General features: G+C 59.3%; 55 protein-coding genes (2 of these 55 cut by a window edge). 20 read left to right on the forward strand and 35 right to left on the reverse strand.

What is annotated here, in order from left to right; genetic code table 11:
• From panB to glpK, 3 genes are all read left to right on the forward strand, one after another.
• Nucleotides 1-406, forward strand: partial view of a 3-methyl-2-oxobutanoate hydroxymethyltransferase gene (gene panB / locus AC2FNR_RS19140; RefSeq protein ID WP_496850803.1) — the end only. Its footprint begins 434 nt before the window's first position; only the last 406 of its 840 coding nucleotides appear in the window; its start codon lies off the left edge, out of view; it ends in the stop codon at nt 404-406.
• Entirely contained in the window at nt 403-1,245 is an 843-nt protein-coding gene (panC, locus tag AC2FNR_RS19145; RefSeq protein WP_496850804.1) for a pantoate--beta-alanine ligase, read from the forward strand. The genes panB and panC overlap by 4 nt, the downstream gene beginning before the upstream one ends.
• A gap of 71 nt (nt 1,246-1,316) precedes the next feature.
• Entirely contained in the window at nt 1,317-2,795 is a 1,479-nt protein-coding gene (gene glpK, locus AC2FNR_RS19150; RefSeq protein ID WP_496850806.1) for a glycerol kinase GlpK, read from the forward strand.
• Between the two features lie 13 nt (nt 2,796-2,808).
• On the opposite strand, the gene smpB is transcribed toward glpK, so the two are convergent.
• From smpB to AC2FNR_RS19200, 10 genes are all read right to left on the reverse strand, one after another.
• Nucleotides 2,809-3,291, reverse strand: coding sequence for an SsrA-binding protein SmpB (gene smpB / locus AC2FNR_RS19155; RefSeq protein ID WP_170755184.1), 483 nt, complete (start codon nt 3,289-3,291; stop codon nt 2,809-2,811).
• 41 nt (nt 3,292-3,332) lie between these two features.
• On the reverse strand, nt 3,333-3,875 hold the full coding sequence (gene idi / locus AC2FNR_RS19160; protein ID WP_170355873.1) for an isopentenyl-diphosphate Delta-isomerase: 543 nt from the start codon (nt 3,873-3,875) through the stop codon (nt 3,333-3,335).
• A 152-nt stretch (nt 3,876-4,027) separates the two neighbouring features.
• Entirely contained in the window at nt 4,028-4,441 is a 414-nt protein-coding gene (locus AC2FNR_RS19165) for a c-type cytochrome (protein ID WP_170755183.1), read from the reverse strand.
• A 113-nt stretch (nt 4,442-4,554) separates the two neighbouring features.
• Nucleotides 4,555-5,571: a P1 family peptidase gene (locus AC2FNR_RS19170; RefSeq protein ID WP_496850809.1), complete on the reverse strand. Its 1,017-nt coding sequence runs from the start codon at nt 5,569-5,571 to the stop codon at nt 4,555-4,557.
• Between the two features lie 81 nt (nt 5,572-5,652).
• Complete coding sequence (locus tag AC2FNR_RS19175) at nt 5,653-6,396, reverse strand: SDR family oxidoreductase (RefSeq protein ID WP_496850811.1); 744 nt, start codon at nt 6,394-6,396, stop codon at nt 5,653-5,655.
• Nucleotides 6,397-6,451: 55 nt separating this feature from the next.
• Nucleotides 6,452-6,871, reverse strand: a complete 420-nt coding sequence (arfB, locus tag AC2FNR_RS19180; protein WP_480869086.1) for an alternative ribosome rescue aminoacyl-tRNA hydrolase ArfB — start codon at nt 6,869-6,871, stop codon at nt 6,452-6,454.
• 263 nt (nt 6,872-7,134) lie between these two features.
• On the reverse strand, nt 7,135-7,779 hold the full coding sequence (locus AC2FNR_RS19185; protein WP_170355865.1) for a queuosine precursor transporter: 645 nt from the start codon (nt 7,777-7,779) through the stop codon (nt 7,135-7,137).
• Nucleotides 7,780-7,870: 91 nt separating this feature from the next.
• Nucleotides 7,871-8,755 (reverse strand): esterase-like activity of phytase family protein, encoded by an 885-nt coding sequence (locus AC2FNR_RS19190; RefSeq protein WP_496850813.1) that lies wholly within the window; start codon nt 8,753-8,755, stop codon nt 7,871-7,873.
• Entirely contained in the window at nt 8,728-9,591 is an 864-nt protein-coding gene (gene mepA / locus AC2FNR_RS19195) for a penicillin-insensitive murein endopeptidase (RefSeq protein ID WP_496850815.1), read from the reverse strand. Before mepA ends, AC2FNR_RS19190 begins: the two co-directional genes overlap by 28 nt.
• Nucleotides 9,588-10,955, reverse strand: a complete 1,368-nt coding sequence (locus AC2FNR_RS19200; RefSeq protein ID WP_496850817.1) for an MFS transporter — start codon at nt 10,953-10,955, stop codon at nt 9,588-9,590. Before AC2FNR_RS19200 ends, mepA begins: the two co-directional genes overlap by 4 nt.
• A gap of 129 nt (nt 10,956-11,084) precedes the next feature.
• Between AC2FNR_RS19200 and AC2FNR_RS19205 the strand changes: the two genes are divergently transcribed.
• The 3 genes from AC2FNR_RS19205 to yaaA all read left to right on the forward strand — a co-directional run bounded on the left by AC2FNR_RS19205 (nt 11,085) and on the right by yaaA (nt 14,294).
• Nucleotides 11,085-11,372, forward strand: a complete 288-nt coding sequence (locus AC2FNR_RS19205) for a YggT family protein (protein WP_480869082.1) — start codon at nt 11,085-11,087, stop codon at nt 11,370-11,372.
• Nucleotides 11,373-11,450: 78 nt separating this feature from the next.
• A complete protein-coding gene (gene recQ / locus AC2FNR_RS19210) occupies nt 11,451-13,490 on the forward strand; it encodes a DNA helicase RecQ (RefSeq protein WP_496850820.1) in 2,040 nt (679 codons plus the stop codon).
• A gap of 33 nt (nt 13,491-13,523) precedes the next feature.
• On the forward strand, nt 13,524-14,294 hold the full coding sequence (gene yaaA, locus AC2FNR_RS19215; RefSeq protein ID WP_480869080.1) for a peroxide stress protein YaaA: 771 nt from the start codon (nt 13,524-13,526) through the stop codon (nt 14,292-14,294).
• Here the strand turns inward: yaaA and AC2FNR_RS19220 are convergent.
• From AC2FNR_RS19220 to AC2FNR_RS19245, 6 genes are all read right to left on the reverse strand, one after another.
• Nucleotides 14,282-14,746: a VOC family protein gene (locus AC2FNR_RS19220; RefSeq protein WP_496850822.1), complete on the reverse strand. Its 465-nt coding sequence runs from the start codon at nt 14,744-14,746 to the stop codon at nt 14,282-14,284. The genes yaaA and AC2FNR_RS19220 overlap by 13 nt on opposite strands.
• A 36-nt stretch (nt 14,747-14,782) precedes the next feature.
• A complete protein-coding gene (locus AC2FNR_RS19225; protein ID WP_496850824.1) occupies nt 14,783-16,963 on the reverse strand; it encodes a response regulator in 2,181 nt (726 codons plus the stop codon).
• 302 nt (nt 16,964-17,265) lie between these two features.
• On the reverse strand, nt 17,266-19,308 hold the full coding sequence (locus AC2FNR_RS19230) for a hypothetical protein (protein ID WP_496850826.1): 2,043 nt from the start codon (nt 19,306-19,308) through the stop codon (nt 17,266-17,268).
• Nucleotides 19,305-22,067 (reverse strand): DUF4159 domain-containing protein, encoded by a 2,763-nt coding sequence (locus AC2FNR_RS19235; protein WP_496850828.1) that lies wholly within the window; start codon nt 22,065-22,067, stop codon nt 19,305-19,307. Before AC2FNR_RS19235 ends, AC2FNR_RS19230 begins: the two co-directional genes overlap by 4 nt.
• Nucleotides 22,064-22,939 carry a DUF58 domain-containing protein gene (locus tag AC2FNR_RS19240; protein ID WP_480869076.1) on the reverse strand — a complete coding sequence of 292 codons (876 nt, stop codon included), beginning with the start codon at nt 22,937-22,939 and terminating at the stop codon, nt 22,064-22,066. The genes AC2FNR_RS19235 and AC2FNR_RS19240 overlap by 4 nt, the downstream gene beginning before the upstream one ends.
• A complete protein-coding gene (locus tag AC2FNR_RS19245) occupies nt 22,936-23,943 on the reverse strand; it encodes an AAA family ATPase (protein WP_496850830.1) in 1,008 nt (335 codons plus the stop codon). The genes AC2FNR_RS19240 and AC2FNR_RS19245 overlap by 4 nt, the downstream gene beginning before the upstream one ends.
• A gap of 64 nt (nt 23,944-24,007) precedes the next feature.
• On the opposite strand from AC2FNR_RS19245, the gene AC2FNR_RS19250 reads away from it, so the two are divergent.
• Entirely contained in the window at nt 24,008-24,586 is a 579-nt protein-coding gene (locus AC2FNR_RS19250; RefSeq protein WP_496850832.1) for a DUF1285 domain-containing protein, read from the forward strand.
• On the opposite strand, the gene AC2FNR_RS19255 is transcribed toward AC2FNR_RS19250, so the two are convergent.
• Nucleotides 24,583-25,521: a DMT family transporter gene (locus tag AC2FNR_RS19255; RefSeq protein WP_496850834.1), complete on the reverse strand. Its 939-nt coding sequence runs from the start codon at nt 25,519-25,521 to the stop codon at nt 24,583-24,585. The two genes, AC2FNR_RS19250 and AC2FNR_RS19255, sit on opposite strands and share 4 nt — an antisense overlap.
• Before the next feature lie 173 nt (nt 25,522-25,694).
• On the opposite strand from AC2FNR_RS19255, the gene AC2FNR_RS19260 reads away from it, so the two are divergent.
• Together AC2FNR_RS19260 and AC2FNR_RS19265 are read left to right on the forward strand one after the other, a co-directional pair.
• Nucleotides 25,695-26,450: a hydroxypyruvate isomerase family protein gene (locus AC2FNR_RS19260; RefSeq protein WP_480869073.1), complete on the forward strand. Its 756-nt coding sequence runs from the start codon at nt 25,695-25,697 to the stop codon at nt 26,448-26,450.
• A gap of 62 nt (nt 26,451-26,512) precedes the next feature.
• A complete protein-coding gene (locus AC2FNR_RS19265; RefSeq protein WP_170356052.1) occupies nt 26,513-26,743 on the forward strand; it encodes a DUF2798 domain-containing protein in 231 nt (76 codons plus the stop codon).
• Between the two features lie 44 nt (nt 26,744-26,787).
• Here AC2FNR_RS19265 and polA read toward each other — a convergent pair whose 3' ends face one another.
• The 4 genes from polA to AC2FNR_RS19285 form a co-directional block, all read right to left on the reverse strand.
• Nucleotides 26,788-29,583 carry a DNA polymerase I gene (gene polA, locus AC2FNR_RS19270; RefSeq protein ID WP_496850836.1) on the reverse strand — a complete coding sequence of 932 codons (2,796 nt, stop codon included), beginning with the start codon at nt 29,581-29,583 and terminating at the stop codon, nt 26,788-26,790.
• A gap of 70 nt (nt 29,584-29,653) precedes the next feature.
• Entirely contained in the window at nt 29,654-30,112 is a 459-nt protein-coding gene (locus tag AC2FNR_RS19275) for a hypothetical protein (RefSeq protein WP_496850838.1), read from the reverse strand.
• A 156-nt stretch (nt 30,113-30,268) separates the two neighbouring features.
• Nucleotides 30,269-30,931, reverse strand: a complete 663-nt coding sequence (locus AC2FNR_RS19280; protein ID WP_496850840.1) for a YrbL family protein — start codon at nt 30,929-30,931, stop codon at nt 30,269-30,271.
• Between the two features lie 89 nt (nt 30,932-31,020).
• Nucleotides 31,021-31,212, reverse strand: a complete 192-nt coding sequence (locus AC2FNR_RS19285) for a zinc-finger domain-containing protein (RefSeq protein ID WP_496850842.1) — start codon at nt 31,210-31,212, stop codon at nt 31,021-31,023.
• 87 nt (nt 31,213-31,299) lie between these two features.
• Between AC2FNR_RS19285 and AC2FNR_RS19290 the strand changes: the two genes are divergently transcribed.
• Entirely contained in the window at nt 31,300-32,232 is a 933-nt protein-coding gene (locus AC2FNR_RS19290; RefSeq protein WP_480869212.1) for an ABC transporter ATP-binding protein, read from the forward strand.
• Between the two features lie 11 nt (nt 32,233-32,243).
• On the opposite strand, the gene AC2FNR_RS19295 is transcribed toward AC2FNR_RS19290, so the two are convergent.
• Nucleotides 32,244-32,708: a DUF1203 domain-containing protein gene (locus AC2FNR_RS19295; RefSeq protein WP_496850844.1), complete on the reverse strand. Its 465-nt coding sequence runs from the start codon at nt 32,706-32,708 to the stop codon at nt 32,244-32,246.
• A 110-nt stretch (nt 32,709-32,818) separates the two neighbouring features.
• On the opposite strand from AC2FNR_RS19295, the gene AC2FNR_RS19300 reads away from it, so the two are divergent.
• From AC2FNR_RS19300 to AC2FNR_RS19310, 3 genes are all read left to right on the forward strand, one after another.
• On the forward strand, nt 32,819-35,737 hold the full coding sequence (locus AC2FNR_RS19300) for an error-prone DNA polymerase (protein WP_496850845.1): 2,919 nt from the start codon (nt 32,819-32,821) through the stop codon (nt 35,735-35,737).
• Between the two features lie 48 nt (nt 35,738-35,785).
• Nucleotides 35,786-36,199, forward strand: a complete 414-nt coding sequence (locus tag AC2FNR_RS19305; RefSeq protein WP_496850847.1) for a group III truncated hemoglobin — start codon at nt 35,786-35,788, stop codon at nt 36,197-36,199.
• A 134-nt stretch (nt 36,200-36,333) separates the two neighbouring features.
• The gene (locus tag AC2FNR_RS19310) at nt 36,334-37,272 is read left to right on the forward strand and encodes a DMT family transporter (RefSeq protein ID WP_170355825.1); all 939 of its coding nucleotides are present in this window, start codon (nt 36,334-36,336) and stop codon (nt 37,270-37,272) included.
• 52 nt (nt 37,273-37,324) lie between these two features.
• On the opposite strand, the gene AC2FNR_RS19315 is transcribed toward AC2FNR_RS19310, so the two are convergent.
• Nucleotides 37,325-38,437: an S-(hydroxymethyl)glutathione dehydrogenase/class III alcohol dehydrogenase gene (locus tag AC2FNR_RS19315; protein WP_480869068.1), complete on the reverse strand. Its 1,113-nt coding sequence runs from the start codon at nt 38,435-38,437 to the stop codon at nt 37,325-37,327.
• Nucleotides 38,438-38,566: 129 nt separating this feature from the next.
• On the opposite strand from AC2FNR_RS19315, the gene AC2FNR_RS19320 reads away from it, so the two are divergent.
• Both AC2FNR_RS19320 and AC2FNR_RS19325 read left to right on the forward strand, forming a co-directional pair.
• Complete coding sequence (locus tag AC2FNR_RS19320) at nt 38,567-38,854, forward strand: I78 family peptidase inhibitor (RefSeq protein ID WP_496850850.1); 288 nt, start codon at nt 38,567-38,569, stop codon at nt 38,852-38,854.
• A gap of 61 nt (nt 38,855-38,915) precedes the next feature.
• Nucleotides 38,916-40,568 (forward strand): Y-family DNA polymerase, encoded by a 1,653-nt coding sequence (locus tag AC2FNR_RS19325; RefSeq protein WP_496850852.1) that lies wholly within the window; start codon nt 38,916-38,918, stop codon nt 40,566-40,568.
• 15 nt (nt 40,569-40,583) lie between these two features.
• Here AC2FNR_RS19325 and AC2FNR_RS19330 read toward each other — a convergent pair whose 3' ends face one another.
• Complete coding sequence (locus AC2FNR_RS19330) at nt 40,584-41,309, reverse strand: SDR family NAD(P)-dependent oxidoreductase (RefSeq protein ID WP_496850854.1); 726 nt, start codon at nt 41,307-41,309, stop codon at nt 40,584-40,586.
• A gap of 189 nt (nt 41,310-41,498) precedes the next feature.
• On the opposite strand from AC2FNR_RS19330, the gene AC2FNR_RS19335 reads away from it, so the two are divergent.
• Genes AC2FNR_RS19335 through AC2FNR_RS19355 form a run of 5 tightly spaced genes read left to right on the forward strand, consistent with a single transcriptional unit; the run spans nt 41,499 to nt 45,696 of the window.
• Nucleotides 41,499-42,821 carry an NAD(P)/FAD-dependent oxidoreductase gene (locus AC2FNR_RS19335; RefSeq protein ID WP_496850856.1) on the forward strand — a complete coding sequence of 441 codons (1,323 nt, stop codon included), beginning with the start codon at nt 41,499-41,501 and terminating at the stop codon, nt 42,819-42,821.
• Complete coding sequence (locus tag AC2FNR_RS19340) at nt 42,784-43,320, forward strand: chalcone isomerase family protein (RefSeq protein ID WP_496850858.1); 537 nt, start codon at nt 42,784-42,786, stop codon at nt 43,318-43,320. Before AC2FNR_RS19335 ends, AC2FNR_RS19340 begins: the two co-directional genes overlap by 38 nt.
• Complete coding sequence (locus tag AC2FNR_RS19345; protein WP_480869062.1) at nt 43,320-44,543, forward strand: MFS transporter; 1,224 nt, start codon at nt 43,320-43,322, stop codon at nt 44,541-44,543. The genes AC2FNR_RS19340 and AC2FNR_RS19345 overlap by 1 nt, the downstream gene beginning before the upstream one ends.
• On the forward strand, nt 44,540-45,157 hold the full coding sequence (locus AC2FNR_RS19350; RefSeq protein ID WP_496850860.1) for a DUF3833 domain-containing protein: 618 nt from the start codon (nt 44,540-44,542) through the stop codon (nt 45,155-45,157). Before AC2FNR_RS19345 ends, AC2FNR_RS19350 begins: the two co-directional genes overlap by 4 nt.
• A complete protein-coding gene (locus AC2FNR_RS19355) occupies nt 45,154-45,696 on the forward strand; it encodes a DUF3833 domain-containing protein (RefSeq protein WP_496850862.1) in 543 nt (180 codons plus the stop codon). Before AC2FNR_RS19350 ends, AC2FNR_RS19355 begins: the two co-directional genes overlap by 4 nt.
• A 51-nt stretch (nt 45,697-45,747) precedes the next feature.
• Here the strand turns inward: AC2FNR_RS19355 and AC2FNR_RS19360 are convergent, their stop codons facing one another.
• From AC2FNR_RS19360 to AC2FNR_RS19410, 11 genes are all read right to left on the reverse strand, one after another.
• Nucleotides 45,748-46,755 (reverse strand): porin, encoded by a 1,008-nt coding sequence (locus AC2FNR_RS19360; protein WP_170355807.1) that lies wholly within the window; start codon nt 46,753-46,755, stop codon nt 45,748-45,750.
• A 341-nt stretch (nt 46,756-47,096) separates the two neighbouring features.
• Nucleotides 47,097-48,260 carry a TonB family protein gene (locus AC2FNR_RS19365; protein ID WP_496850863.1) on the reverse strand — a complete coding sequence of 388 codons (1,164 nt, stop codon included), beginning with the start codon at nt 48,258-48,260 and terminating at the stop codon, nt 47,097-47,099.
• On the reverse strand, nt 48,257-48,634 hold the full coding sequence (locus AC2FNR_RS19370; RefSeq protein WP_170755151.1) for an ExbD/TolR family protein: 378 nt from the start codon (nt 48,632-48,634) through the stop codon (nt 48,257-48,259). The genes AC2FNR_RS19365 and AC2FNR_RS19370 overlap by 4 nt, the downstream gene beginning before the upstream one ends.
• Nucleotides 48,631-48,957 (reverse strand): biopolymer transporter ExbD, encoded by a 327-nt coding sequence (locus AC2FNR_RS19375; RefSeq protein ID WP_496850865.1) that lies wholly within the window; start codon nt 48,955-48,957, stop codon nt 48,631-48,633. The genes AC2FNR_RS19370 and AC2FNR_RS19375 overlap by 4 nt, the downstream gene beginning before the upstream one ends.
• Before the next feature lie 31 nt (nt 48,958-48,988).
• Nucleotides 48,989-49,654, reverse strand: coding sequence for a MotA/TolQ/ExbB proton channel family protein (locus AC2FNR_RS19380; RefSeq protein WP_170755150.1), 666 nt, complete (start codon nt 49,652-49,654; stop codon nt 48,989-48,991).
• Nucleotides 49,651-50,085: a hypothetical protein gene (locus tag AC2FNR_RS19385; protein WP_480869060.1), complete on the reverse strand. Its 435-nt coding sequence runs from the start codon at nt 50,083-50,085 to the stop codon at nt 49,651-49,653. The genes AC2FNR_RS19380 and AC2FNR_RS19385 overlap by 4 nt, the downstream gene beginning before the upstream one ends.
• A 135-nt stretch (nt 50,086-50,220) precedes the next feature.
• A complete protein-coding gene (locus AC2FNR_RS19390; protein WP_496850868.1) occupies nt 50,221-52,509 on the reverse strand; it encodes a glycoside hydrolase family 9 protein in 2,289 nt (762 codons plus the stop codon).
• A 334-nt stretch (nt 52,510-52,843) separates the two neighbouring features.
• Nucleotides 52,844-53,770: a glycosyltransferase family 2 protein gene (locus AC2FNR_RS19395; RefSeq protein WP_480869058.1), complete on the reverse strand. Its 927-nt coding sequence runs from the start codon at nt 53,768-53,770 to the stop codon at nt 52,844-52,846.
• A gap of 1 nt (nt 53,771) precedes the next feature.
• The gene (locus AC2FNR_RS19400; RefSeq protein ID WP_496850871.1) at nt 53,772-54,737 is read right to left on the reverse strand and encodes a glycosyltransferase family 2 protein; all 966 of its coding nucleotides are present in this window, start codon (nt 54,735-54,737) and stop codon (nt 53,772-53,774) included.
• 37 nt (nt 54,738-54,774) lie between these two features.
• Entirely contained in the window at nt 54,775-55,656 is an 882-nt protein-coding gene (locus AC2FNR_RS19405; protein ID WP_496850873.1) for a sulfotransferase family protein, read from the reverse strand.
• 73 nt (nt 55,657-55,729) lie between these two features.
• On the reverse strand, nt 55,730-56,189 hold the 3' portion of the coding sequence (locus tag AC2FNR_RS19410) for a WecB/TagA/CpsF family glycosyltransferase (protein ID WP_170355795.1). It continues 341 nt past the right edge of the window; the window shows 460 of its 801 coding nt (coding positions 342-801); its start codon lies beyond the right edge, outside the window; its stop codon occupies nt 55,730-55,732.

Here is a 56,189-nt window from a genome sequence, read left to right on the forward strand (position 1 = left end):
GACCCCGCAATCGATCAACACGTTGGGCGGATACAAGGTACAGGGCCGCGATGATCAGGCCGAGGCGGTTATGGCCGACGCCCACGCCGTCGCAGGGGCAGGCGCGTTTTCGATCGTGTTAGAGAAGGTTCCGCAGGGTCTGGCCGACCGCATCACCGCCGAGGTTGCGATCCCGACCATCGGCATTGGCGCGTCCGCGGGCTGTGACGGGCAGATTCTTGTGGTCGACGACATGGTGGGCTTTTTCACCGCCTTCAAACCGAAATTCGTCAAACGCTATGCGGAACTTGGCCCCTTGGCCGAGGCCGCCATCGCCGAATACGCCGCCGAAGTGCGCGCCCGCAGCTTTCCGGCGGACGAACATGTCTTTGCCGATCAGGCCCCGTCCAAAGGGCCAAAGACATGACAGCCCCCATCCTGCGCCGCCTTGCCGACCTGCGCGCGCTGACAACCGAATGGCACCGCAAGGGTGAGGTCATCGGCGTGGTTCCCACCATGGGCGCGTTGCATCAAGGGCACCTATCGCTGGTTCAGGCCGCCAAGGTGGGGGCCGACCGCGTCATTGTCACGATCTTTGTGAACCCCAAGCAGTTCAACAACCCTGAGGATTTGGCCAATTATCCGCGCACGGAACATGACGATGCGCAGAAGCTGGCCCCCTTTGACGTGGATGCGATCTATGTGCCCGATCCGGATGAGATCTACCCGCAGGGCTTTGCCACCACCGTTTCCGTCACCGGCCTAACCAACGTGATGGAGGGTGAATTCCGCCCCGGACATTTTGACGGCGTTGCCACCGTGGTTGCGAAACTGTTCCTGCAGACACAGGCAGACAGAGCCTATTTCGGGGAAAAAGACTATCAACAGCTGATGGTCGTGCGCCGTATGGCCCGCGATCTGGATATCCCGATCGAGGTGATCGGCTGCCCCACCGTCCGCGAACGCTCGGGGCTGGCGATGTCCTCGCGCAACCTGCGTCTGTCGCCCGAGGGGTTGGAGGTTGCTGCCCACAAACACCGGATCATGACCGAACTGGCCTCCGCTTTGAAAGATGGCACTGCCTTTGACGTTCTGGCTGCGCAAGCGCAGACCGGTCTGCTGGCCGCAGGGTTCACGCAGGTCGAATATATCCAACTGCGCTGCGCTGACAGCTTAGAGTCGCTGACTCATGCCGACCGCCCCGCCCGGCTGTTTGTGGCCGCTTGGGCAGATGGCGTGCGACTGATCGACAATATTCCGGTCTGAACGCTCTGGCACCCGCGCTATTGTTTGCGCTAAAGTCCTGCAAAACCAATACCGGAGGGGGGGCGCGGGGCATGACCTATATTCTCGCTATTGATCAGGGCACCACATCATCGCGGGCCATTCTGTTTGACGCTGAAATGCAGCGTGCGGGCACCGCACAGCACGAATTCACCCAGCATTTCCCGCAGGAAGGCTGGGTCGAACACGACCCCGAGGAAATCTGGGACAGCGTTTTGCGGGTCTGCCGTGAGGCGATGGAAACCAATGGCGTCACCCCCGACCAAATCGCCGGTATCGGCATCACCAACCAGCGTGAAACCACCGTGGTCTGGGATCGCGCCACCGGGAAACCGATCCACAACGCCATCGTCTGGCAGGACCGCCGCACCGCCGATATTTGCGCCCGCTATAAACAAGCAGGGTGTGAGGACGACGTGACGGCCCAGACCGGTTTGCTGCTGGACCCATATTTCTCGGGCACCAAGGTGAAATGGCTGCTGGATACCGTCCCCGGCGCGCGCGAAAAGGCCGAAGCCGGAGAGCTGCTGTTCGGCACCATCGACAGCTTCCTGATCTGGCGTCTAACCGAAGGCCGCAGCCACGCCACAGACGCCACAAACGCCGCCCGCACCCTGTTGTTCGACATCCACAAAGGCGAATGGAGCACGGAGATCTGTGATCTGCTGGACGTGCCGATGAATATGCTGCCGCAGGTCCATGATTGTGCCTCGGACTTCGGGGAAACGACTCTATTAGGGGGGAATATCCCCATTTTGGGCGTGGCGGGCGACCAACAGGCTGCCACCATTGGGCAGGCGTGTTTTCAGCCGGGGATGATGAAATCCACCTATGGCACGGGCTGTTTCGCGCTGCTGAACACGGGCGACAAACCGGTTGAGTCGAAAAACCGCCTGCTGACTACCATCGCCTACCAGCTGGACGGCAAACGGACCTATGCGTTGGAGGGCTCGATCTTTGTCGCCGGGGCCGCGGTGCAATGGCTGCGTGATGCGTTGCAGATCATCGAAACGGCCCCCGAAAGCGGAGAATTGGCGCAACAAGCAGACCCTAATCAGCATGTCGTGCTGGTGCCCGCTTTTACCGGGCTGGGCGCGCCTTACTGGAAACCTGACTGCCGGGGCGCAGTGTTTGGTCTGACCCGCAACTCAGGTCGGGCCGAGTTCGCCAAAGCCACCTTGGAAAGCATCGCCTACCAGACCCGCGATCTGTGGCACGCCATGCAGGGCGACTGGGGCGCGGATACCGATGTGACGCTGCGCGTCGACGGTGGCGCCAGCGCCTCGGATTGGGCGATGCAGGGTTTGTCGGACTATCTGGGGGCCGAAGTTGACCGTCCGGTGATGCAGGAAACAACTGCTCTGGGTGCGGCGTGGCTGGCCGGAATGCGCGCGGGGGTCTATCCCGATCAGCAAGGGTTTTCGGAAACATGGGCGCTGGATCGCCGGTTTAAACCAGAGATGTCGCAAGAGGACCGCGACGCCGCCTATGACCGTTGGAAACGGGCCGTGTCGGCCGCGATGGCGTTCTGAATCCGGTGAAGGATCAGCTGTGATCCTTCATCAGCCGCTGTTTCTGACGTGACCAGTCGCGTTTGGCTTGCGTCTCACGCTTGTCGTGCAGTTTCTTACCCTTGGCGATTCCAATCTTCAGCTTGGCCCGGCCCTTGTGGTTGAAATACAAAACCAGCGGCACCAGCGTCATGCCCTTGCGCTGAGTAGCGTTCCACAGACTCGACAATTCTTTCCGCGAAACCAACAACTTGCGACGGCGGCGTTCTTCGTGTTTGAAGACTTTCGCCTGCTCATACGGGGCGATATAGCTGTTGATCAGCCACAGCTCACCGTCGTCGACCGAGGCATAGCTTTCGGCAATGTTCGAGCCACCTGCGCGCAGGGATTTGACCTCGGAGCCTTCCAGCATGATGCCGCACTCTATATCCTCTTCGATCGCGTAATCGAAGCGGGCCCGCCGGTTTTCGGCGATGACTTTGTAATTCGGGTCGGTCTTCTGCTTTTGCTTGGCCATGACGCGTTGATTTAGGCGGCTTGGGGCGGCCTTGCAAGCCCTCAGGTCTTGGCCGAGATGATCAGGTCGGGGCCGAAAATCGTGTCGGCGTGGTTGTGCAGATAAATCTTGAGCCAGGGCGTGAATCGCGCGGGGTGGCGCTGCACCTCGGCCAGAAGGTCGTGATAGTCGATCCAGCGGATATCCATCACCTCATCTGGGTTCGGTTCGATCTGCAATGGCCCACGTACATGGGCGAGGAACACGTCCACCACCTCATGCTCGATCATCGAATTGCCCACATCAGCGTGGTATTCCAGCCGGTGGCGATATTCTGGATAAAGCCCGGTAATCCCCAACTCTTCGCGCAGGCGGCGCACCGCGCATTCCGAGGGCGTCTCACCCCAGTCAGGATGGGTGCAGCAGGTATTCGCCCACAGGCCCGGCGTGTGGTATTTGCCCATCGCCCGACGTTGCAGCAAAATCTCGGTCCCGCGCACGACAAAGACCGACACCGCCTTGTGCCGCAAACCCTTTTCATGCGCTTCAAGCTTGTCCACGGGGGTCAACTCGCCATCGACCCAGGCCGGGATCATGATTCCCATCTTTCAACTCCTGCTGCCTACCCGACGGACAGGTCGGACTCGTTCGGCTGCGTACTTCCAAGGTGGCGATGTTGAGCACTCTTATCAATCGCACGAAAGGCCGCAGGGGGACTGCGGCCTTTCGATGAATCTCAGTAGATCGGTGTCAGATATTATTCGCCCGAAACGCTGACGATATAGGCATAGACGTCTTCACCGCCGGATTTCAGCCGGAAGGTCATTTTCGACTTGGCCGCTGTGTCATCCAGATAGGTTTTCAGGAAGGCTTTGGGGTCCTGAGAGTACTCGACAAAGGTTGTCTCATCCCAGACCAGACCGTTTTCACCTGCGGCCACGATGCTGTCACCGTATTTGAAGTCTTCAACCGTGCCAGCAGTGCGGCCCGCGATACCGTACAGGTTCGGGCCGGTCTTGCCACCTTTGACGATCACTTCGCCATCCGGATCAGCGATCATGTGGCAGGATTTGCACTTGTTGAAGGCTTTCTTGCCAGCTTCTGCGTCACCTTCAGCATAGGCAGGAAGGGCCAGAAGGCCGACAATTGCAGTCGCGAGAATGCGATTCATGGCTTTTGCTCCGATACATATTGGCTGCACCGAATGGAACGCCGGCACAGAAAAGAGTCAACGCGCAGATTGCCGCGCAACGACACAGTGTCACAACCCGACTTTAGTCGTCCTTAACCAAAGTCGTGCGTCTGTGACCAACATGGCAGCAGATCGCCCACCTCGGGTGTGGCCAGATAGACGGCGCGGGCAATGGCCCGTGCAAGGCAGATCGAGGCCGTGTGGCCGATCAGCGCCAGATCCGCATCCGACGTCAGGGGTCGCGCACCGGTGCTGACTCCAAAGACCAGATCGCCATCTCCGGGCGTGTGGGCGGGCAGGATCGCACGGGCGATGCCGTCATGAGCCGCAACCGCCAACCGCTGACATTGCGGCTTCGATAGGGTTGCATCCGTGGCGACAATGGCGATGGTTGTATTGCCCTTGTCAGGTGCTGCCGGGTGCATGACCTGCGCCTTGAGGCTGGGCGCGGGCTGTCCAAGCCCCGCGGTCGGATCAGGCCCTAAACCGCCGAATTCGCCGCCCAGTTCGAACGGGGCGGCCCAGAAATGACGGTCGCTGGCTGTGGTGACACTGCCAAGCGGGTTGGCGGCAACCAATGCGCCGACAGTGACACCGTTTTCCAGCACCACCGAGGCAGAACCCAGCCCGCCTTTATGTCGGGCGGCCAAAGCTCCTGTGCCTGCGCCCGCTGTGCCCAGAGCGAAATCAGAGGCTGCGTTCTCGAACGCGGTGCGGCCCAATGCGCGATAAGGGTTCTCGGTCCATGTCTTATCACCCCCGTTCAGCAGATCGAACAAGATGGCTCCGGGAACGATGGGGACGATGGCGGGGCCGACGGCAAAGCCCCTGCCTTCCGCGCGCAAGGCGTCCGAGACGCCTGAACAAGCGTCCAACCCAAAGGCCGAACCGCCAGAGAGGGTAATCGCATCCACCCGCTGCACCGATTTGTCCGGGGCCAGCAGGTCGGTTTCCCGTGTCCCAGGCGCACCGCCCATCACATGTACCGAGGCGGTAAAGGGCGCGTCCGCCGTCAGCACTGTTGTGCCGGATTTCAACGCGCCGTCTTGCGCGTTGCCGACGCGCAGGCCGGGGATATCGGTGATCAGGTTTTTCGGTCCGGGTGTCATTTCTAGGTGATCCTGTGGGGAGGGGAAGCGCGCAAGCGCGCTGCCTCCGGCGGAGGTATTTTTGGCCAGATGAAGAGCGGATCAGATACAGCGGCCACCGTCGACCTCCAAAGCTGTGCCGGTGATCATGCTGGCCTCGTCCGAGCACAAGAACAGGGCGGCGTTCGCCATATCATGCGGGGTTGAGAAGCGGCCCAGCGGGATGGTGGACAGAAATTTGGCGCGGATTTCGGGGGTGTCCTCGCCCATGAAGGATTTCAGCAGCGGAGTTTCGCCCGCCACGGGACAGATGGCGTTGACGCGGACGCCTGATGGGGCAAGTTCGACGGCCATGGTTTTGGTGGCGGTGATCATCCAACCTTTCGAAGCGTTGTACCAGTTCAGGTTCGGGCGCGGTGACAGGCCCGCCGTCGAGGCCACGTTCAGGATTGCACCCGCTCCGCGCGCCTTCATCTGCGGAACAAAAGCGCGCGCTGTCAGGTAGACGGATTTCATATTCACGTTGAAGACACGATCGAAATCATCTTCGGACACGTCCTCGAGCGGGGTTGGCAGATGGGTGACGCCCGCATTATTGACAAGAATATCGACGGGGCCGAAAGCATCGCTGGCCGCATCTGCCATGGCCTGAACCGAGGCGGAGTTGGCCACATCGACCGTTTGGGCGGTGGCGTTTTCGTGCTGTTTCGCCAATGCTTGTGCCGCATCGCCATTGATATCGGCGATCATGACCCGTGCGCCTTCTGCCAGGAACCGCTCGACGATACCGGCACCAAAACCCGACGCGCCGCCGGTTACGATTGCGGTTTTGCCCTTAAGCCTCATGGTCTTGCCCTCCCGTTTGGAGGTCAGACTAGCAAGGCGTGGTGAAACTGCCAGTTCAATCTTCGCTGACCCGCCCACGCAGCGCCTTGACGTCTCCGCGCGCTTTTTTCGCCGCCAGCCGCCGTTTGACCGAGCCATAGGTGGGCTTGGTCGCAACCCGTCGTTTGGGCTTGATCAGTGCGCGGGCGATCAGCTCGGCCAGACGGGCACGGGCCAACTCGCGGTTGCGGGCCTGGCTGCGGGTTTCCTCGCACTGGATGATGATCGCGCCCTCTTTAGTCCAGCGTCGCCCGGCCAGCTTTTTCAGCCGGTTTTTCACCGGATCAGGCAGCGACGGAGACCGCGCAGCTTCGAACCGCAGCTCAACGGCAGTTGAGACCTTGTTCACGTTCTGCCCGCCGGGACCGGAGGACCGCACAAAGCTTTCGGTCATTTCCCAGTCTTGCAGAATGATATCGTCGGTGATGCGCAACATAGGCGCGACCTTAACTGCCCGAGCACAAAACAAAAAGGGCCGCCCCGGCGGGACAGCCCTTCGAAAGTTCAGGAGGTTGGGTCGGTTAGATCAATCGACCAGCCGGAGCGAGCGCTCCGCCAAGGGCTGCCCTAACAGGCGATCCCCCCGGTTGTTCCGACACCTCTCTCCAATCTCTTTCTCGACACTGGATCACCTCCTTATCTATCTGTTGCGGTTGATAAGGATGGTGACACAAGATGCGCCAATCTCCAAACGTTTTTTTACGCAGGCTGTGCGGTCAGGCGCGAGACGATCACTTTGAAGGGGATTAGCGCGATCATGGCCAGCGACAGTTTCACCAGCCAATCCGCGAAAGCCAACGTCACCCACAGGGGGGCCATTGGACCGGTCAGCATGAAGGGTACCGGCTCCCACGCCCAGTTGATCGCGGCGTCGGCATTGGCGCCAAACACGGTAACCGAGGCCGAGAAGGCGATAGTAAAGAACAGCGCCGTATCCAGCGCCGATCCGACCAGGGTCGAGACCAGCGGCGCGCGCCACCAGCGGCCTCCGCGCATTGCATTGAACACGGTGACGTCGGTCAGCTGCGCGATCAGGAACGCGGTGCCCGAGGCCACGGCGATGCGCAGCGGCACGGCGGCATAGGTGAACCCGTCGCCCTGCAGCATGATCTGGCTGCCGATCAGCGAGCAGATGATACCGGTGATGAAACCTGCGAACACAACCTTGCGGGCCGTGGCCACGCCGTAGACGCGGTTCATGATGTCTGTGACCAGAAAGGCCAGCGGATAGGTGAAAGCACCCCAGGTCAACAGCCCGTCAAAGATCAGGAACTGGACCAGAATGTTCGAGGCCACGACGATGGCGGCCATGGCAAGAATGCCGGGAATGTAAGCGCGTTGCATATTTTGATGCCCGTTTTGTCAAGGTAGCGGCGACTTGGCCAGGGGGGTATCCCAAGGCAAGCCGTGCATTTAGACGCTTGGGGGACCTAAGTCAATCGGGCAGCAGGTATTCCACCAGCTCGGTGCGTTGTAAGGCCAGGAAGTTGTCATCCGAGATCATCGTTGCCCGCAGCCGCCCCTGATCGTCGCGCCAGATGGACAGACCTTCCAGGTTGTCATGCGCGCCGGTGCCGGTCTGGAACAGGGTTTCTTCGGTCTGAGGCCCGTCTGCGTCAATCTGCCAGCGCCGCAACCGGGATTTAAACCCCGTCCACCCCAGCGCCCGTTCCAACACGTAAAGCCTGCCGTCGGGGTCGAAATCGGCCGATACAGGCAGGAATTTTCCGCTCTGCGGCAGCACAAACGGTGTCGACCACGCTTGCCCATCCCAGCGATAGACGGGGATGTCGCCATGCGGAGTCCGGCTTTTCTCGGGCATGGTGTAAAGCTGACCTGCAGCGTCAATTGCCAAAGCTTCGAAAGACCCGTTCAGGTCAAGGGTTTGGAATGCTTGCGGCCGGGGTAGCACACTGGCTTTGGCACTTGGGGCGCGATAATGCGCCACGCGGTGCAGGGCCTCGAATGAGATGTAAAAGCTGCCATCGGACGCAAAGGCGATACCCTCGGAATCGCCAACCCTTCCTGTCAAAGGTCGCCCCTTGCTGGACAGAACCGGCCAGTGGCCTGTGATTTGGATATCTCGGATACCGTTCTTATCCCGCGCAATGGTCGCGCTCACCAACGTCGCCCGATCGCTAAGCACGACCATCTTGCGGCCACCCTCTGACATCTGCAGGGCCGAAAACCCGCCGAACCAATCAGCGGTGTGACGCCACACATGGCTTTGCAGATGGGTCGCGGACTTGACCTCGACCGCTGTTGCTGCCCCCGCAAAGGGCAGCGCGCAGATCAGTTGGATTGCAGAACGGCGGCGCATTGCTGAGGCAGATCGGCCAAACGATATTCACGCCGGGGCTTCGGTGCAGGCGCATTGGGATCGGGCGGAGGCGGGTTGAGAATGTTGTTCACCCATTGCTGCGCTTGATCACAGCCATCGCCCTTGGGCGGCGGGTCCTGATTGACGCACCCTTTCGAACCACGCGGACAGGCCAGTCGAACATGGAAATGATAGTCATGCCCCCACCATGGCCGGATTTTTCGCAAATAGGAGCGGTTGCCCTTTTCATCCTTGCACATTTGCACCTTGGCACCAGGAAAGACAAAAATCCGCGCCACGCGCTTGTCCTTGGCGGCGGCTTTCAGGATCTCGTGGTGTTGTCGGGTCCAGTTGTCATTCACAAAGGCCCCTGCGGACCGGCGCAGGGAAATTGACGAGATGTTCTCGCGCGCTTTGCGCCCCAGTCGCATGTTGTCGCCGGGCAGCATCCAGATGTCGATATCAAGGCCCAACTGGTGCGAGCGGTGACCGGATGTCATCGGCCCGCCCCTCGGCTGGCTGATATCCCCGATATAAAGCCCATTCCAGCCTGGCTGTTTCGCAGCAAACCGGCTGAGATCCTGCACATAGTCGATCGCCACCGGGTGCCCCCAGTTGCGGTTGCGCGACAGGCGCATGGCCTGCCAGGTAGGTCCAGTTTCGGGCAGCTGCACCGAACCGGCGGCACATCCGCGCGAATAACTGCCGAACGCGGCTGGTTTTTGCTGCGAACTTTGCTTTTGCGCCCCGAAAAGCTGTTTGGCCAGCGGCTGTGCGCCCACTGCGCCCGCCCATGCAATGGCCGCCAATACGGTCAAAAAACGTAATAAAATCATCTGCTCTGATCCCCTTCCGGTTTAACCCAGCGCATTAGGAACAAGCCCAGAATAAACAAAGCAATGATCGGTGACACCCCCAGACGCGCACTTCCTGTGGCCGCCGTGACAATCCCCACCAACAAAGGCGCGGCAAATGCGGTGGCCCGGCCCGACAGGCCATACAGGCCAAAGCTCTCGACCGGGGCTTTTGGGTCCGTGTGGCGCACCATTAACGACCGGCTGGTCGATTGCAGGATGCCCCCCATACCGCCGATCAGGACGCCACAACCAAAGAACACCATATCCGGCAGGCCCGACCCCTCGGGCAAAGCAATGCCGTAAATCTGTGTCCGGTCCATCGACACCACTGTGATACAGACAAAGATCAGCACCCAGATCGCGATCAAAATCACTGGTTTAGGGCCGTATTTCTTGTCCGCCTTGCCCCCGATCCACGCAAAGATGGCCGAGGCCAGAACGCTGACAATCCCAAAAACGCCGATCTTGATCAGATCCCATTCCAGCACCAACCGCGCGTAAACGCCACCAAAGCTGTAAAGCCCGTTCAGCGCATCGCGGTAGAACATGGATGACCCCAGATAGGTCGCCAGACTAACCCGGTGCCGCAGATCCGAGATGGATTTGCCCAGCAACCGCAGCGCCTCAGCCAGGCTACCCGTTTTCTCGGTCTGCGGATCGTCGCGAACCCACAAGAAATAAGGCGCCATAAACAGCACGAACCACAACGCGGTGAAGGGGCCGACAAAGCGCGTCCCCTCCTGCGCGGCGGCGTCTAGTCCAAAGGCCGGGTCCAGGCCGATCAGTGTCTTGCCATTGGGCTGCTCCACAAACAGCAGCAACATAATCGCCAGCGAAATCAGCCCGCCGAAATAACCGAAGGCAAAGCCCGATCCCGAAATCTCACCCACTTCGCTGTCATCGCCTAGATCAGGCAATTGCGAATTGATGAAGATCAGCGCGTATTCCGCCCCCACAAAGCCCAGACCAAAGGCCGATAGCATTAGCCACATGTTCGACCCATCAGGCAGCGTGTACCACAGCGCAGCCGAGCCCACCGCATACATCACCGAGAACGCAAATATCCACGGGATGCGCCGCCCTGATACATCCGCCATAGCGCCCAGCAAGGGGGCACCAAAAGCGATGATCAACCCGGTGATCGTCAGGCAATTGGCCCAAACCGTTTGCGCCCGCGCGGCGGCGGCCTGTGCATCCAGCCCGGTGCCGCTGAAGTACCCCGACGCAACACCCGCAAAATAGGGGCCAAAGACAAAGGTGACCAACAACGTGTGATAGGGCTGACTGGCCCAGTCAAAAAACCACCAGCCCCAGATGCGCTTGCGCTTGGAAATCTCTGCCATGACTGCCCCTGTTATCGTTGTCTTTATAAGACGAGGCTTTACCCCAATTCGCAAGGGTTGTGTTGGCGCGGGCTTGCTCTTTGACGCCGGGGCGCTTACGTCTCGACAAAGCAATACCCCGGAGGCCCCATGCTGTCGCTGATCCAAATCCTTCTGCTGATCCTGGACATTGTCTGGTTCATCATTCTGGCCCATGTGATCATGAGCTGGCTGATCAATTTTCAGGTGCTCAACCTGCATCAACAGCTGGTGGCGCAAATCTGGTACGGCCTGAACCGCATACTCGAGCCGATATACGGCCCGATCCGCCGTATCCTACCCGCGATGGGCGGGCTGGACCTGACGCCTCTGGTCGTGCTGGTCGGCGTCTATGCGGCGCGGATCATTCTGATCAACAATATGGTCTATTTCGTCTGACCTCTTGTTCACCGAATCTTAGTGTGTGATTGTCCTGTCTTAAGAGCAGATAAACCTTAAAACAGGGCAACCCCGCAGATGTTCGACTCCGCGCCTTTGCTGCGAGATGTCTTTGGATTCGACGATTTCCGACCCGGTCAGGAAGAGATCGTCGACGCCGTGACGGCAGGCGAGAACGTTCTGGCCATCATGCCCACGGGTGGCGGTAAATCCCTTTGTTTCCAACTGCCTGCCCTGCTGCGCGACGGCGTGACGGTGGTGATTTCCCCCCTGATCGCCCTGATGCGCGATCAGGTGCGCGGGTTGCAAGAGGCCGGGGTTGAGGCTGGCGCGCTGACCTCGGGCAACACTCCCGAAGAAACCGATGCGGTCTGGGAGGCATTGGAGGCCGGGCGGCTGAAACTCCTATACATGGCCCCCGAACGTCTGGCCGCCGGGTCGGCTTTGGGAATGATGCGCCGGATCAATGTCAGCCTTATTGCGGTGGACGAGGCGCATTGCGTCAGCCAATGGGGCCATGACTTCCGCCCCGATTACCTGCGGATCGGAGAGCTGCGGCGCGCGCTGAACGTCCCCTTGGCAGCCTTCACCGCCACAGCGGATGCCGAAACGCAGGATGAGATTGTCGAGAAACTGTTCGACGGCACCGCGCCCCGCAAATTTCTGCGCGGGTTTGACCGACCCAACATCCATCTGGCCTTTGCTGCCAAAGACGGGCCACGCAAACAGGTGCTGGATTTCGCCGCCGCGCGCAAAGGGCAATCCGGCATCGTCTATTGCGGCACCCGCAACAAGACCGAAGTGCTGGCGCAGGCCCTGCGCGCCGAGGGACACTCGGCCTGTCACTATCACGGCGGTATGGACCCCGAAGATCGCCGCATTGTCGAAACCCGCTTTGCGCGCGAAGATGGACTGATCGTGGTCGCGACCGTCGCCTTTGGTATGGGCATCGACAAACCCGACATCCGCTGGGTCGCCCATGCGGACCTGCCCAAATCCATCGAGGCATACTATCAGGAGATCGGCCGCGCGGGCCGCGACGGCGGCCCGGCCGAGACTCTGACCCTGTTTGGACCCGATGACATCCGCCTGCGCCGCTCGCAAATCGACGAAGGGCTGGCCCCGGCTGAACGGCGTATGGCCGACCATGCCCGTCTGAATGCTCTGCTTGGGTTGGCCGAGGCGCTGGTCTGTCGCCGTCAATCCCTGCTGGGCTATTTCGGCGAAAAGGCCGAGCCCTGCGGCAAATGCGATCTCTGCGACACCCCGCCCGAAGTGTTCGACGGCACCACCCCCGTCCGCATGGCCCTATCCGCGATCCTGCGCACCGAGGAATGGTTTGGATCGGGCCATCTGATCGACATCCTGCTGGCCAATGAAACCGACAAGGTCCGCGCGCGGCGGCATGACGCCCTGTCCACATGGGGCATTGGCAAGGACTGGTCCCGCCCGCAATGGCAGGCAATTTTCCGGCAGATGATGGGACATGATCTGGTCCGTCCCGATCCCGACCGCCACGGCGCGCTGCGCATGACCAAGGCCGCCAAGCCGATCCTGAAGGGCGAGGCGCAGATCAACCTGCGCAAGGACACGATCCGCAAAGCCACCCGGCGCCCCGCCGTCAAGGCTATGGTGGCCGAAGAAGACGCGCCGCTGCTGTCGGCGCTCAAGGCCAAACGCCGCGCGCTGGCAGAATCCCAACGGGTTCCGGCCTATGTCATCTTTCCCGACCGCACCCTCATCGAAATGGCGGAAACCCGCCCGATGACGCTGGACGATATGGCCCGGATCGTGGGTATTGGCGCGAAAAAGCTGGAACGCTATGGCGATACTTTCCTTGAGGTGATCGCGGGTGAGGCCGCCGCCCTGCACCCGGCCCGCCGCAAACTGGCCGGGCGCGATCAGGGCGAGATCTACGACCAGCTTCTGGCCGCACAGAATGACCTGAACCGCGGGCCGGATGGGATCGACAAACCGCTGACGTGTTCGGCCTCGCAACTGGCCAAGGTGGCCCAACTGCGGCCCGGCGATCAGCGCGGGCTGGAACAGGTGCTGGGCGACCGTCGTCACGAAAGGTTTGGCGCCGCCTTTCTGGACGTGCTGGAACAGGCGGGCTAAATACGCCCTATCAGGCAAGGAGTAAGGGCGGATATGCTGGTAGTGATTTCCCCGGCCAAGCGGCTGGACTGGGCCGAGCGCGATGTGACGGTCACTCAACCCGATTTTCAGGACGACGCGATCCGGCTGTCGAAAACCGCCCGCAACCTGACGCTGGGCGATCTGAAAAAGCTGATGGACCTCAGTGATGATCTGGCACGCCTGAACCGCGACCGCTATCGCGCCTTTTCTGATGCGCCCGAGGCCGATCTGACCCGCCCCGCAGCGCTGGCCTTTGCCGGTGACACCTATCAGGGGCTTGAAGCCGCATCTTTGGATGCCGACGAAATGGCATGGGCACAGGATCACCTGCGCATTCTGTCGGGGCTTTACGGCGTGCTGCGTCCGCTGGACGCCATTCAGGCCTATCGGCTTGAGATGGGCAGCAAGCTGAAAACCCGGCGCGGCAAGAACCTGTATGAATACTGGCGCGATCAGCTGAGCAAGGCTTTGAACGCGCAGGGCGCGCAGATCGGGTCGGACGTGCTGGTGAACTGCGCCAGTCAGGAATATTTCGGCGCGGTTGATCCACAAGCGCTGAAACTGCGGGTGATCACTCCTGTGTTCATGGAGGACAAGGCGGGCACCCCCAAGATCGTCAGCTTTTTCGCCAAGAAAGCGCGCGGGGCCATGGCTCGCTATATCATTCAGCACCGCCTAACCGATCCGGCTGGTCTGTTGGATTTCAACACTGGCGGATATGCCTATCGTCCCGACCTTTCGTCTGACGATAAACCGGTCTTTGTGCGCCCCTATTCGTCCTGATTCAGCATTGAAGGATCATAGGCTACCAACTCCACAGTGTTGCCCTCGGGGTCTTCGGTGAAAATCCCTCGCCACCCGATCCAGCCGAACTGCTCAACCCGGTAGGGTTGGCCCATTTTGTCATACCAGCGCATCACGGCCTCTTGCTCTTCGAACGGTAGCGACAGCGCGATGTGGTGCAGCGATGATCCGGCCCCTGTGGCAGGTCGGTCGGCACCGCTGGGGTGCAGCCCCGGTCGTGGGGCGGCAGCATGATGGAACAGGGCCAGCACCTGCGTATGACCTGAAAAGCCTTCGGCAATGCGGAAAAAGGTGATGGCGCTGTTGTAGTCGCCGCTCAGGCGCTGCAGGCCGATGACGTCTTCGTAAAACGCCACCATCGCCGCCATATCAGCGCAGCGGATGGCGATCTCGCCCAAGGCGCGAGGGTGAAAGCCGCTGAGTTCAGTCATTGTGAAAGCCTAGCCCGGCACATGCGCATCGGCAATCTACGGGTGTGTCCCATCAGGTTGGTGGTTTTGGATCATCAGATGAATTTTCCGCTTTTGCAGCGGCTTGGTCAGATAATGGTCCAACCCCGCCGACAGGATACCCTGATCATCTCCTGCCATTGCATGCGCCGTCAGGGCGATGATGGGAACGTGGCGGCCCGTCTCAATCTCTCGTCGACGGATTTCTGCCGTCGCCTGTTTGCCGTCCATGCCTGGCATAGATATGTCCATGAAAACAAGATCGGGGTCGAAGTCCTGATAAGCCTCAACAGCCTCAGTTCCATTTGCTGCAAAGCGCAGATCGATGTTCAGATCTTTAACCATTTTTTGCAGGATCAACTGGTTGGTCCTGTTATCCTCGGCAGCCAGAACCCGCATGAGCCGTTTTTGCGATCCGTTGGACAAGGAAGCCGCTCTGGTTGTAGCAGGCGGCACGTCATCCGTTTGCGCTGCGCGACCCAAAGCGGTCAGTCGCGAATAGAGTTCGGCTCTGGGTATGGGTTTCTGCAGAACACCTTCAATAAGATGGCGGGCCGGATTGGCGTGGATCATAGCTGGGTTGGCCGACATCAGGACAATGGGCAGGTCGTCCCATCCCCGGTCCTTGAGTGTGGTGGCAAGCTCTAATCCATCCATGTCAGGCAGATCGTGATCGCACAGAATTAGTCCCACGCTGTCGTCAATCTTCGACAACGCTTCGCTGCCAGAGCTACAAACCGTTACCCGAGCCCCCAGACGACTGAACTGTTTGGCCAGGATGGCACGGTTTACAGCCATATCTTCGACCACGATGACGTGCCTCAGCCCCTCCGCCAGATCGGGCGGTTCGGGCTGGGGGCCTTCAATTGTCGGCAGAGAAATTCGGAACCCGAAGCACGAGCCCTCGCGTGGTTCACTTTCAACCCAGATCGTGCCACCCATCAAAGCGATCAACCGTTTAGTGATGGCCAGACCCAACCCTGTTCCTTCAAACTGCCGGTTGCGTTCATCCTCGACCTGGTTGAATTCACCAAAAATATGGTCAATTTTCTCGGCATCGATGCCTATCCCGGTGTCCTCGATTGCCACATGGATATCGCAGGTGCGCAGATCCGTATTGGGTACTCCTGTTACCCGAATGAGCACATGACCGTGTGACGTGAACTTGACTGCGTTGCCAACCAGATTGGTCAAAACCTGACGCACGCGCCCCGGATCACCCATGAAAAGAGTTGGCAGGAACAGGTCGTAGTCGACCAGCAATGTCAGCCCCTTGTCCCGAACACTGGGCTGCAGCAGCATAGATACTTCCAGTATGCATCGCTCAAAATCGAATTGTTCGGGATGCAGGATCAGCTTGTCAGCTTCGATCTTCGAATAGTCCAAAACATCATTGATGATGACCAACAATGCCTCGCCCGAATTGCGGATAGTATTGAGATAGAGCCTTTGTTCTTCATCCAGTGGCGTTTCCGAAATCAGTTCGGTCATGCCCACGATACCATTCATCGGGGTTCTGATTTCGTGGCTCATATTTGCCAAAAACGCAGACTTTGCGCGGTTTGCGGCTTCAGCCCTTTCACGTGCGGCTTTCAGCTCGGCCTCGTGTCGGACCGACGCAGAAATGTTCAGCGCCAGGCTGACCACGTCCCCCCCGTTGCCGCGCTGGTCAATCAGTTTGAAGTAGTGGCCGTTCCAAAGGCGAATAATTTCAGGCTCGGGGTTCGTTTTCGCCCACCTGGCCTGCATTCGCCGTATCCAATCGCACGCAGCTTCATCGCCAAGATCAATCAATCCCTCGGTCGTGAGAATTTCCAGAATACGGGGATAGGCGATACCGGGCGCAACCTCGTCAATACCTTCGAACACACTCAGGTAGGCCGTGTTCGCTCCGATCAGGCGATTGTCGCCATCGAAAAACGCAAACCCGTCATGGAATGTCTGTATCGAATGCCACAGCCGACGCTCGGCCACTTCGATCTTGGCATTGGCCAGCGTCAGATCAGATTTGACCTTTTCGTTCTCATCGCGAACGGTCTCAACCTCGGCCTGCGTTTCGCCAATACGTTTGGTCAGGGCCATCGCGTGCAAGCCAAGTTTGCGATTGGCCGCCGACAGCTCGGCCTGTTTCATCTCAAGCAACCGTTCGGCAGCCAGCCGCGCGCGTCTTTCCTGTGCCAGTTTTGTTGCAAGACTCATCCGTGACGATCCCAAAGCATTTCCAACCCAGCATCGCGGCAGAGCGTGAAGAAGTGTTTAAGCCGTCACCTGAGCAGCTGATCGTGGATCAGGGATTGGATGAAACCTAAGGAGCTTCATGCCGCGCACAGAAAATTGTCAGCCATCGGCCCTGTCGCTCGACGCTGTCAGAATGCGTAACAGACGGCCAGATCGGTTTGCCCAAGCTTGCATGCCAAATACTCTGACCACCCTGTTGCCAGCGGGCGGAACGACGCTCGGTGCTCTGACTAAACGGGGCCTTGTCGTCAGAGACTTCGGGATCAACGCCGCCCTTCGCGCATCCATCCACCAATCAGGAAACCGCCAGCCAACAGCAAAACCAACCATGGCGGCAACAATCCGGCCTGAGTCACATCCCGTGTTTCATAAGCGTTGCGCGGCGTCAGGCCGATCCAACCGCGACCCGAGGCCGGTCGACCGGCCCGCACATTGCGGATTGACGGCATACCATCCTCGATCCGGATGGTGCCTCCGCGCAGCTCCGCCAGAATAGGGTCCAGCACCTCCGAGGTGGCAATCGTGCGCTCGAACTCTTTTGGCGCGGCCGGGCCAAGGCCGATCACCGCCGAGTGCTCACCCTCCTGCAAACGGTAAAGGCCAATCTCGGGCCCGTAATATTGCGCTTCGAACCGACCGGGTGAGACCTCGTCCAATGTCACCTCAAGCGTTTCGCCATTGGGTTGCGTGACAGTGACCGGGCCAACTTCATCTTCCAAAGTCTGGCGAATAATGCGCATGACTTGGCCGTTGGCTTCGGCCCACAGGGCCTCTTCTTCCAGCTCGGGCTCTTTCATCATCCAATGCGCCAGACGGCGCAACAGTTCTAACTGCGGCCCGCCGCCTTCAAAACCGCGACTCCACAGCCAGGCGTGATCCGAGGCCAGCATGGCCACGCGACCCTCGCCCACCCGGTCCAGCACCAACAATGGCCGGTCTTCCACTCCGGTCATCAGCACGTCACCCTTGCGTTGCTTGACGTCGATCTGGCGTAACCACGCCCCCCATTGATCCGAGTCGCCCAAATCGGTCGTCACCGGATGCCTGCGACCCAGATCACTTACCATCGGAACAAACCGCTCCTCGATCACACGCGCGGTCGGCTGTGCGGGAAGTATGGGCGCAAGCGGAGATCGAAAGATACTGTCGGCGCTGGCAAAATCCGGCCCCGCGGCGATCAGCACAGCGCCACCTTCGTTGATATAGTTGCTGACATTGTCCAGATAGATCGCCGGAAGAATGCCGCGACGCTTGTAGCGGTCAAAGATGATCAGGTCGAAATCGTTGATCTTCTCGAGAAACAGCTCGCGCGTTGGAAAAGCGATCAGCGAAAGTTCGTCAACCGGTACACCGTCCTGTTTCTCGGGTGGACGCAGAATGGTGAAATGCACCAGATCGACCGAGCTGTCGGATTTCAGCAGGTTCCGCCAAGTCCGCCCGCCGGGGTGCGGCTCGCCTGAGACCAGCAGCACCCGCAACCGGTCGCGCACACCGTTCATTTGGATCAGCGCTGTATTGTTGCGGTCTGTCAGCTCGCCCTCGGCCTGTGGTACCGTGAACTGCAGAACGTTGCGCCCGCCATGGGGAAGCGTGATGGGCAACTCGACATCAACACCGATTGGAATGGTAAATTGCTCTGCCTCGGCGCCATCGACCGAGATTTCTAGCGGGGCGGTTGCCGCACCCACCGGAGCGGCACCGCTGTCTTCGACCCGCAATGTCAGGGTGACGGGCTCGCCGATTATGGCAAAGGCTGGAGCGTTACGAACGATCAGACGACGATCCCAATCATCGGCGCGTCCCGTCTGTAAAAGGTGCATTGGCGCAGGAAGGTCCGGCGCCTGCTCTGCGTCGTGGATGATACCGTCCGAGACGACCAGAATGCCCGCAATTCTGGCGCGGGGCTCTTCGGCCAGCGCTTCGTTCAGCGCAGCCATGACCTGAGTACCCTCGTCGCCCTCACCGTCGCCAACTTTGATACGACGCAGTTCGGTGTTGTCGCGAGACTCGATCTCGGCGGCCAGATTATCGGCGGTTTGGACCGTTTGTTCAGCCCGGTCCGACAAAGTCTGGCTGGCGCTTTCGTCTTCGATCATCAATACGATGTCGGTCAGCGGAGCGCGATCTTCGACCTGATAAACGGGCCCAGTCAATGCCGCGACCACCACCAGCGCCGCCAAACCACGCAACGCCCAGCCCGACAGCCCACGCCATAGGGCCAACGCCACACCCGCCACGGCAATGGCAGCCACAACAGCCAAAACCGTCCACGGGATCAACGGGTCAAAAAGTACGGTTCCGGTCATTGTCCCAACCTGTCCAACAGCGCAGGTACATGTACCTGATCCGATTTGTAGTTTCCGGTCAGCACATGCATCACCAGATTGACCCCGAAGCGGTTGGCCAGCTCACGCTGACGTTCCCCGGCATAGCCGCGCCCAACGGGCAAAAGCGCCTGACCATTTCGATCCACGGCCCATGCCCCGGCCCAGTCATTGCCGCCGATCACCACAGGCGTCACATTGTCGTTGAGGTTCCTGAACGGCATCCCGTCGATCTGCTCAGCATCCAGCGGTGCAGACTCGACCCAAACATCCGTGCTTGCATACCGACCGGGAAAATCCTGCAGCAGATAGAAGGTCCTCGTCAGCACATGGTCACGGGGAATAGGTTCGAGCGATGGGATGTTCAGCGGTCCTGCCAGTTGCTGCAACTTGCGGCCATTGGGACTGGCGGCGCCGAACCGCGCCACATCTGAATCGCGCGTGTCAAACAGGATCATCCCGCCCGACCGCAAATAGGCGTTCAGCTTGGAATATGCCTCGGCCGAGGGTTGCGGTTGATCCGGAGTGATCGGCCAGTAGAGCAACGGGAAAAAGGCTAGCTCATCACGTTCCAGATCCACTCCGATTGGGTCGGCCGGTTCGACCGATGTGCGGTAGAACAGCGTCTGCGCCAGCCCGCGCATGCCCGCGCCTGCGATATCGTCAACCTCTGCGTTGCCCGTCAACACATGCGCCAGCACCAGCTCGGTCGTGGCATTCAAGGCAAACTCGGTATCTTCGGGCGTCTGCGCCTGCGCGTCGGGGGCAATCAGCACAGCGCCCAGCGCCACAGCCGCAGCGCGGGCCAATCCCAGACGTCCTGATAGCGCAAGTGAAGCTATAACATCCAACGTCAGCAGCAAAAGCGCGAGGCTCAGGAGGATACCGCCGATCGGGGTCTCGCTACTGATCTCTTGCCCCTTGATCGGCACATCGGCTGGCCAGGAAATAGGGGTCAGAGCCGCATCCTCGGTCAGAACGTTAAGCGCCAGCTTTTGTTTACCACTTTCATACAGCCCCGGACGCAGATCCGGGCCGATCTGGCCCGAGACAAGATCGACACCGTCCACACCGGACAGGTTGCCTGCATCCGTTAGGGTACCAAAGCCGTCCATTACCTGAATCGGCTCCCACGTGGTGCCCTGCAACTGTGACTCTTGCCGTGACTTGGCCGCCGACGCGACCGCCAGACGGTCCAGCATTTCGACGAACAGACCCGACAGCGGCAGGCTGGACCATTCCGCATCTGCAGTCACATGAAACAGCACCACCTGCCCCAGACCCAAAGCCTTGCGTGTCACCAGCGGTGTGCCATCCGAAAGCGAGGCAATCACCCGATCCGCCAGATTAGGGTCGGGTTGGGCCATTACTTGCGTGGTCACCGAAACGTCCGACGGCACCTCGAGCCCGTAAAAGGGCGATTCTTCCGGGAACGGAGCCAGCCCCTTGGCCTCGCCCCAGCTCATCGCACCTCCTACCGAGCGGCCCCCGCTGCGCAGGCGCACCGGCAGCAAAGCATCCTCGGCGTCGCGACCCAGATCGCTGGCGGCCATACGTGGCCCGGCAAAGCGCAACAGCAACCCGCCCTGTTCAACCCATTCGACCACGGCCTCTTGCTCACCCGCGGACAGTTTCGCCACATCAGCCAGAACGATCACGTCCGGGTTGGCGGGCAAAACGTCCAGCAAACCACCCTCGACGAAATCTGCCGTTGGGATCAGCACCTGCGTCAGGTAGTGCAGCGGTGACAACAGCTCGAGCCCTTCGCGGTTCAAGGTGCCGGCGATCAGGGCAACTTCGCGTCGCCGCAGGCTGTCATCGGTCAGTGTCAAAGCGCCGGCCGAGCGTTGGCCCTGGATTTCGAACCGCGTGATGCGGGCGCGCAACTCGGACGGTAAGGAAAGATCGACCTGGGCCTGTGTTTCACCGCTGTCGAACGTCATATCCACCGACTGCAGAACACGCATCGCACCGGCTGGATCGCGGCCCTGTGCTAGAACAGAGATTTCCTCAGCCGGTCCGGCCTCAGACCGTTGCGCGGTCAGTTGTATAAGCCCGTCCTGATAAGACGCCGGCAGGATCGCAAATACAGGCGAGGCAGACTGATACACCGTCACTTCGCCCCGCCGCTGCAACTCTGCAAGGATCGCGTCATACCCGTCATAGTCCAATCGGTCGCTGAACCAATGCGTATCGAACCCGCCATCTAGCTGGTTCAACGCAGCAGCGCTTTGTTCTATCTGGATCTCGGTTGGCTGCCACGGGGCGGGCGCCAGACCGGGCAACCTGCCGCGCCAGTCTTCGGCAGACTGGAACACCGGCATCTCAGGTTGGGTCAGGCTCAGGATTGCAACGGTCCGCCCAGCGCGCCCAGCCTCAGCCAGTTGCGCATCGATCTGGTCCAGCGTCGACGACCACTGCGTGGCCCCGGCCCAACTGGCATCCAGCACCAACATCAACGGTCCTGACCCGCCTTGATCACGCGAGGGGTTCAGAACCGGACCTGCAAGCCCGATGATGATCGCCGCAGCTGCCAGCATTCGCAACAGCAATAGCCACCAGGGTGTCCGATCCGAGACGCTTTCTTCATCTTTCAAGCCCAGCAGCAACGTCACCGCCGGGAACAACCGACGGATCGGCGCAGGTGGCACAGCACGCAGGATCAGCCACAGGATCGGCAAGGTCAGCAAACCCAGCAGCACCCAAGGCGCAGTAAAGCCAATACCCGCCAAAACCGTCATACAGACCCCCGATCCAACGCACGATAGAGCCACAGCAGAGCCGCCTGCGCGCTGTCACCCGTGTGGTGCAACCCAAGCTGCCAGCCAGTCGCGCGACACAACTGCGTCAGCGCGTCCTTGCGTCTGGCAAGCCGATCCAGATAGCGGTCGCGCAGCTCTCCAGCTTTCAATGTCTCGTGGCGGGTCGTGCCGCCGACGCTTTCGAATATGGTCCGACCGCGATAGGGAAAACTTTCCTCGTTTGGGTCCAGAACCTGCAACAGAACACCGCGCACGCCCCGGTCGGCAGCCTTGGTCAGGGCCAGTTCGACCTCATCCATCGGTCCGAGAAAATCGGAAATGAACACAGCCCGCGCATGTGGGATCATGGCGCGGTGTTCGGGCGGCGCATAATCGGCCTCGGCATCTTCGGACCAGGCCTGCGCCAGCCGCACGATCTGTGCGTTGCCGCGTCGTGGCGGTAGGGTGGTGCCGGTCAGGCCCACGCGTTCTCCGCCTCGCACCAGTAGGATGGCCGTGGCCAGCCCCAGCAGACGCGCACGGTCGGCCTTGGTAGGGTGGTTATTGTCAGACGCAAATCGCATCGAGGCCCCCTGATCGACCCACAGCATCACCGATTGCGCAATCTGCCATTCGCGTTCGCGTACAAATTGCTGATCACCCCGCGCCGAGCGGCGATGGTCGATCATCCGGCGACTGTCCCCGATCTGGGCCGGGCGGTACTGCCAAAAATCATCACCCAGCCCCGAGCGCCTACGCCCGTGATCGCCCAGCAGAACGGTTCCGGCCAGATGCTCAGCCCGCGCCAACAGGGGCGGCAGCCGGGACGCCTCGGCCTCGGATCTTTCACGAAGGGTCAGCGCAGCATTCACGCCGCAGCCTCGGTGCGGATCAAGCCGGCAGCGGTGCTTTCGATCAGATCAGCAAGGCTGTCCCCGCGCGCCCGGGCGGCAAAGTTCAGCGCCATCCGGTGGCTGAGCACAGGGCGCGCCATATCCAAGACGTCCTCGGCATTCGGGGCCAACCGCCCTTGCAGCATTGCGCGCGCGCGCACTGTCATCATCAGCGCCTGCGCCGCACGTGGACCCGGCCCCCAAGCGACCGTTTCCGCCACACGTTCGGACACGCCAGCCTCATCCGGGCGGAAGGCGCGCACCAGATCGAGGATCAGCTCAACCACCGAATCTCCGACGGGCATGCGCCGCAACAGAACCTGAGCGGCTAGCAATTCCTGTTTGGTGAAAATCTCATGCGCGTCATCTTCTTCGACGCCCGTGGTGGCCAGCAGAATGTCACGTTCGGTCTGGCGATCGGGGTATTCCACGTCGATCTGCACAAGGAACCGGTCCAACTGCGCCTCGGGCAACGGATAGGTGCCTTCCTGCTCAATCGGGTTCTGCGTCGCCAACACGTGAAAGGGCGTACCCAGCGAGCGATCCTCGCCCGCCACTGTCACCGTACGCTCCTGCATCGCTTGCAGCAGTGCCGATTGCGTTCGGGGGCTGGCGCGGTTGATCTCATCCGCCATCAGCAGTTGGCAAAAGATCGGACCAGAAATGAACCGGAAATGGCGGCTGCCATCTTCGGCGGTATCCAAAACCTCGGACCCCAAAATGTCGGCAGGCATCAGGTCCGGTGTGAACTGGATGCGGTTGCCATGCAGGCCCATCACGGTCGACAGCGTTTCAACCAGTCGCGTCTTACCCAGACCGGGCAGACCGATCAGCAACGCATGCCCGCCGCACAGCAGCGCGGTCAGGGTCAGGTCCACGACCCTCTCCTGTCCGATAAAGCGACGGGTGATCGAGGCCTTCGCCTCTTGCAGTTTCGATTCCAGCGCTTCGATCTCGGACACGAGGTCGGCAGGTTCGGTCATGACTTTCCCTTCCGTGGACTATTATAAGCAGAGTGTATCGCGCTGAGAGGAAATGGCAAAAGCAATGAGCGGACAAAAACCTGTGACCCCGTCACCAGATGGCATTGAAGCATCAGTCAAAGCTGCCAAAACGCGGGGTTTGCCGCCGGTTCACCTTTGGAATCCTCCGTTCTGTGGCGATCTGGACATTCATGTCGCCAAAGATGGCTCGTGGTCTAATCTAGGGTCGCCGATCAACAGGTTCGAGCTTGTGAAGCTGTTTTCGTCAATTCTTAAGAAAGAAGACGGGAAATATTACCTCGTCACCCCGGTCGAGAAGGTGGGAATCACTGTCGAGGACGTGCCTTTCGTAGCCGTCGATTTCGAGGTCGAAGGCAGCGGCGAGACGCAAAAGCTGACATTCACCACACATGTGGGCGACACGGCAGTCGCAGGTGCGGACCATCCGCTCCGGATTGTCATTGATACCGAAACAGAGGAGCCTGCCCCCTATATATTGGTACGCGCAAACCTAGAGGCGCGGATCGACCGCAAAAGTTTTTACCGGCTGGTCGACATCGCCGAGCATAGTGGTGAGTGGTTCGGCGTCTGGTCCGGCGGGCAGTTTTTCCCTCTGATCCGCTCGGATGATCTACTGGATTAAACCACCTGCGCTCGACGCTCTTGCGCCAGTATCACGGCCACTGCCACGATCCCCGCGCCCAGCGCGCGGGTCCAGTTCCAGTCCTCGCCCAGCACCAGCATGATCAGCATCACGTAAAACGGCGCAATGTTGATGTGAAACGAGGCCAGCGCCACGCCGATCTTGCCGACCGAAGCGATAAAGAACACCTGACTCAGCCCCATCGAGATCAGCGCATAGATCACCAGCATCCCCGCCTGCTGCATGTCGATCTGGGTGGCGGGCATCACCTCCATCCCCATCTGCGCGGCACCGGCGAACAAAACGGCCGCCGCCGCCAAACCTCCGACAAAAGTGATGGTGCTGCGCCCCGTCTGACTGAGATCGGGGAAATCCCGCGCAATCGCCATGCTGGACCAGCAGAACAGGCCCGTCGACACAATCGCACAGACCGCGCCCAGCCCCAGCTGCGCCGGCGCCACCGCGCTGGTGGCGATCAGCCCGCCAATAATCGACACCCCCACGCCCAGCGCAAAATTCCACCGCAGCCGCCGCGCACCCGTCGCCAGCTCCAAAACGGTCGCAAACAAAGGCGCGCAGGAGGCGATGATCGCCACGGTCACCGGATCGGTCAGCTTTTGCGCCAGAATGATCAGAAACATCGCCACACCCAACGCGGCACCGACCCGCATCGCATGACCCCAACGCGCCCGCAACACGCGCGTCGGCCCGTCAAACAGCACCCAGATCGGCACCATCACCAGCACCGCCAGCGCCAGCCGCGCCACCAGCAACGCAACCGGAGGCCAGCTCTGCAACAGCACTTCGGCCGCCGGAAACCCCGCAGCCCATGTCAGCATGCTGGCCACCGCAAAGCCATTGCCGGACAGGGCAGAACTGCGCCCGCCAGACACAGAGAGGGCGTTCCCGCGCACGGGGTCAGGGCTCATCGCCATGGTGTCAGACCTTCTGTTGGACCGGCGACCGAAAATGATTCGCCGCATTGTCCCGAATGTCTCTGATCGGCGCGGGGCGATCTGGCCGATTTTCGACAATCTGTCGTTTTCAGGCCCTTTCACCGCCAAACCCCGCCCGCTAAGGTCCGGCCAACACCACACCGGACCCGCTCATGCCGAAATTCGCTGCAAATATCTCTCTGCTGTTCGCTGAACTGCCTTATCTTGACCGGTTCCAAGCCGCAGCCGAGGCCGGGTTCAAAGCGGTCGAAATCCTGTTTCCCTATGATTTGGCCGCCAAGGAAACCCGCCGCGCCCTACTGGCCAATGGGCTTGAACTTGTGCTGATCAACGCACCACCTCCCAACTATACCGGCGGGCAGCCGGGCTATGCGGCCGTACCAGGCGGCGAAGGGCGATTTCAGTCCGATATCCGCCGGGTGATACGCTATGCGGAAGTGCTGAAACCGGGGCTGATCCACATCATGTCGGGCTATTCTTCGGGCCCTTTTGCGCTTGAAACGTTTGTGCGTAACCTGCAATGGGCCGCCGATGCCGCGCCACAGCAGCAGTTCACGATCGAGCCGCTGAACCCTGTCTCGCAACCGGATTACTTCCTGAACGACTACGCGCTTGCCGCCGAGGTTCTGACCCAGGTGGATCGCCCGAATATAGGCCTGCAATATGACAGCTTTCACGCGCATATGATCCATGGCGACGCGCTGGAAATCTGGAACCGCTATCGCCCACATGTTGTTCATGCTCAGATCGGTGCCGCGCCGAACCGGGCTGAACCGGGCAAAGGCCCAACGGACTTCGTGGCCCTGTTCGCGGCAATGGACCAACATGGGTACACAGGTTGGGTCAGTGCCGAATACACCCCGTCCACGCAAAATTCCGCAGACAGTCTTGGTTGGATGACCCCGTAACTCTGGATTCTTGACAAAAAATCCAGCAAATGAAGAACGTCTCGACTTCGAAAGCGCCTTCAATGATACCAGCCCGTTTCGCCCACGCCCTTTTCGGTCTGATCATGTCAGGACTGATGTCCTGTATCGTTACAGGTATCGCAACCGTCAAGGCAGTTGGTTTTGGTCCCACCACCCTGGGTGACTGGTTCGGGTCCTGGGCCTTTTGTTGGCCCATCGCATTTCTTGTTATTCTAAGCCTTGGACCTTTCGTCAAACGTATGGTCGAAGGTTGGGTCAAGACGCAGGATTGACCCGCTGCAAAGAGGGCCCGCCGGGCCTGATGAGCAGCGCGCACTTAATGCGCTTCGGCCCAGTTGGCGCCCTGCCCGGCATCGACACTCAACTTGACATCCAGTTTAACGGCGGGATCCGATGCTCCCTCCATCACGTCGCGCGCCACACCGATCACCTGATCCACCGCATCCTCGGCCACTTCGAACAGCAATTCGTCATGCACCTGTAGCAGCATCTTGGCAGGCAGCCCATTGATGGCGTCCGGCATCCGCACCATCGCCCGCCGGATCACATCTGCCGCTGTCCCCTGAATCGGTGCGTTGATCGCCGCTCGACGCGAGAACCCGGCATGCGGCCCCTTGGCATTGATCTCGGGCGTGTGGATTTTACGGCCAAACAGCGTCTGCACATACCCATGTTCTTTGGCGAACGCGACGGTGTCGTCCATATAGGCTCTGATACCCGGGAACCGCTCGAAATACCGATCGATGAAACCCTGCGCCTCGGCGCGTGGAATGCGCAGGTTGCGCGCCAAACCAAAGCCTGAAATCCCGTAAATCACGCCAAAGTTTATCGCCTTAGCCTGGCGGCGGATATCAGGCGTCATCTCATCAAGCGGCACGTCAAACATCTCGGAGGCGGTCATGGCGTGAATGTCCAGACCATCGGCAAAGGCCTGTTTCAACGCCGGTATCTCAGCGATATGAGCCAGAATGCGCAGCTCGATCTGGCTGTAGTCGAGGCTGACCATCACATTACCTGGCTCGGCGATAAAGGCCTCGCGGATGCGGCGGCCTTCTTCGGTGCGCACCGGGATGTTCTGCAGGTTCGGATCGGTCGAGGCCAGACGCCCCGTATTCGCCCCCGTGATCGAATAAGATGTATGCACCCGGCCTGTATCCGGGTTGATATGGGTCTGCAGCGCGTCGGTATAGGTCGATTTCAGCTTGGAAAGCTGCCGCCAATCCAACACCCGGCGGGGCAACTCGTGTTCGGTGGCGAGGTCTTCCAGAATGTCCGCCCCGGTCGAATACTTCCCGGTCTTGCCTTTCTTACCGCCCTCAAGCCCCATCTTGTCGAACAGGATCTCACCCAGTTGCGCGGGCGAACCGACATTGAAGTTCTCACCAGCCAGTTCATGAATTTCAGCCTCTAGCCCGGCCATTTTCTGCGCAAAAGCGTTGGACATGCGACTCAGGACATCGCGGTCCACCTTGATGCCATGCATCTCCATCTCTTTGAGAACCGGCACCAGCGGGCGTTCGAGCGTCTCATAAACCGTCGTCACCTGCACCTGATGCAGTTGCGGTTTGAACAGCTTCCACAGGCGCAGGGTGATATCCGCATCCTCGGCGGCGTAAGCCGTCGCCTCGTCAATCGGCACCTTGTCGAAAGCGATGGCTGATTTGCCGGACCCCAGCAGCGGTTTGATCGGAATCGGCGTGTGATTCAGGTAACGCTCGGACAGCGTATCCATCCCATGCCCGTGCTCACCGCCATGCATCGCATAAGACATCAGCATCGTGTCGTCGATCGGCGCCATTTCTACGCCATAACGCGCGAAAATCTTGGCGTCGTATTTCATGTTCTGCCCGATCTTCAGGATCGAGACGTCCTGAAGCAGCGGTTTGAGCAAAGTTAGAGCCTCATCCAACGGCATCTGCCCCTCGGCCAGTGCATCCGACCCGAAAAGATCATCAGCGGCCCCATCGCGGTGGGTCAGCGGGATGTAGCAGGCCTCACCTGCCGTGACACACAGGGAAATGCCCACCAGATCGGCGATCATTTCGTTCAATCCGGTGGTCTCAGTATCGACAGCCACCCAGCCGGTTTCATAGGCCCGGTCGATCCAAGCCTGCAGCGCCGCCGCATCGCGCACGCATTCGTATTTCGAGGCGTCAAAGGAGATATCCTCAGCCTCGGTAACCACTTCGGGCGAAGGCGCATCAGCGATCACCGGGGCCTCGGCCCCCAGCTTGTCGGCAATGCGTTTGGTGAGGGTGCGGAACTCCATATCCGCAAGGAACCCCAGCAGGGTTTCGGGATCAGGGTCCTGCACCTCCAAATCGTCCAGCGTGAAATCCAGCGGCGTGTTTTCGTCCAACTGCACCAGTTTCTTCGACAGCTCGATCTGGTCGCGCTTTTCGATCAGGGTCTGGCGGCGTTTGGGCTGCTTGATCTCTTCAGCGCGATCCAGCAGGGTCTCCAGATCGCCATATTCATTGATCAGCAAGGCGGCGGTCTTGACCCCGATCCCCGGCGCGCCGGGCACGTTATCTACGCTGTCGCCTGCCAGCGCCTGCACATCAACCACGCGTTCGGGACCCACACCGAACTTCTCGAACACGCCATCCTTGTCGATACGTTTGTTCTTCATCGCGTCCAGCATCTCAACGCCGCCGCCCACAAGCTGCATCAGGTCTTTGTCCGAGCTGACAATAGTCACCCGCCCCCCAGCCTCGCGCGCCTGCACGGCCAGCGTGGCGATGATGTCATCGGCCTCATAGCCTTCCAACTCTTTGCAGGCGATGTTGAAGGCGCGGGTCGCCTCGCGGGTCAGGGGCATCTGCGGGCGTAGATCTTCGGGCATGGCCTCGCGGTTGGCCTTGTATAGGTCATAGAGATCGTTGCGGAACGTGTGTGACCCCTTGTCGAAGATCACCGCCACATGGGTCGGCGCATCCGGCCCCGCGTTCCCTTCGACATATTTCTGCAGCATGTTGCAGAAACCTGACACCGCGCCAATTGGCAAACCATCCGACTTACGTGTCAGCGGAGGCAGCGCGTGATAGGCCCTGAAAATAAAGGCCGATCCGTCGATCAGATGCAGGTGACATCCTTTTCCGAAATTGCTCATGCGCGCTCTCCCTGTCGGTCAGTGGACGTTGTGCCACAGGGCCGCTCAGGTGGCCAGTCAAGAACGCGCGTCAGCCGCTGAACACGTCAGAAAAACTGTTGAGCAGCGCCATGATAACCAGCACGCCCAAAAAGGCGAAGAAGGCCATGGCAAAAAACTGAAACAGAATCGCACCTACGCCAATCACGGTGCCGGCAATTGCAGGGCGCCTTCTTTCGTGACGCAGCAGCCCAATCACAGATACAACGATTGCCAAGGCCCCAAGCATGGCCACGCCGATCTGTAGAAAGTCATCCAGATCACGGCTGCGCGCGACCGGCTCGGGCTGTTCCAGCCCCGCGGCCGAGCGCCAGGTGGACTTGCCGATCTCGGCGGCCAATTTGCCCAGTGAAACGCCCGTCGATTGCTGCGGCGCAAACGGCCCTGCCCAAAACACGAACAACGCGGCAAACAGCGCAAGGGCACCAATACCAAACCCGATCCAGCCGAAAACCGGACTAGCAGTGTCAGTAGATGCAACATCCGTCATCGAACTCATCCCAATATCTGCAAATCGGCCATAGCATAAAACCACGGTAGCATTTGGGAGAACATTATTGCTTGCGGAAAACGCACCGCAACTGTGCCTGTATGACCATATCTCTTCGATTCAGCGATCCGCCGTCAGGCAAGCAGCAAACCAAAGCTATGGGGCGCTGAACGCTCTGGTCGCCGCATCCCATCGCAATCCGGTTTTTTCAGCGATTCCGTGCATCTGCTTGTTCAACGACCTGTCATTCAGTCGACGGCTTAGGCTGCGCAATGGGACCAGATTGCGTTCCCCGTACCCGTCGATCAGCACGAACATCGACACTGAGTCGCGCGTGCCGTAAACGATATTTTGCGCATGAATATCGCGACCCACGATCTGAAAGTCGAACAGCGTGTGAACAAAATCATTCAGCTTGTTCAGAACCTCGGGGGGCAGCCGGCGCTGCTGGCACAACGACATCAGATCCTGCGCCAGCGAGCCGTCCTCAGATTCCATACGCTCGACCACAATGCCCGGCCCGGCATCCGTTTGCACAACGCCAAAAGACCGGGCCAATGGCATTTTCGCGATATCCGGGCCGCTTTTCAACGCCGCCTTCATCTCGCACTCCAGCTCTTTCAATGCATTGCGATAGACCGAGTCCGGCAGCAAATACCGCACAAAGCGCTTGGCAAAAGATCGGTTGGGCCGCGTGCGCGGGCGCGTCACCTTGATCAGAAGATCGGATTGGTCAGGGTAGGCGTAGACGTTTCTGTGGCCACCTGTGGCAACAAGATCTTTGTCGGACAGGTGAACCAGTTGCACTGGAAAGATCATTCCGGATCCGCGTGGAAATGACACAAGAATTCTGACGCAGCACGCTACAGCATATCCTGCCCGGCGTCAGCCCTTGTAACAGTTTTATGTCAGATTGATTGCGCCTCTTCGGCTGCGGACCCTTTGAGAATGTATTTGCAATCGCAATAGAGGCATTCGACCCAACCAGTATCTTCAGGGATTTGCAGCCAGACACGTGGATGGCCCAGTGCCCCTTCGCCACCGTCACAGGCGACACGGGTGGTTTCCACGATCTTGGTTTCCGGCGCTTCGATGGTCACGGCTGGCGATCCTTCTTCGGTTGTCGGCCTCGCGGGCATGTATTAGGTGCGTTTATGAGCGATGAGCAAACCGGGGGCAAGAGCCACATGAGCGATGCGGCAATCAGGATCGAAGGTCTGCACAAGACCTATCGCGGCAGCAAGGCACAGCCCGAGAAACACGCGCTAAAAGGCGTTGACCTGACGGTCCCGCGCGGGTCGGTCTTTGGATTGCTGGGGCCAAACGGGGCCGGGAAATCGACATTGATCAACATTCTTGCCGGGCTAGTGGTTAAATCGGCCGGAACGGTCTCTATCGGCGGGTTTGATCAGGATAAAAATCCGCGCCAGTCCCGCGCAGCAATTGGCGTAATGCCGCAAGAGCTGAACCTCGATCCGTTCTTCACCCCGCGTGGCGCCTTAGAGGTTCAGGCCGGTCTTTATGGCGTCCCCAAGGCCCAGCGCCGCAGCGACGAGATTCTGGAACTGGTCGGCCTTGGCGACAAGGCCGAAGCCTATGCGCGCACTCTGTCTGGGGGTATGCGTAGGCGGCTGCTGTTGGCGAAGGCTCTTGTGCACCATCCCCGCATTCTGGTCCTGGATGAACCCACGGCGGGCGTGGACATCGAACTGCGCCAGATGCTCTGGACCAATGTGCGCAAACTGAACGAACAGGGCATGACGATCATCCTGACCACGCATTACCTGGAAGAAGCGCAAGAAATGTGTGACGAGATCGCGATCATCAACCACGGCGAAAAGATCGCGCAGGACAGCACCGCCAACCTACTGAGTCGCATGGACAGCCGGACAATGGTCATTGCTCCGGACAGCCCGGTGACCGAACTGCCAACAGCGCAAGGGGTCGAGGCCACTCTGCGTGACGATGGCAGCCTGGTGCTGCAATATCGCAGCGCTGCGACCAGCGCCGAACAAGTTCTGGAATCGGTCCGCACCGCAGGCATCCGTATTCGCGACGTCCGCACCGAAGAGGCAGACCTCGAGGATGTGTTCCTCGCCCTGACATCCGCACGCGGATGAGAATTTGACCGTTAGACTCGATCTATCCGCGCCTGATAACAGTTGTTCCGCGCGGACCGGATGTGGATATAGGCCACATCGGGACGAGCAAAGATATCACTGATCTTTGCGCCGATCCGATCTGTGGGCGTAATCTCTTCGGTGCCATAGACGATCCGATCATCCAACCCGTACCCTTTGATCAGATAGTCGGGAGAGGTGGTCAGAATCTCGGGCATCTCATCCCCTTCATACTGTTCACACGGGGCGGCACACAGAAAGATCGGACCCGTTTCCGCGTAGGGTTGTGTCTCAGAAAAAGGGCGATGCGCCAATATCAGCATCTCTTTTCCTTCCGGAATGTTCTGCAGGCAATGGCGGCATGGATTGCCCGCACCTTCGGAAACGGCGCGCTCGGGCGAGGCGCCATATGCGTCCGGCCCTCCGGCCTGAAGCGCGCGGACTTGGCGGGTGGGCAATGCTGTGATCTTGAACATCTCGGGTCTCCTTTTTCTGCCACCCTGCCCAGAGGGGACACTGCAAGCGACCCGTTTCCTGCGCAAAGGACTCGAAAAAGAACAAAAGGTGAATATAATGTGGAATCGCCATGTATGCCGAATTGTCGATCACGTCGAATTTCACCTTTCTCACCGGGGCCTCGCACCCCGAGGAGTATATGCAGCGTGCCGTCACACTTGGTCTGCCCGCCATCGCGATTGCCGATGACAACTCGGTCGCCGGGATCGTGCGTGCCCATACCCAGGCGCGCGAGATTGCCCGAAAGGTGCGCGAACGTATCGAATGGGAAGGGCAGAACACGCCCATCGGCCCGCCCTGCCCCGATCACATTCCCAAACCGCCCTCCTACCCGATCCACGCGGTGCCACGCCTGATCCCTGCTGCGCGATTGATCTTCACCGACGCGCCCACCGTCACCGCCCTGCCCCTGAACCGGCAGGGCTGGGGCAACCTGTGCCGTATCCTGTCGAAAGGCCGCCTGCGTGCGGAAAAAGGCGACTGCATCCTGCACCTGTCCGACCTGTTGGAATTCTCTGACGGTCTGCACCTGCTGCTCTGGCCACAAGCGACCCGGTCGCAGGGCGGCGCGAGTGCTTGGCGGACACAGGCGCAACAGCTGACGCGCCGCTTTGCCGGGCGGATGCATCTGTTGATGCATCCTCGGTATGATGGCGCAGACAGTGAATATTTCATTTTATTAGAGACTGAATCAAAGCAACTCAACCTCCCTACCCTCGCCAGCGCTGCGCCGATGATGCACCATGGTACCCGTCGCAAACTGGCCGATGTGCTGACCGCCATCCGACTGCGCCGCAAGGTCGACGATCTGGGCCGCGACGCGCTAGCCAATGGAGAGCAGCGCCTGCGTTCGGAATCCGAGATGCTGCGCATTTTCAAAGGTCATGAAGGCGCTGTCACCCGCGCCCATATGCTCAGCGAACAGTTGCAATTCTCGCTGGATGAGCTGCGTTACGAATACCCCAGCGAGGGCAGTGACCAGGAAACCCCGACCCAACGCCTGCACCGTTTGGCGCATGAGGGGCTGAAATGGCGGTATCCGGCAGGAGCCTCGGAAAAAGCCAAAAAGATGCTGGCGCATGAACTGACCCTGATCGGCAAGCTGAAATATGAACCCTATTTCCTGACCGTCCGTGACATCGTCACCTTCGCCCGATCCCGCGATATCCTGTGTCAGGGACGCGGCTCAGCAGCCAACTCCGTCGTCTGCTACTGCCTCGGCATCACCGAGGTCAGCCCCGAGCTGGGCACGATGGTGTTCGAACGCTTCGTCTCCGAGGCGCGGGACGAACCCCCCGACATAGACGTCGATTTCGAACATGAACGCCGCGAAGAGGTGATTCAGCACATCTATGACCGCTATGGTCGCCACCGCGCGGGCCTCTGCGCAACTGTGATCCACTATCGCGGCAAGCGCGCCATCCGCGAAGTGGGCCGGGCGATGGGCCTGACCGAAGACACGATCTCGGCTCTGTCCTCACAGCTATGGGGGTTCTTCTCGGCCAAGGGGCTCGAGGCGGAACGGATGCGCGAAATCGGCCTTGATCCCGAAGATCGTCGCTTAAAACAGACTCTAACATTGGTTTATGAGATCGACGGCTTCCCCCGTCACCTCTCGCAACACGTCGGCGGGTTCATCATCACCGAGGGGCGGTTGGACGAACTCGTCCCCATCGAAAACGCCACGATGGAGGACCGCACAGTCATCTGCTGGGACAAGGACGATATCGACAGTCTTGGTATTCTGAAGGTCGATGTCCTCAGCCTTGGGATGCTGACTTGTATCCGCAAGGCGTTCGATTTGATCACCCAGCACCATCAGACGGGCTATACCCTTGCCACCCTGCCGCCCGAGGATCCGGCAGTGTATGACATGCTGTGCAAGGCGGACTCGGTCGGGGTGTTTCAGGTGGAATCGCGCGCGCAGATGAACTTTCTGCCACGAATGCGTCCGCGCAATTTCTATGATCTGGTGATCGAGGTCGCCATCATCCGCCCCGGCCCCATTCAGGGCGACATGGTCCACCCGTACATCCGCCGCCGGAATGGCGAAGAGGAGGTCAGCTTCCCCTCGGACGCGCTGGGTGAGGTGCTGGGCAAAACGCTGGGCGTGCCGCTGTTTCAGGAACAGGCGATGCAGATCGCCATCGTCGGCGCGGGCTTCACCCCCGAACAGGCGGACCGGCTGCGGCGGTCGCTGGCGACGTTCAAGAAACATGGTAATGTCAGCGAATTCCGGTCCTTGTTCCTGCGCGGGATGGAGCGGAACGGCTATGAACAGGATTTCGCCGAACGCTGTTTTTCGCAGATCGAAGGCTTCGGCTCTTACGGTTTCCCCGAAAGTCACGCGGCCAGCTTTGCGCTGCTAGTCTATGCCTCGGCCTGGATCAAATGCCACCATCCGGGGATTTTCGCCTGCGCGCTGCTGAATTCACAGCCCATGGGGTTCTATGCCCCAGCGCAGATCGTGCGCGATGCGCGTGAACATGGGGTTCAGGTGCGCCCCGTCTGTATCAATGCCAGTTTCTGGGACAATGTGATGGAACCCGACGGTCACGGCGGGTTGGCTCTGCGGCTGGGGTTCCGCCAGATCAAGGGCCTGAGCGAGGAAGATGCCAGCTGGCTGACCGCCGCGCGCGGTAATGGCTACCATCAGGTGGATGATGTGTGGCGTCGTGCCGGACTTGGCCCCTCGGTAATCGAACGGTTGGCTGAGGCCGATGCCTTCTCCGCCTGCGATCTGACAAGGCGCGAGGCGTTGTGGCAGGCCAAAGCGATTGCCACCGCGAAGCCCTTGCCGCTGTTCTCGCAGGATCTGGAGGGCGAGGCGCTGGACGAGCCCGCAGCCTATCTGCCACAGATGACGCTAGGCGAGCAGGTAGTCGAAGATTACGTGGCCACCCGCCTCAGCCTCAAGGCGCATCCAGTGGCCCTGATCCGGCATCTGCTGACGCCCGAGCCGCGCGACAAAACCACACCTGTTGCGTGACGCCCAAACCGGGTATCGGCCCAGAACAGAGTCGAAAACGGACCAAACATGACCCGCCCCACGCTGCCGCCGCGCTTTCCCGCGACCCCAGATCAGATCAATGCTCAGGTCGCCGCCTTTTACGCCCGCGTGCGCGAGGACGCGGTGCTAGGACCGGTCTTCAACACACATGTCCAAGACTGGTCCACGCATGAGGAAAAGATCGCCGCCTTCTGGCGCAACGCCATCCTGTATGAGCGCAGCTATGACGGCAATCCGCAGCGGGTCCATATTGAACGGCCCGACGTGCAGCCCGACATGTTCGCCCATTGGCTGGATTTGTTCGAAGAGGTCGCCACCCAGACCTTACCCCCGGAAACCTCCACACCATGGGTCGCGCTGGCCCGAAGAATCGGCGTGGGGATGAAGGCCGGTGTGCAATCTGCACGCCAACCCAAACACGCACCTCCCATCCTGCGTTGATCCCAGGGCATGGCAGTTTTGCCATGTTAGCGGTAAAATAGGGGCTATGCGGGTCGGCCAAATGAGTTTACTCAGGGGTACGACAGCCCCAATGCGCTGCGCCCCTACACCGACACATCACCCGAGGCCGCCTCATGAGCACTCAGAACACCACCCTTCGGGGGCTTGGCTATGCGTTTGCGGGCTTTGCCGTTTTTGCGAGCCACGATGTGCTGATCAAAGTGCTGGGTAGCACCTATTCGGTGATGCAGATCATCTTTTTCGCAACGCTGTTTTCCTTTGTGCCAATGGCGGTGACGATCCTGACCGACCGGACAACGGGCAATTTCCGACCACATCATCCGTGGCTGGTCCTGCTGCGCTCGGCCCTGATGGTGACATCCATGGTCTGCGCCTTCTACGCTTTCTCGGCGCTGCCGCTGGCCGAGGTCTACTCGCTGTTATTCGCCTTCCCTCTGTTCGTCACCGTCCTGTCGATCCCGATCCTGGGGGAAGTCGTGCGCGCACAGCGTTGGGCCGCCGTCGGCTGTGGCCTGATCGGAGTTCTGATCGTCCTGCGCCCCGGTGCCACGGATATCACTCTGGGGCATCTCGCGGCCCTGACTGCGGCGTTTTCCAGCGCGTTAGGGTCTGTTTTGGTACGCAAGATCGGGAATGAGGAACGCTCGGCCGTACTGATCCTTTATCCGATGCTGCTGGCCATTGTGGTCATGAGCTTGATGCAGCCCGCTGTTTACCAACCACCCTCGCTGCTGCATCTGGCGATGATGGCGCTGGTGGGCGTGTTTTCGGTCATCGCCCAACACCTGATCATCCTTGCCTATCGCGCCGCGCCTGCAGGCGTGGTCGCCCCCAGCCAATACAGTCAGATCATCTGGGCTACATTGTTCGGCATGGTCTTTTTCAACGAGCGGCCCGATGGCTGGGTCGCCGTTGGGGCCAGCATCATTATCGCCTCAGGCGTCTATGTGGTCTGGCGCGAAAGCCGGGCGAACACCTCGTCGGTCAATACCCCGGTTCTGAGGGTCCGCTCGCCCCGGTCCGACACAGGCGCAAGCCGTCCCGGCAAATAAAAACGGCGCGCCATTCACAGCGCGCCGTCCTCGAAATCGCAGGTTCAGGGCCTTAGTAGACCACAACCGAGCGGATGCTTTCGCCCTTATGCATCAGGTCGAAACCGTGGTTGATGTCGTCTAGACCCATGGTGTGGGTGATCATAGGGTCGATCTCGATCTTGCCTTCCATGTACCAGTCGACAATTTTCGGCACATCGGTCCGGCCCCGCGCGCCACCAAAGGCCGTCCCGCGCCACGAGCGGCCCGTGACCAGCTGGAACGGACGGGTCGAGATCTCGGCCCCCGCAGGTGCCACGCCGATGATGATCGACTCACCCCAGCCCTTATGCGCCGACTCCAGCGCAGCGCGCATTACGCCCACATTGCCGGTGGCGTCAAAGGTGTAATCGCCGCCGCCTTTGGTCAGGTTGACCAGATAAGGAACCAGATCACCTTCAACCTCGGCCGGATTCACAAAATCGGTCATACCGAACTTGGTCGCCATCTCGACCTTGGCCGGGTTCAGGTCAACGCCAACAATCTGATCGGCCCCAGCCAGACGCAGGCCCTGAATCACGTTCAGACCAATGCCGCCCAGACCGAAAACGATGGCACGGCTGCCGATTTCCACCTTGGCAGTGTTTATGACAGCGCCGATACCGGTGGTCACGCCGCAACCGATATAGCAGATTTTGTCGAACGGGGCGTCCGGGCGCACCTTGGCCAGCGCGATTTCCGGCAGAACCGTGTGGTTCGAGAAAGTCGAGCAGCCCATGTAGTGCAGGATTGGATCACCATCCAAAGTCGAAAAGCGCGAGGTCCCATCAGGCATCAGGCCCTGTCCCTGCGTTTCACGGATCGCCTGACACAGGTTGGTCTTGGGATGCAGACAGTATTCACACTCGCGGCATTCGGGGGTGTAAAGCGGGATCACGTGGTCGCCTGGCTTCAGGCTGGTGACGCCTGGGCCGACCTCAACCACGACGCCTGCGCCTTCATGGCCCAGAATCGCGGGGAACAGCCCCTCAGGGTCGGCACCCGACAGGGTGAATTCATCGGTGTGGCAGATGCCGGTGGCCTTGATTTCCACCAGAACCTCACCCGCTTTGGGGCCTTCAAGGTTCACATCCATCACTTCCAAAGGTTTGCCCGCCTGAACGGCGACGGCGGCACGGGTACGCATATCTTTGTCTCCCTGTCTTCTTTGCCCCGACCCTGCGGCAATCGCAGGAGGTTTTCAACTGCGCTTTGGTGACAGGTTTGTTAAATATCTGATATTGCAGAAACGACATTGCCGGAAAGAGGAACGCCAATGTACCGTTTTATCCCCGCGCTGGCCCTGCTGGTCGCCTGCACCCAGACACCCGCGCCCGAGGACGCGCCCCTGTCGCCCGAACCTGCGCCGGTTGATCTGGCGTTTTGTCTGGGTGAGCCCTTTGCCAATTCCATTGGTCAACCTGTCTCGACCATTCAGGCCCAATTGCCTGAACGGTCCCGCGTTCTGGGGCCCGACGGCATTGCTACGCAAGATTACCGGATCGACCGGCTGAATGTGTTTGTAGATGAGACCGGGGTCATTCAGCGCCTGACCTGCGGCTAGGCGTGGACTCGGCAGACGATTCTACGGTAAGAACAAAATAGGAACATTTTGATGTCTGCCGATGCCAAAACGCCGAATACTCTCGCTCTGGTTTCCTCGTCTGGGGGCTGAACGGCTGATCCGCGCTGCGCGGGGGCTGCAGGATGGGCCTTTGGCTGTGGTGACCGAGCAGTCGAACATGCAGGTGATCACATCGCTGAACGCCACGGCGCAGACCGCCGGGTTGCGCGTGGGCCAACCAGTGCGCGATGCCCATGCCATGTGCGCCAATCTGGTGACACGCCCCCGCAACGCCCCGGCCGAGGCTGCGTTTCTGACCGCCCTGCGCCGGTGGGTGGGCAAGTTCAGCCCATGGGTTGCCGAAGAAGCCCCCGATGGCCTGATCGTGGATCTGTCAGGCTGCGCGCATCTGTTCGGCGGGGAAGAAGCGTTGTTGAACGTGATCGAAACCGACTGCGCAGATATGGGGCTGAGCGTACAGATGGGCATCGCCGACACGCTGGGCGCGGCCTGGGCGCTGGCGCGCTACGCGGGGCAACAGGCCACCTCCGACCGCAATGGCGACGCCATCAGCCAAGAGGCTCGCGCCACCCGCGCCCGCGCCACCAAGCGGCGGCACTGGACCAAGGGCGGGGCCGCACCGCAAGTGGTGGCTGTGGGCAGTGGCGCGCGGATCGCAGCGCCGGGGCAATCCTATGGCGCGCTCAGCCCCCTGCCCATCGCGGCGCTGCGGCTTGAGGATCAGGTGGTCGCACAACTGAACCGTCTGGGTCTGCGCCGGATCGGCGATCTGTTGGGGCAGCCGCGTGCCTCGCTGGCGCGGCGATTTGGGCGGGGGCTTGTGCTACGGCTGGATCAGGCGATGGGCAGCGCGCCCGAGCCGGTCTCCCCCGCCCGCCCGCCGCATCACTTTGCGGTGCGGATGACCCTACCCAACCCGATCGGCCTGACCGAGGATGTGATGGCCGCCATCGACCGCGTTCTGCCAACGCTCTGCACCAAGCTAGAGGAGAAAGCGCGCGGGGTACGCACCCTACGGCTGGAAGCTCATCGCGCCGATCAGGCCGCCGAGGTTATCGAGGTCGGACTGGCCCGCCCAACCTATGACAAACACCGTGTTCGGCCTTTGTTAGAGATGAAAATTGACCAGATCGACGCGGGCTATGGCATCGACATGCTGCGGCTTGAGGCGGTGCAGACTGAACCCCTACACGCCCGCACCATGGCCGGCCATGCCGAGGCCCGCCGCGTCGCCCGCAACCGGTTGGACGGCAACACCGCCGTCGAAGACCTTACGGCCAAGCTGGGCGCGCGGGTCGGGTTGGAGGCGATCACAAGGCGGCACCCGGCGGCCTCGCATATCCCCGAGAAAACCGCACAGGTGCTGGCCGCTGCGTGGTCGGAGCCCGCGTCCGACTGGCCCGCGCCGCCGCGCCCGCGCCCCTTGCAGATGTGGCAGCCCGAGCCGGTAACGGCCCCCGATACCCCGGACGTGCCCAGCACCTTCCGCTGGCGCGGGCGAGACTGGCAGTTGGCGCAGGCGACGGGGCCGGAACGGATCGCACCCGAATGGTGGCTGGATGACCCCAACTGGCGCAGCGGTGTGCGCGATTACTGGGTGGTTGTGACCGAACAGGGCGAACGGCTGTGGCTGTTTTACGGCCACGGAGGCACCATGTCGGCGGGCTGGTTTTGCCACGGTCAGTTTGGATAAATGCCTAATTAGGGTCTATTTTCCGCGATATACTAACCAATCCGGAAGGTAGTCAATCAGCCGGATCACCCAGGAAAACGGCGCGGGAAAATCGGTGCGGAACCGGCGACGCCCCATCGCTTTGACCACGCGATTTGCTGCATCCTCGGGCGTCATCAGCATGGGCATCTTGAAGCTGTTCTTCTCGGTCAGGCGGGTCTTGATGAAGCCCGGATTGACGATCCGCACAGTCACACCAGTTCCAGCCAAATCATGCCGCATCGTCTCTGCCAGAGACACCAGCGCGGCTTTGCTGGCCCCATAGCCAATTGCAGCAGGCAATCCATGGTATCCGGCCAGAGACCCGATAAGCGTGATCTCACCCTGTCCGGCCTTGACGAAACCGGGCACGGTTTCCCCCAACACGCGCATGGCCCCCAGATAATTCACATCGACCATCCTCAGCGCGGTTTCCGTATCCCAATCGCCACTGCGCATGGGATCATAGGCCCCGGCGTTATAAACCAGACCATCCACCGCGCCCGCCCCAGCCACTGCGGCGCGAACCGAATCCAAATCGGTCACATCCATGGGTATTGCGCGAGCGTTGGGCAAAGTCTCACACATCTCGGCCAGACGGTCGGCATTGCGCGCGGATAAGATCAGATGCGCGCCCTGACGGCTGAGAGCTTGGGCCAAAGCCCGCCCCAGACCTTCGCTTGCACCAATGATCCAATAGGTTTTTCCGTCAAAGCTGCTCATTCCGCGACCGTTTCATATGTTGTGTTTCTTTTACGACCGCGACGGGGCGCTGGATCAAAAGCAGATCCGACAGGTCTTCTGTAACCCGAGGTCACAACATAGTGCATTCAAGAAAAACACCTAATCCGATTGATCCACCCCCGCCTAATCTGCGTATCTTATTGTAATACGTTACATAACGAGGCTTGAATGTTCGACGAATCCCGGGGCGGCCGGAAAAAAATCGCAGTCATTGGCGCAGGCATCTCGGGTCTCTCCGCAGCTTACTACCTGTCAGAAAACAACGACGTAACCGTCTTTGAGGCCGAACACCGGCTGGGCGGCCACGCGCGCACGGTTATGGCCGGAAAGAACGGCGACCAACCGGTGGATACCGGGTTCATCGTCTTCAACTATGTGACTTATCCCTACCTGACCGCGTTATTTGACGAATTGAACGTTCCGGTCATCAAATCGGAAATGAGCTTTGGCGCCACCATTGACAATGGCCGCATCGAATACGGGCTGAACAACCTGCGCACCCTGACGGCGCAGAAACGCAACTTGGCCCGCCCTGCCTATTACAAAATGATCGCCGACATCCTGCGGTTCGGAAAAGAGGCCCCAGAGGCCGCCCAAGACGATGACACCACAATCGGAGAGTTGGTGGATCAGCTGCGCCTGGGCCATTGGTTCCGCCACAACTATCTGATGCCCATGTGTGGCGCGATCTGGTCGACCCCAGTTGAGTTCGTGGATCAGTTCCCGGCCCGCTCGCTGGTGCAATTCTTCCGGAACCACGCTCTGCTGGCCAGTGGACGCGCGAAGCAGCATCAGTGGTATACCGTCAAAGGCGGTAGCATCGAATATGTGCGCCGCATCGATGCCGCGCTGCGCGCGCGCGGATGTGATATCCGATTGGCCTCTCCGGTTGATCACGTGAAACGCGACGATGTGGGTGCTACGGTCCACAGCCAAGGGCACGCGGATCAGTTTGACGAGATTATCCTCGCCACGCACTCCGATCAATCGCTGGCCATTCTGGGTGATGCCGCGACTGAAGCCGAGCGCGCGGCACTTGGCGCAATCCGGTATCAGCCCAATACAGCGATTCTGCATTGCGACGAACGCCAGATGCCACGGCGACGCGCCTGCTGGTCCAGTTGGACCTATCGGTCGCAGGCTGGAAATGTTGGCGTAACCTACTGGATGAACCGGCTTCAGAATATTCCGGACAGTGACCCCCTGTTCGTGTCGCTGAATGCTTCATCAGAAATTTCTGCGGATAAAATCTATGATCAGGTCGAATTTGCCCACCCGGTATTCGACAAAGCAGCCCTGAAGGCACAAGGGCAAATCCGCGAGATGCAGGGACAGAACCGAACCTGGTTTGCCGGCGCCTATAACAGGCACGGCTTTCACGAAGACGGGATTGCCAGCGCGATGCATGTCGTTGCGCAGCTGAACGGCACCCCGCAAACCCTCGGAGCTGAAGATGACACTCTTGCAAAAGGCCCGGCCATCCCTGCCTAAGGGTGGCTTCCGCGCGGCGTTGACTTCGGTGTTGCTGCTGGTCCCTGGCGGACTTGCAGCCTCACCGGGCCTCAACACGCTGGACAACCCTCAACTGCATGGCACGGCAACCTACCGGTACTTGGGACTGCCTCTGTATAATGCACAGCTGTTTACACAGCGCGGTGCGTCGTTTGATTGGGGGCAGGACTTTGCCCTTGAACTTCAATACCGCCGCAACGTGACGAAAAAGGCGCTGATCAATTCGACACTGGATGAGATGGAGCGCATCGGCAGCCCGGCCCCGGTGCGCGATCAGCTTGAAACCTGCTTCAAGGCCGTGAAGAAAGGCGACCGATACCTGGCCGTATCAGATGGACCAGATCGCGTGTCTTTCTGGCTGAATGGAGCCAAGACCTGCACGATGTCCTATCCGGGCATCAAGCGCAGTTTCATGTCTGTTTTCTTGGGTGAAAACACGCGCTCGGCCTCCTTCTCGCAGAAGTTGCGGGGACAATAATGCTGTATCCGCGGGTCAGCCTCTATGCGCTGATGCTCGCGGCAGCGGGTATCCCGCTTTATATTCATCTGCCGCGTTTCGCCGCCGTCAATCTTGGTATCGGACTGGGCGTAATCGGTACTGTCCTGCTGGTGATACGGTTGGTCGATTTGGTGCAGGATCCTTTGATCGGCTGGGCCATCGATCGTTGGCCCAAGGCCCAACTTGTGTTCGCAGCAATGGCTGCGCTGGGATTGGCCATTGGCTTTCCGGTCCTCTTTAACTTGCCCGAAGGCGCAAGTATCACAGCATTAGTCTCTGTTCTGGTGTTACTGTTTTCGGCCTACAGCCTCGGCACGATCCTTTTGTATGGCCGCAGCGCCACCCTTGCAAAACAGACAGATCCGAAAGAACTGATGACATTGGCCGCATGGCGCGAAGGCGGCCAATTGTTAGGAGTGGTCGTCGCAGCCAGTGCCCCTGCTCTGTTTCTGGCGTTCGGAGCGGCCGCTCAGGGATATCCAGCTTTCGGCATATTCTTGGGCCTGTTAGCGGTGCTGACATGCGCGGTGACGTACCCCATTTGGCTGCGTACGCCGATTACCGGCGATGGGTTATCTTTTGCAGGGCTGGGTCAGGCAGGTGCGCTGCGTCTGTTGGCTTTGGCGCTGGTGAACAGTTTGCCTGTGGCCATCACGTCAACCTTGTTTTTGTTCTTCGTTGAAGATCGCCTGCAATTGCCTGGAAAAGCCGGGCCACTATTGATCCTGTTTTTCCTCAGCGCCGGGGCAAGCGTTCCGCTTTGGGCACGCCTAAGCAACCGAATTGGCCCGAAACAGACTCTGATAATCGCCATGCCCCTTTCGATCGCAGGCTTCATCGGTGCCGCCACTCTGTCGGCGGGGAACCTGACTGGGTTCGCAGTGATCTGTATTGCATCTGGTGCCGCATTGGGCGCGGATATGGTCGTGTTGCCAGCGATGTTCTCGGTCGTACTGACGCGCGCTGGCCTGAACGCATCCGCGGCGTTTGGCATCTGGTCATTTGCGGGCAAACTGGGCCTTGCATTGGCCGCCTTCTTCACTTTGCCGCTGCTCGAACGCAGCGGATTCGCTCCGGGACAAGCAAACTCGGCCGAGGCTCTGAATACGCTCAACCTCGCTTACGCAGTGCTGCCCTGCATCCTGAAACTCGGCGCGTTCGGAATGGTTCTGACGTTGCCAACGGAGGTCACTTCCAAATGACACTTGTTGCCATCCTTCTTGCCGCCATCCTTTTGGTGATCATTGCAAAGCGGAGGTTCCTGAGCTTTCGCTCGCAGGTGCCTGCGGACTACGCAAGCACAGGCCCTGCCTTTAACATGAAACAGAACCTGAACGGGGAAATCCTGTCCGAGGGGTTGATCTATGGACCCAACGGCAAGATGACCAACAGCTTTGTTGCCCGTATGGTTGGCGAATGGGACGGAAACACCGGTACACTGGCCGAGTATTTCACCTATTCCAACGGCAAGCAGATGACCCGCAAATGGTATCTGACACTTGGCACTGGCAACACATTTACCGCCACTGCAGATGACATCGTGGGCGAGGGTCAAGGCACGATCTCGGGGTCTACTGTCAAGTTGAAGTACCGGATCATTTTGCCGCAAGATTCAGGCGGGCATACTCTGGACGTGACCGATTGGATGTATCTGACCGAAAACGGTGTGATCATGAACCGATCCGAGATGCGCAAGTTCGGAATAAAGGTTGCCGAACTGGTTGCCACGATGCGACCTGCGCCCGAGGTTAAGACCGCGCATCTGAACGGGGCGAACGGCTATGATGCAGACAGCGACGTGAGGCCACTGCAATGATGATCCGGCGGCTTACTGTCTCAGCTCTGGCGGTCGTGGGGATTGTGGCTTTGGCATCCTGTTCGGCCAAGCCGCGCGTTCCAAAGACGTTCCTGTCAGACCGGCAATTGAATCTGGAAGAGTTCTTTGAGGGCGAAACCGTAGCCTATGGGCAGTTCCAAGACGTTCTGGGCAATGTCCCGCGACGGTTTACTGTGGATATAGACGGCACATGGGACGGCAAAACGCTGACGCTTGTCGAAGATTTTGTTTATGACGATGGCGCCACGGAACAGCGGATCTGGACTCTGACCAAAACAGGTGAAGATACGTGGACAGGAACCGCTCCGGGCGTGCTTGGCACCGCCTCGGGTGTCGAGCGTGGGGATACGTTCAACTGGAAATACAAAATCGACCTGCCCATCAAAGAAGGCACAATGCGCGTGAACTTCGACGATTGGATGTGGCTGTTGTCGGATGACCGGTTGCTGAACCGCGCTTATGTTTCGCGTTACGGCGTGCGCTTGGGCGAAGTCATTCTGTTCTTTGAAAAGAAATGAAAAAGGGCGGATCTAAGGACCCGCCCAATAGTCTGTATGGTTCAGATCAACTTAGAAGTTGAACTGAGCACCAAAGTCAGCGCGGATGCGGCCGTCTTCGTCACCGTCTTTGATCTCGCCAACAGCGCCACGCAGGGTTGCACCGTTGCCCAGGTCGTAGATGGCACCAACACCGATGTTGCGCGTATCGTCATCCGCATTGCCGTCACCGTAAACGAACTGCAGGGTGGTTGCTGCGCCAACGTTGTAGGATGCCGACAGACCATAGGCAGTGCCGTTTTCGGCATCGTCAGCAACGTCGTCGTCTGCCAGGAACAGGGTGCCGTAGAAATCGCCCAGTTCTGCGCCGATGGTCAGAACGGCCAGGCTTTCTTTTTCAACACCAGCGCCTTCGTCGGTCTCACCATAGGCCAGCGACGCGGTGATGTTGTTGAATGTGTACGAACCGCTTACGTCCCAGCGATCGCGATCGTCAGTCTGACCCGCGCCCAGGAATTGAGTGTCCTGATCATACGAGGCCGAGAACGCGAAATCGCCGACGGTGTAACGGAAGAATACCGCGTTTGCACCGGAACCGGTCGAGCTGTACTCGAGGAACGAGTAGTTAACGCCAACGTACTGGCCAAGGAATTCTTCCAGGCCGGGTTCGTTGCCGAAATAGTCATCCAGGTTGTCGAACGAACCCGAGACGTTGCCCGCGTCAACACGCAAGCCGCCGTAGATGACCGAGAAACGGGCGCCGTTCAGACCAGCTTCGTTCTGTTCACCGGTGGACGAGTCGTCGTCGGCCTGCAAACGAACGCGGCCCTGGAATTCGACACCGCTGTCGGTTTCGACATTGGCGTCGATGTTCAGGCGGAAACGCGACACCAGAATGGTATTGTCGGTCGAAGGATTGTTCACGTTGACGGCGCCGCCGGCGGTCGTGGTTGTGGTTTGTGCAGAACGATCTTCTTCGTAGCCAATACCAAAACGACCGTAGCCGCTGAATTTAACTTCCGCGGCAGCAACGCTTGCGGTTGCGATCAGCGCGGTCGATGCGATGAGGAGTTTTTTCATGGTGTGATTCCATAAATTTCGAGAGGAGGACAGCCGCGCAATTGCGACTTGAGCTTCCATTCTTAGATTTACAGAAATTACGCAATATGTATCTTGCGTTTTTTTGTCAGCGCAATGGAGTTTGTTGCATCTTTGCACTGATCGTTGATCCCGCCGCATGCGGTTAGCGTTTATTTAAGAACCATTCGGGGATTCACCAGAAACATTACAAAGGTGTGATCAACAAAAATGGCGGCGGGCCTTGAAACGGCCAAGCGCCGGACTGTCGCATTGAAAATAAAGGTAAATTCAAAACCCAAATTTTTGAGTGCAGATAAAACGATCTGCATGTCCGATGGTGGTCAATTGCTGGTGTAAAAGAACGACAAACTGCGGCTGGTTCCTCCGGGCGGCAGAGGGAACGGCTCGGCGGCGCGAACTTGCGCGCGGGCAGCGCGGTCGACTTCGGGCGAGCCGGAACTGTCCACCACATCGACAAAGGCCAGTGATCCGTCAGGATTGATCCGGAAGAAAACCTGCGCAAAGCCGCGCGCCGAGACAAAGACGACCGGGGCGCGGTTCAGATGGACCAGAACCTCGCCCGCATAGTTGGTGGTGTCCGAATTCCCGGGCCCTCGCCCACCAGACCGAGTGCCACTGTTGCCTCGGGTGAAGTTATCGACCCCGCTGCGCCGATAGGTGGATAAGGGCGACTCGATCTCTTGCGAAGGGAATCTCAGATCACTGAAATCCCGCGCGCCATTACTTGCGCCCTGCCGTCGGGGTGTCGGCTCGCGTTCGGGCCGTTGTGGCCGGATCGAGGACCGAACAGCCAGTTCCGAATCCGCCTCGGTCTCTTCCGGCTCGGCGGTTGCTTCGGGCAGAACGGGATCGACCGCTTCATCTTCAAGCGGCACAACCGGCACGACTGAAATTTCGGGCACAGGTTCAGCTTCGGGTTCAGGAAGCGCTGCAAGTTCTTCGACCTCCGGTGTCACGGGCGGCGTTTCGGTGGGGGCCTCAAGTTCCTCGGGCAAAACGTCCGGATCGCCTTCGGGTATCTCGACCACCTCTGCTGTTTCCACGGACGGAGTTTCTTCAATTTCATCGCTCGCGGCTTCTTCGCCTTCAGATGTATCTTCGGTCTCAGCCACATCCGGTTCGACTGGCTCGGTTTCTACGGGCTGCACAACTTCGGCCTCACCAACATCCGGTGAGAAGGTCTGCTGAGGGCTTTCCGAGGCGACTAGCGCCTCGCTGACCGGCACTTCAGGTTCCTCTGGCAGTTCTTCGACAACTTCTTCTTCGGCTGGCGGCTCGGGCTCGGGGACAGGCTCCGGCTCTTCCGGTGCTGATGCGGGTTCGGCAAGGTCTTCGAAACTGTTGCCCAGTTCAACCGTATCTTGCGCGTCCGAAGTGCCAGCATCCTGAACCAGATTTGGCGTCGTAAAAGCAAGCCCCATGAAATGCAGAAGCAATGACACCAGCACGGCGACAACCGCGATGAAAATGGACCCCCGGATCATTCCAACGCCTTTTGGGTCACCACGAATACAGATGTTGCCCCAAGACGACGCAATGTCCCCGTAACTTCGACCAGACGCGCGCCCAGCGCCTCGCGATCGGGGACGATCCGCACCGGGCCGGGCTCTCGACCTTGCATATAGGCTTCGGGCTCAATCTCTGTTCCGCGAAAACTCAGGCTGCCGTCACTGTGCATTACCAAAGCATCGGGAGGTTCGCGCCCATCCAATTCGGACGTATCCACAAGCTGAAGATCCGGATCCAGCGGCACCGCAACCGTTCCGGCGATCAGAAAGAAGATCAACATCAAAAAGATGACATTGATCAGAGCGATCGTGGAGTCGCGTTTGCGGCGGGGACGGATTGAGCGGATCATTCCAGCACCAAAACGCTGAGACCTTCGCGCCCCCTGAGCCGGACCAAAAGGTCCACCAACCGCTGCGAGGTGGTCGCCTCGCCCAAACTGATCAGAATCTGGCCGGTTTCGACATGCGCCGTCAGATCATCGAACGTAATGTCAGCACCGTTCAAAGTCAGCGTCTCGGGCCCGAGTTGAACAAAAAACCGTTCGGTCGGGGTATCAGAGGGAGTGCCGCCGCCGGTCGCGTTACTCAGCTCGATTTCGGCGTATTTCGAAAAAGTTGACGTGAGCATGAAGAACAGCAGCAGCAGAAAGATCACGTCGATGAGCGGCGTCATCGACAGCGGTCGTCTGACAAAGGGCGCCCTGTTACGCATGTCCCGGTGCGGTTTCCATGGGTTGGTCAGTATCGGCGAGCGGGATCGCTTGCCCAGGCACAAGGATCGTGCGCAGCGCCTTGTCGGCGAATACTCTTTCACGTGCCGTCCGGCTTTCGAACCAAGACAGGACCATTGAGGTCGGCATAGCCACGGCCAACCCTACGGCAGTCGTGATCAGAGCCACCCAAATTCCGCCCGCCAAAAGTGACGGATCAACAGACGAGCCAGCGGATTGCAGGCTTTGAAACGCCTCGATCATACCCAGAACAGTCCCGAACAAACCCAGCAGCGGGGCCAACTGCGCCACCGTGTCTAACAGGCGAAAGCCGCGTTCAAGCCCGGCCAGCGCCAGCCCGGCTTCGGCATCCAGACGTTGGTCCAGCCCCGGTGCATCCGGCGCATCCATGGCCACTTCGACCAACGGGGCCAGATAGCTGCGGCTTTTGGCCAGCCGCGCGCGCGCCGTCTGCTTGTCGCCATCATCCCAGGCGGCCAATGCCTGCGACAACACCCGGTGCCGTCCAACACCTGACACGGTGAACTGCCAGACCTTATAGAGCGTCACCGCAAGGGTCACGACGGACATGGCAATCAGGATCGCAACAACCGGCCCGCCAAGGTTCAGGATTTCGCGCAGCGCGTCAATCGGGCTCATCCCAGAAGCTCCACGTCTGTGCGGGTACGCAGCTTCAGTGCCTCAATGCAGATCGGACTGTCTGCGCCGTCGACCGAGCATTTCTTTGCACCGTTGATCAGCACTTGGCCGATGGACGCGCAGCTTACGTCGCGCAGGTCAAATCGCCGTAACCGGGGGCGATCCACGGGCAGTTCGCGAAAAGGGTACAGCGTCAGGGTGATCAGACTGCCAGATGTGTCGAAGATAACCGTTTCGAAACTTGCGTCTTCTATGTCGACACCGGTTTTGTTTTCGACCAGGAAGTTCATACGACAGCCCTGTTCGACATCCTGCAAGGCATTCAATTCAATCTGCAAATTCCCCGGCCCACTGTCCTGAGACTGCGCGGCAGACGCGAACGGCAAGCTACAGAAGATCAAAGCCACAAGGGCCGGGCGGAGAAACGGCATTTACGTGCTCCCGATTGTTCAAAGTGGACATCGAAGACCGACGACACTTGACTGGCGATCCGCTACACATAGCGAACACCGCAAGCCGGTAAAAGAGTAGCAGACGGCTTTGTGAATTTCGTGGCAGACCTGCGCCTATTCGGTTGTAGTGTCACCATTTCCCGACGCCTCATCAGAGGGTCGACGCGTTGCGAATGCACAGGCAACCAACCATTCCATCGCGTTCGCCTTCATGTCATGTTCCGCTGTCACGGCGATACTGCGACTTTCGAAGATCTGATTGTAAATCGGCCAGTCATCCTGGAGAGAAGGGTAAATCGACCCTTGTGTCTTTCTCTGCTCCCATTTGTGCATCTTGCCTCCTGCTACTCCAAAGCTGATCTGGCCGGGAATCGTGGCCGTTCCACGCCGGTCGGTCATCAAAGGGTCCGAAAAATCGCGATGCCCCATACCTTGCACAAAACTGACATTGGCGGGATTGCAGCCCAGCCCGAACCACATGCCTTCCGCAGCCTTGTTCAGCAAATCCTGCGGCACGTCCTCTACCAACGCACCGTACATGGCAAACTGCCCGGCTCTCCAGTTCGAGCCGGGACCAAAACGCATCCAACCCCGGCCCCAAGGGTACGTGGCCGTCGTGTGCAACCCGAAATCCCGCCCCATTCTTTCGCCTTTCAAAGCGCGCGATTTTATCCATCGACCGATCGCGGAATACACCTTGCTGTTTACGGGCCTGCCTTCTTTGGCGGCCTTCATATATTCGGTATTGCTGTAGGGATAGACACCCAATCGAACGCCGTCCACAGGCGTATCAGCCTGCGGGGCAAACGGGTTATGAGCTTCAAACGCGGCGCGCGCCTGTTTGTTACCGGTCGCCCGATACAAAGCCGCCGCGGCAGCGACACGAGCCTCGGCGACCCTGCTTTTCGACAAAACGGCCGTCTCATCAGCTTCGTCCATGTCCGGCACGGGTTGCTGTTCCGCCCAATTCCACGCCGACAGGGCCTCGGCAATGATCGCATCGCCCAGCACCTGGTCTGCGCAGGTGTTCTTGATCACATGCCCCAGCTTGGCTGCGCCGAAGACGAACCGATAAGCGGCCCAGACCTCGGGTCCATAGGCATAGATTTTCTGTACCGGGTTCCATGAAACCGATCCAAATATCCCGCTTCTGGAATACTCGACGCCCCCTATGATCGCACCATCCTCGTGCTGTGTGCGACGCCACAAAGACGCGCCCCAAAGTGCCTCGTGGATCAGATCAGGCAGGACGGTTTGACCATCTCCGATATCCTGCGCGTTCTTTTTGGCCTTCACGGCCGGATGCGCGAAAGGTTTGCCGCTTTCAGGCAGATTCAGGTCCAGAGTTCGACAGTGATCATGAGCCTCGACAAGTTCGGCCATGTGAAAGACCACATCCATGTGCTGCACGCGGCGATCCCAGTCACCCGCGTCATGCCATCCACCCCATGCGCTTGGATTGGTCGACATCGTCGACAGTTCGGGCGCGGCGTCGGTACCTCCTGCCCCCTGCACATACTCGGACAGCAATTCAAAAACGCGCGCTTTTCCGTAGCCCTCGCTTGTAACGCCCAGTTTAACGTCCGTTTGCCATATTCTGAGCCCATCGTCGGGGTGGCCGTCGCGCGGCCGCGATATCCCCTCGCCGAATGGTTCCACAATTTCACAACCGGATCTCTGGTAATAGTACCAGCGGGCAGCCAGTCGCAGGGCTTTGTCGTAAGGTGCAAGTGATACAGGGAAGGGAAAGGACCGACCCAACCCGTCGACATGAAGATGAAAATCTCCCTCGAGATGCAGGTCAGAAAAGTCAGCCTCATATATATCGCAGCCATTGAAATTAAGGTCTTTCCGATGCGGCTCGGCCCCAGGTTTCACAAGTCGCAAACGACCTGACATCGCTTCGGCCCCGTCTTGGGTGGACGTAAGGCGCCAAACCGTGTCTTCCGATACTGCGCCATCCGTGTTTCCGGCCCGGCCGTTCTGGTCCTGACCCCACCACGCACCGACATATGCCTTCTTTGGCCCGATCAGAGGATATCCGGCGTGACAAATGTGGATCGCTTCGCTGAACGGGTTTTTTTCTCGGCGGTGTTCGATCTTTTTTACAGATGGCCCCTTGATAGCAACGACCGCACCGTCGGGAATGTCTTGATCCAGTTCGAAGGTTACAACATGCCTTTTCGTGCTTTCGAAACGTCCGTTTGCGACTGCCATCGTCTGAACAGGTGTAGATTTGCGGTACAGCGCGGTCACCTGCACGGCTGTACCGTCGACGGTCACTTGCCACTGATCGGCCTCATCAGCCAAAGCGTGCTTTTGATGGTCTTCTTTGCCCAGACGAAACCCGCCCAAGCGGCTGCCCTTCTCGACTTTGGCCCAACTTGTGAAAAGTTGAGGCATGGTTGCACTCTCATTCCCCGAGAAGTTCCCTGAACGACCATTCAACTTCCCAACCGAACCGAAATCCTTTGTTGGGTCCGGCGACCATACGACTCGGTCACTAGGGGTCACTTCAACAGATTCAGGTGCTGCCAATTTGGTATCAACAAGAGTGAGCTGGATAGTACTTGCGCCAACAAATCCAACACTATCTTCTGTCACATGCTGACGCGCCTGAGCATGAACCGGCGCGGCCCCAATCGACAAAAGCCCTGCCAAACAGGTGCTTTGCAACAAAAAAATACGCCGAGACAAAGCCATTGATCATGCGCCCCCTTCTGATCATTCGCCTATCTTACACCCTTCGATCCAAACTGCGAACGAAGCGCCAGATCAATTTCGGGCGAAACAAGCTGTCCGGGTACATGATCACGCCACACAAGCCTTCGAACAAGGCGACGGGTTTGCGCCCATACAGGTACTGATTTCGGACACCCGACCAAAACGCATCTATGTGCCGCGCACGTAAAAGAAAACGCAAACGCGCGCCGAATTCTTTTTGCATCTCAGGATTAACCGCAATCTTCTTGACGCAAGGCACCTGCTGCACAAACAGCGAACTGCGTGTTTTGAAATTCGCCCCGTTTGCGACCTGACGGTAATACAACAAAGCCGGGCCTCGGATCACGCTGAATTGGCCATGCAGCAAGACACGGCACCAGAACTCCCAATCTTCCCCGGCGGTCAGGTCTTCGTCATATCCTCCGGACAGCCGTGCCACCTCGGTGCGCAGGGCAAGCGCGCCTCCGTTTACGACAAAGTTCTTTTTCAACAAAGCAGGCAGTTGTTCTCCGTCCGGTACCAGCGACCTGTTATCAGCACCGCGCAGATGTTCACCATCGACATTAATACGCTGGACGCCCGCCAGCGCTCCGATTGCGTCAGAACCTTCGAGAGCGTCCTTGTAAAACAGCAGCCCATCAGCGTGCAGCAGATCATCCGCATCCAGGAATAACACGTAGACACCACGCGCCAGACTTAGACCCAAGTTTCGTGCGGCGCTAACACCCTTGGCCGGCCCGACAACGGGAATGAAACGCGGGTCGCGACCGGCAAACTCTTCGATGATGCCCCGAGTTCCGTCGGACGAGCCGTCGTCAATACAAAGAACCTCGAAATCTGCGAAGGTCTGGGCAACAAGGCTTTGAAACGTTTCTTCGATGAAACGTTCCATGTTGCGTGCGGGAATAACCACCGAAAACACCGGGTTTGCCTGCTGCATGTCAACGCCCCCCTATGCGATCGACCTGAACGGCCGCCGCGCTATATTCGGAAAAGGTTAATCGCGCCATCGCCGCCAGCATTCCCGCACCACGACAGACTTCAAGAACACCCCGATACATCCTTGCTCTGGAGCCGAAACCCAAACACAGGCACAAGGCTGCCCCCCACCCGATGGCCCCGACGCCTTTGACCATCCGTAGAACCACCCCCTGACGCCGGATCAACGCGATGCGCCCCAATGTATTGCCCTTGCGGAACCAACGTCGGCTTAGCCAACGCATGGTGGTCCTGTTTTCCGGGACATCATCCCAAACCAGCGCATCGGCTGCAGACCGGATCGTGCCGCCCGTTTGCTTTAACCGCGAAAAGAACTCTTCATCCTCGCCTCCGGTCGTGTTGAAGCGCATGTCGAACCGCAGGCCATGCGCCCGAATGACCGCAGCATCCGCGATCGAGTTGTTCGTTGCAGCAGAAGGTAACTGAGCCCGATGTTCATAAGGCCCCATTTGAAACAGCCCTAATGCGTCCACCCAATCTGGCGGTTGTTTCCGGTATTTGGGCTGGACTGCGCCCTGCACAGCAACCGTCTCGGGTGTTTCAATCACATCAAGCATGCGCGCCAACCAAGTAGGAGAGGCCGTTTCGTCATCGTCCAGAAAGGCGAAATACCTTGCATCATATGGGGCCTCAGCCAGAGTCCGGTTGCGCGCCGAAACAATTCCGCGCTCGTGCTCGATCACGTAGATCACCGGCCAAAGGCTGAGCCCGTGTATGTCGCCTAACTGGGATTGTGCCGTTTCATCCGGCGCGTTGTCCGCGATGACCAGCGTGATCTGGACATTCCAACCGTCCAGATACTGCGCATTCAGGCTTTCGATCAGCATTTTCAGCCCATGGGGTCGCCGATAAGTCGCAATGCAAATCGCGACATGCAGAACGGGGTCTTGCTGAACCTTAGCGCACATTTTCAATCGCCCCAACTGGTTGGAAGAACCCCATGACTCACCCTTGGGATTCGGAACGGTCAGCAAACACGTCCCGCCATGTCGGCCACGGCAAGACATCCCGACCAGCTTGTTGGGCCACATATTCCATGTCCGGCATGAACTGACTTGCCAGGCGTTGCCGCGTTTCCGGCATTGGCGGTGCCACTTTGGTTTTCAGGTGCTGCCTGTTCATCGACAGCGCCTGTTTCAATCCCGGCAATTCCTTCAGGGAACTTACCAGACCCGGCATGCCCAACGAACGGATTGTATCGCCGCCATATCGGAGTGTTTTTTGCACCCCGGGCATCCTATACGTGATGCTTTCGTGATGACGGGCACCCAGGGACACGGGGTTGGCCTCGGCCGCGACGCCAAGGTGGTCGCAAACTTTGTCATAGGTGCCACGAGGGTCGGCGGAAATATCCTCGGAGAACAGCAACAGCAGCGCATCTCGATCAAAATGGGCAAGCCAACTTTCCAGATTGGCCTTGTAGTGACTTTGAAGCGCATAGGCAGGGTTTTGTGCCCATGCGGTCTCGAACGAAGTTGCCGGATCAATGTGGCCCTTGCGTATTTCGTGCATATGGTTCGAAAACGCCCGCTCGATCGGATCACGCAAAATGCAGATCAGTTTGAGATCTTTGTTGTAGGCCCGTGCCCTCTGAGCTGCGTCACGACTGAAAAAATAGGTGGGCGAACACTCACCCCTGATACGGCCCTCAGAATTGTCGTCGAAACAGGATTCGTACCACGTGTACCCACGGTCATAGTTTGCAGTGAAAAAGTTCAGCTCTTTCGTTTCGCTGGTTACCACGTCAGGGTGTTCCGCGAGGACATGATGCAGCCATGTTGTCGCGGCTTTTTGCGCGCCAATGCCAATAAATCCGACTTTCGCCACTTTAAAACACCTTCCAACTCATCAACAGAACCCGCCCGACGACTTGAAATACTAAATACGCCGGCGGTGTGTGTTATTGCCGTCGCAATCGCCGGGATATGTCTTTTCTCAGAACAATACTCAGCGCGTGCGGAATGGTGTGCACATACCTTTTGATCAGGTATCGCGGACCAGTTGCAATTCGGTGCAGCCATTCCAGCCCCGACTTTTGCATCCACAAAGGCGCCCGAGCGTAATCACCAACTATGTAGTGATAACACCCGCCACAGGTCACAATCCAAGCGCAGTTTTCCAACTTTGGAGCAATGCGCGCAGCGAAATATTGCTCTTTCGGCTTACCCAACCCAACCCAAAGAATATCCGCGCCGCTCGCATTGATATCTTCGATAATGGCATCTTCTTCGCTTTCGTCGAAGTACCCATTGCGCCGTCCGGCAATTTTCAAACCGGGATACAAATCCTTGAGTTTTTCGGTACAGTCGCGGTTTATTTCTTCGACGCCGCCCAACAAATAAAAACTAAGATCATTCTTC

It is taken from the genome of Ruegeria sp. SATB045 (assembly GCF_059613525.1).

Bases quoted from the DNA above. Each gene is read 5' to 3' on its own strand.
- panC (WP_496850804.1), top strand. From the start codon at position 403: ATGACAGCCCCCATCCTGCGCCGCCTTGCCGACCTGCGCGCGCTGACA.
- glpK (WP_496850806.1), top strand. From the start codon at position 1,317: ATGACCTATATTCTCGCTATTGATCAGGGCACCACATCATCGCGGGCC.
- smpB (WP_170755184.1), bottom strand. From the start codon at position 3,291: ATGGCCAAGCAAAAGCAGAAGACCGACCCGAATTACAAAGTCATCGCC.
- idi (WP_170355873.1), bottom strand. From the start codon at position 3,875: ATGGGAATCATGATCCCGGCCTGGGTCGATGGCGAGTTGACCCCCGTG.
- AC2FNR_RS19165 (WP_170755183.1), bottom strand. From the start codon at position 4,441: ATGAATCGCATTCTCGCGACTGCAATTGTCGGCCTTCTGGCCCTTCCT.
- AC2FNR_RS19170 (WP_496850809.1), bottom strand. From the start codon at position 5,571: ATGACACCCGGACCGAAAAACCTGATCACCGATATCCCCGGCCTGCGC.
- AC2FNR_RS19175 (WP_496850811.1), bottom strand. From the start codon at position 6,396: ATGAGGCTTAAGGGCAAAACCGCAATCGTAACCGGCGGCGCGTCGGGT.
- arfB (WP_480869086.1), bottom strand. From the start codon at position 6,871: ATGTTGCGCATCACCGACGATATCATTCTGCAAGACTGGGAAATGACC.
- AC2FNR_RS19185 (WP_170355865.1), bottom strand. From the start codon at position 7,779: ATGCAACGCGCTTACATTCCCGGCATTCTTGCCATGGCCGCCATCGTC.
- AC2FNR_RS19190 (WP_496850813.1), bottom strand. From the start codon at position 8,755: ATGCGCCGCCGTTCTGCAATCCAACTGATCTGCGCGCTGCCCTTTGCG.
- mepA (WP_496850815.1), bottom strand. From the start codon at position 9,591: ATGATTTTATTACGTTTTTTGACCGTATTGGCGGCCATTGCATGGGCG.
- AC2FNR_RS19200 (WP_496850817.1), bottom strand. From the start codon at position 10,955: ATGGCAGAGATTTCCAAGCGCAAGCGCATCTGGGGCTGGTGGTTTTTT.
- AC2FNR_RS19205 (WP_480869082.1), top strand. From the start codon at position 11,085: ATGCTGTCGCTGATCCAAATCCTTCTGCTGATCCTGGACATTGTCTGG.
- recQ (WP_496850820.1), top strand. From the start codon at position 11,451: ATGTTCGACTCCGCGCCTTTGCTGCGAGATGTCTTTGGATTCGACGAT.
- yaaA (WP_480869080.1), top strand. From the start codon at position 13,524: ATGCTGGTAGTGATTTCCCCGGCCAAGCGGCTGGACTGGGCCGAGCGC.
- AC2FNR_RS19220 (WP_496850822.1), bottom strand. From the start codon at position 14,746: ATGACTGAACTCAGCGGCTTTCACCCTCGCGCCTTGGGCGAGATCGCC.
- AC2FNR_RS19225 (WP_496850824.1), bottom strand. From the start codon at position 16,963: ATGAGTCTTGCAACAAAACTGGCACAGGAAAGACGCGCGCGGCTGGCT.
- AC2FNR_RS19230 (WP_496850826.1), bottom strand. From the start codon at position 19,308: ATGACCGGAACCGTACTTTTTGACCCGTTGATCCCGTGGACGGTTTTG.
- AC2FNR_RS19235 (WP_496850828.1), bottom strand. From the start codon at position 22,067: ATGACGGTTTTGGCGGGTATTGGCTTTACTGCGCCTTGGGTGCTGCTG.
- AC2FNR_RS19245 (WP_496850830.1), bottom strand. From the start codon at position 23,943: ATGACCGAACCTGCCGACCTCGTGTCCGAGATCGAAGCGCTGGAATCG.
- AC2FNR_RS19250 (WP_496850832.1), top strand. From the start codon at position 24,008: ATGAGCGGACAAAAACCTGTGACCCCGTCACCAGATGGCATTGAAGCA.
- AC2FNR_RS19255 (WP_496850834.1), bottom strand. From the start codon at position 25,521: ATGGCGATGAGCCCTGACCCCGTGCGCGGGAACGCCCTCTCTGTGTCT.
- AC2FNR_RS19260 (WP_480869073.1), top strand. From the start codon at position 25,695: ATGCCGAAATTCGCTGCAAATATCTCTCTGCTGTTCGCTGAACTGCCT.
- AC2FNR_RS19265 (WP_170356052.1), top strand. From the start codon at position 26,513: ATGATACCAGCCCGTTTCGCCCACGCCCTTTTCGGTCTGATCATGTCA.
- polA (WP_496850836.1), bottom strand. From the start codon at position 29,583: ATGAGCAATTTCGGAAAAGGATGTCACCTGCATCTGATCGACGGATCG.
- AC2FNR_RS19275 (WP_496850838.1), bottom strand. From the start codon at position 30,112: ATGACGGATGTTGCATCTACTGACACTGCTAGTCCGGTTTTCGGCTGG.
- AC2FNR_RS19280 (WP_496850840.1), bottom strand. From the start codon at position 30,931: ATGATCTTTCCAGTGCAACTGGTTCACCTGTCCGACAAAGATCTTGTT.
- AC2FNR_RS19290 (WP_480869212.1), top strand. From the start codon at position 31,300: ATGAGCGATGCGGCAATCAGGATCGAAGGTCTGCACAAGACCTATCGC.
- AC2FNR_RS19295 (WP_496850844.1), bottom strand. From the start codon at position 32,708: ATGTTCAAGATCACAGCATTGCCCACCCGCCAAGTCCGCGCGCTTCAG.
- AC2FNR_RS19300 (WP_496850845.1), top strand. From the start codon at position 32,819: ATGTATGCCGAATTGTCGATCACGTCGAATTTCACCTTTCTCACCGGG.
- AC2FNR_RS19305 (WP_496850847.1), top strand. From the start codon at position 35,786: ATGACCCGCCCCACGCTGCCGCCGCGCTTTCCCGCGACCCCAGATCAG.
- AC2FNR_RS19310 (WP_170355825.1), top strand. From the start codon at position 36,334: ATGAGCACTCAGAACACCACCCTTCGGGGGCTTGGCTATGCGTTTGCG.
- AC2FNR_RS19315 (WP_480869068.1), bottom strand. From the start codon at position 38,437: ATGCGTACCCGTGCCGCCGTCGCCGTTCAGGCGGGCAAACCTTTGGAA.
- AC2FNR_RS19320 (WP_496850850.1), top strand. From the start codon at position 38,567: ATGTACCGTTTTATCCCCGCGCTGGCCCTGCTGGTCGCCTGCACCCAG.
- AC2FNR_RS19325 (WP_496850852.1), top strand. From the start codon at position 38,916: ATGCCAAAACGCCGAATACTCTCGCTCTGGTTTCCTCGTCTGGGGGCT.
- AC2FNR_RS19330 (WP_496850854.1), bottom strand. From the start codon at position 41,309: ATGAGCAGCTTTGACGGAAAAACCTATTGGATCATTGGTGCAAGCGAA.
- AC2FNR_RS19335 (WP_496850856.1), top strand. From the start codon at position 41,499: ATGTTCGACGAATCCCGGGGCGGCCGGAAAAAAATCGCAGTCATTGGC.
- AC2FNR_RS19340 (WP_496850858.1), top strand. From the start codon at position 42,784: ATGACACTCTTGCAAAAGGCCCGGCCATCCCTGCCTAAGGGTGGCTTC.
- AC2FNR_RS19345 (WP_480869062.1), top strand. From the start codon at position 43,320: ATGCTGTATCCGCGGGTCAGCCTCTATGCGCTGATGCTCGCGGCAGCG.
- AC2FNR_RS19350 (WP_496850860.1), top strand. From the start codon at position 44,540: ATGACACTTGTTGCCATCCTTCTTGCCGCCATCCTTTTGGTGATCATT.
- AC2FNR_RS19355 (WP_496850862.1), top strand. From the start codon at position 45,154: ATGATGATCCGGCGGCTTACTGTCTCAGCTCTGGCGGTCGTGGGGATT.
- AC2FNR_RS19360 (WP_170355807.1), bottom strand. From the start codon at position 46,755: ATGAAAAAACTCCTCATCGCATCGACCGCGCTGATCGCAACCGCAAGC.
- AC2FNR_RS19365 (WP_496850863.1), bottom strand. From the start codon at position 48,260: ATGATCCGGGGGTCCATTTTCATCGCGGTTGTCGCCGTGCTGGTGTCA.
- AC2FNR_RS19370 (WP_170755151.1), bottom strand. From the start codon at position 48,634: ATGATCCGCTCAATCCGTCCCCGCCGCAAACGCGACTCCACGATCGCT.
- AC2FNR_RS19375 (WP_496850865.1), bottom strand. From the start codon at position 48,957: ATGACGCCGCTCATCGACGTGATCTTTCTGCTGCTGCTGTTCTTCATG.
- AC2FNR_RS19380 (WP_170755150.1), bottom strand. From the start codon at position 49,654: ATGAGCCCGATTGACGCGCTGCGCGAAATCCTGAACCTTGGCGGGCCG.
- AC2FNR_RS19385 (WP_480869060.1), bottom strand. From the start codon at position 50,085: ATGCCGTTTCTCCGCCCGGCCCTTGTGGCTTTGATCTTCTGTAGCTTG.
- AC2FNR_RS19390 (WP_496850868.1), bottom strand. From the start codon at position 52,509: ATGCCTCAACTTTTCACAAGTTGGGCCAAAGTCGAGAAGGGCAGCCGC.
- AC2FNR_RS19395 (WP_480869058.1), bottom strand. From the start codon at position 53,770: ATGCAGCAGGCAAACCCGGTGTTTTCGGTGGTTATTCCCGCACGCAAC.
- AC2FNR_RS19400 (WP_496850871.1), bottom strand. From the start codon at position 54,737: ATGTGCGCTAAGGTTCAGCAAGACCCCGTTCTGCATGTCGCGATTTGC.